Genomic DNA, 56,302 nt, shown 5'->3' on the forward strand with positions numbered 1-56,302 from the left:
TCGGCGTGGGCCTGGGCGGCAGCATCGAAAAACTGCACTGGTTGCCCGAAGCGCACACCGACTTTCTGCTGGCGGTGATCGGCGAAGAGTTCGGCCTGCTGGGCGTGCTCTGCGTGATTGGCGCCTTCATGTGGATGACGCGCCGCATCATGCACATCGGCCGCCAGTCGATTGCGCTGGACCGGGTGTTTGCGGGTCTGGTGGCCCAGGGCGTAGGCATCTGGATAGGGTTCCAGGCCTTCATCAACATGGGTGTGAACCTGGGCGCCTTGCCGACCAAGGGGCTGACACTTCCTTTAATGAGTTACGGCGGATCGGCAATTCTCATGAACCTGATTTCGCTGGCTGTTGTACTGCGCATTGACTATGAAAACAGGCTTTTGATGCGCGGAGGCCGCGCATGAAAAGCCTGTTTCACCAAAACCGGTTCAGCGCGAAGCGCTGCGGCGCGTCAGCGCCGTTGATGAGGGGGGGGCGAAGTTGAGCAAGTGCGCTCTCATCATGGCCGGTGGCACCGGCGGCCACATCTTTCCCGGTTTGGCCGTGGCCGAAGCTTTGCGCGAGCGCGGCTGGCGTGTGCACTGGCTGGGCGGCAAGGGCAGTGCTGAGCATCCAAGCATGGAAAGCCTGTTGGTCCCACCGCGCGGTTTTTCCTTCGAGAGCATTGATTTTTCGGGCGTGCGCGGCAAGGGGCCGGTCACCCTGGCTTTCCTGCCGCTTCGCCTGCTGAGGGCCTTCTGGCAAAGCATCGGCGTTGTACGTCGTGTCAAGCCGGATGTGGTGGTGGGCCTGGGTGGCTACATCGCGTTTCCGGCCGGCATGATGAGTGTGCTGCTGGGAAAACCGCTGGTGCTGCACGAGCAGAACTCGGTGGCCGGCATGGTCAACAAGGTGTTGGCAAGCGTGGCCGATCGTGTATTCACGGCTTTCCCGGGTGTGCTGAAAAATGCGGCGTGGATAGGCAACCCCTTGCGCCCGGCCTTTACACAGCAAGCCGATCCTGCCGTCCGGTTTGCCGGGCGCAGCGGTCCCTTGAGATTGCTTGTGGTGGGCGGAAGCCTGGGGGCTCAGGCCCTTAACCGTATCGTGCCGCAGGCGCTCGCCTTGATTCCCGAGGCGCAACGGCCCAGCGTGCTGCACCAGAGCGGCGCCCGGCAAATCGAGGAACTGCGCCAGAACTACCGCGCAGCGGGGGTCAAGGCCGAACTCACACCGTTCATCAATGACACGGCGGCTGCCTTTGCCGAAGCCGACCTGATCGTCTGTCGCGCTGGCGCCAGCACCGTGACCGAAATCGCGGCCGTCGGCGCCGCGGCGCTGTTTGTGCCGTTTCCTGCAGCGGTCGATGACCACCAGACCAGCAATGCTGCTTTTCTGGTGGACCAGGGGGGCGGCTGGCTGGTACGGCAGCAGGAATTGACACCCGTTTTTCTCGCTGACATGCTACAAAAAACAGAGCGGTCTGCGCTGATGCAACGGGCGCTACAGGCCAAAAATATGCAAAAAATCCATGCCACCGCCGACGTGGTGGCCGCCTGCGAGGAGCTGGCGTCATGAAACACGCGATCAAAAATATTCACTTCATCGGTCTGGGCGGCTCGGGCATGTCCGGCATTGCCGAGGTTCTGCACAACCTGGGTTATGTGATTTCCGGCTCCGATCTGTCCGACAGTGCCACCTTGCGCCGTCTGGCCGGGCTGGGCATCCGGACCTTTGTCGGCCATGCCGCGCAAAACCTGGCTAGCGTTGACGCCGTGGTCACCTCGACCGCCGTGCAGGCCGACAACCCCGAGGTACTGGCGGCGCGCGAGAAGCGCATTCCAGTGGTGCCGCGCGCGTTGATGCTGGCCGAACTGATGCGCCTGAAGCAGGGCATCGCAATTGCCGGTACTCACGGCAAGACCACCACGACCAGCCTGGTTGCCAGCGTGCTGGCCGAGGGCGGCCTGGACCCGACCTTTGTGATCGGCGGCCGCCTGAACAGCGCCGGTGCCAACGCCAAGCTGGGCTCGGGTGACTACATCGTGGTCGAGGCCGACGAGTCGGATGCATCCTTCCTCAACCTGTTGCCGGTCATGGCGGTGGTCACCAACATCGATGCCGACCACATGGAAACCTACGGGCACGATTTCGCCAGGCTCAAAAAAGCCTTTGTCGACTTCCTGCACCGCATGCCGTTTTACGGCACGGCGATCCTGTGCACGGATGATGCGGCGGTGCGCGAGATCGTGACGCAGGTGTCCTGTCCGATCACCAGCTATGGTTTTGGCGAAGAGGCCCAGGTGCGCGCCATCAACGTGAAGGCGATCGGCAGCCAGATGTCCTTCACCGTGCAGCGGCGCAACGGCGTGACGCTGCCTGACATGCCGGTGGTGCTCAACCTGCCCGGCGAACACAACGTGCTCAACGCCCTGTCCGCGATTGCGGTGGCGGTGGAACTCAATATCCCCGACGTGGCCGTGCAGAAGGCGTTGGCCGAGTTCAGGGGTGTGGGCCGGCGCTTCCAGCATTACGGTGACGTGCCGGCGCCTTCCGGCGGCAGCTTCACAGTGATTGACGACTACGGCCACCACCCGGTCGAGATGGCCGCCACCCTCGCGGCGGCGCGCGGTGCCTATCCGGGCCGGCGCCTGGTGCTGGCGTTTCAGCCGCACCGCTTCACACGCACACGAGACTGCTTCGAAGACTTCGTCAAGGTCATCGGCCAGGCCGACAGCGTGCTGCTGTCCGAGGTGTATGCCGCCGGTGAGGCGCCCATCGTCGCGGCCGACGGTCGCTCGCTGGCGCGCGCGCTGCGCGTGGCCGGCAAGGTGGAACCGGTGTTTGTCGATGACATCGAGGCCATGCCGCAGGCCATCGCCGACAACGCCTTGGACGGCGATGTGGTGATGTGCATGGGTGCCGGCACGATTGGCGGCGTGCCCGCGAAAGTGCTTGACTTGCTGCAAAAATCAGAGCGCACTGCGCAGGAAGGACGAGGGCTGTGAGCCTGAAAGACTCCAAATGGGGCAAGGTGGCCGTGTTGCTGGGTGGCCAGTCTGCGGAGCGCGAGGTCTCGCTGATGTCCGGCCGCGGGGTGCTGGAAGCGCTGCGTTCACGCGGCGTCGATGCCCATGCCTTCGACCCTGCGGAGCGGGAGCTGGGCGAACTCAAGCGCGAAAAGTTTGACCGTTGCTTCATTGCGCTGCATGGCCGCTTTGGCGAAGACGGCACGGTGCAGGGTGCGCTGGAGCTGATGGGCATTCCCTACACCGGCTCCGGCGTGATGGCCTCCAGCATAGCCATTGACAAGGTCATGACCAAACGCGTCTGGCTGGCCGAGGGCCTGTCAACGCCGAAATACACGCTGCTGCGCCGCGGCGCCTATGAGCGCCAGCGGGTGATTGCGGTCCCCGACGACCTCGGCTTGCCGCTGATCGTCAAGCCGGCGCGTGAGGGCTCGTCCATCGGTGTGGTCAAGGTGGCTGGCTACTCCGGCATGGTTGACGCGGTCAAACAGGCGGCGCAAATGGACGCCGATGTGCTGTGTGAGCAGTTCATCAGTGGCGATGAGGTGACTTGCCCGGTGCTGGGTACGGGCGACAGCGCACGGGCGCTACCGGTGATCCGCATCGTGGCACCTGAAGGCAACTACGACTACCAGAACAAATACTTCACCGACACCACGCAATACCTGGTGCCCTGCGGTCTGCCGGCCGGCGAAGAAGAAGCCATCCAGGCGCTGGTGCTCAAGGCCTACCGCGTGCTGGGTTGCCGCGGCTGGGGCCGCCTCGACGTGATGATTGACGGCAAGACCCGCCAGCCCTACCTGCTGGAGATCAACACCTCGCCCGGCATGACCGGCCATTCGCTGGTGCCGATGTCGGCGCGTGCCGCCGGCATCAGTTATGAAGACCTGTGCCTGGAAGTGCTTTGCACGGCCGGGCTGGACCACCACCCCGCACCGGGAGGCGCCGCGTGAACCAAGCCCTGCCTGTCCCGCTGGATGTCAAGCTCATGAACACCACCTCGCTGGTGCTGGTGCTGGCGTTTGCGGGCATGCTGGTGACGCTGGGGGTGTCGTGGCTGCTGCAGCAGAACCTGTTCCGGCTCTCGGCCATCCGGGTTGGTGGCGATCTGAGCCACAACAACGCCGTCACACTGCGCGCCAACGTCGTGCCCAAGCTGACGGGTAATTTTTTCACCACCGATTTGCCGCGGGCGCAGGCTGCCTTCGAAAGCGTGCCCTGGGTGCGCCGCGCGGTGGTGCAGCGCGAGTTCCCGAACCGGCTCCGGGTGCTGCTGCAGGAACACGAGGCCGTCGCTTTCTGGGGGCACGAAGGCGATGCCCGCCTCGTCAACAGCTACGGCGAGGTCTTCGAGGCCAACCAGGGCGACGTCGAGTCCGATGACCTGCCTCTGCTCAACGGCCCCTCGGGGCAGTCTGCTCCGGTGCTGCAGGCCTACCGCAGGTTGGCACCGGTGTTTGAAAAAATAGACATGCGGCTGACGCGGCTGGAGCTGACAACGCGCGGCAGCTGGCGAGCACGGCTCGATGGGGGGATCGTAGTCGAGCTGGGGCTGGGCTCGCAGGACGAGATATTCAGCCGCGCAGAGCGTTTTGCGGCCACGCTGACGCAGGTGTCCAGCAAGTTCGGCCGCAACCTCGAATCGGCGGACCTGCGTTACAGCAACGGTTATGCACTCAAGCTGCGGGGCGTCACCACCACGGTGTTGGGCGACAAAGAGGACAGGAAAGCAACAAGGTAAAGATATGGCCAAAGAATACAAAGATCTCGTGGTGGGGCTGGACATCGGGACCAGCAAGGTCATGGCGGTGGTGGCCGAGGTATTGCCCGGCGGCGAACTCAAGCTGGCCGGCCTGGGTATTGCCTACAGCAACGGGCTCAAGCGCGGTGTAGTCGTCAACATTGATGCAACCGTACAGAGCATCCAGCAGGCGCTGAAAGAGGCCGAGCTCATGGCCGACTGCAAGATCGCGCGGGTTTACACCGGCATCACCGGCAGCCACATCCGCGGTATCAACTCCAGCGGCATGGTTGCGGTCAAGGACAAGGAAGTCACGCAGGCCGATGTGGCGCGCGTGATCGAGACCGCCAAGGCCATCAACATTTCTACCGACCAGCGTCTGCTGTTGGTTGAGCCGCAGGAGTTTGTCATCGATGGGCAGGACGTGCGCGAGCCTATCGGCATGAGCGGTATTCGCTTGGAGGCCAAAGTGCATATCGTGACCGGTGCGCAAAGCGCGGCGGAAAACATCATCAAGTGCGTGCGCCGCTGCGGGCTGGAAGTGGACCAGCTCATGCTCAATCCGCTGGCCTCCAGCCTCTCGGTGCTCAGCCGCGACGAGCAGGAGCTCGGCGTGGCGCTGGTCGATATCGGGGCCGGCACCACCGATGTGGCGATTTTTACCGGCGGGGCCATCCGGCACACGGCTGTGATTCCGATTGCCGGCGACCTGATCACCAGCGACATCGCGATGGCACTGCGCACGCCGACCAAGGACGCAGAGGACATCAAGGTCGAAAGTGGTTTTGCCAAGCAACTGCTGGCCGATCCCGACACCCAGGTCGAAGTGCCAGGGTTGGGCGACCGCGGTCCGCGCATGTTGTCCAGGCAGGCACTGGCTGGTGTGATCGAGCCGCGCATCGAAGAAATTTTCTCACTGGTGCAGCAGGTCATCCGCGAGTCGGGGTATGAGGAAGTGCTGTCCTCCGGCATCGTGATCACCGGCGGCAGCGCTGTGATGCCAGGCATGGTCGAGCTCGGCGAAGACATCTTTCTCAAGCCGGTCCGGCGCGGCATCCCGCGCTACTCCAGTGCTTTGTCTGACATGGTTGCCCAGCCGCGTGCGGCCACCGTCATGGGGTTGCTCGAAGAGGCCCGGTTGGCACGCATGCGCGGCCACCGCGTCGCGCAAAAGGCAGGCAGCGTGCACAACGCTTTTGGCAAGGTCAAAGACTGGCTCGTGGGGAACTTCTAATGAAAATTTTTCCATCTTTTATTCGGCGGAATCAGCGGTGCAAACACTCGGGGGGCGCCGATCCCCCTGCGTGAGACTTTTTCTATCAACAAGAACTTAATAAAAATTTTTGGCAACTGCAACATATGGATAGGAGGCTCACATGAGCATCGAAATGATTGAAATCGAAGAGTTCAACCAGGGCACGCAGATCAAGGTGATTGGCGTGGGCGGCGGCGGCGGCAATGCGGTCGAACACATGATCGAACGCAATGTCCAGGGCGTCGAATTCATCTGTGCCAATACCGACGCGCAGGCGCTCGGTCGAGGCAGCGCGCACAAGCAGATCCAGTTGGGCGGGAGCGGCCTGGGCGCCGGCAGCAAACCCGAGAAAGGCCGGGAGGCCGCCGAGATGGCGGTGGACGACATCCGCGCGGCCATCGACGGCGCGCACATGCTGTTCATCACCGCCGGCATGGGCGGCGGCACCGGTACGGGCGCGGCGCCGGTGATTGCACGCATCGCCAAGGAAATGGGCATCCTCACCGTCGGTGTGGTGACCAAACCTTTCGAGTTCGAGGGCGGGCGCCGCATGACCAATGCCGACCTCGGCCTGGCCGAGCTGGAAGCCAACGTCGATTCGCTGATCGTGGTGCTCAACGAGAAGCTGCTTGAGGTGCTGGGCGACGACGTGACGCAGGATGAAGCCTTTGCCCATGCCAACGACGTGTTGAAAAACGCCGTAGGCGGCATCGCCGAGATCATCAACGTCCCCGGCCATGTGAACGTCGACTTCGAAGACGTACGCACCGTGATGGGCGAGCCCGGCAAGGCCATGATGGGCACGGCCCGCGCCAATGGCCCGGACCGCGCGCGCATTGCGGCCGAACAGGCCGTGGCCTGCCCGCTGCTCGAAGGTATTGACCTGTCGGGCGCCAAGGGCGTGCTGGTTCTGATCAGCGCCGCCAAGGGTTCGCTCAAGCTCAACGAGTCCAAGCTGGCGATGAACACCATTCGCGCCTACGCTTCGCCCGACGCGCATGTGATCTACGGCACAGCGTACGACGATGAGCTGGGCGAAGACATCCGCGTCACCGTGGTCGCCACCGGCCTGAGCCGCCAGGGCATGCGCCGCACAGCGCCGCCGCTGCAGGTGCTGCGCACGGGTACCGACAACATGCCGGTGCTCAACGTGGCTGTCGGCGCTGGCACGGTCAGCGGCACGCATCCTGGTGGCAGCAGCATGGGGTCGGCACAGCCGGACTACGGCAATATGGCCGTGCCCAGCGTCTGGCGTACCAACCGCACGCAGGCAGCGGCCAAGGTCGATGCGCTGGCATCGGGTGGCATGGACGACTTCGAGATTCCTGCTTTCCTGCGCAAGCAAGCCGACTGAGGCTTTGATGGAGTAAAAACTGGGTGGGCTGCACGGAAGCCCACCCTTTTTTATGCCTGACAGTACTCGTGCTTACCGGGAGATGTGATGAAAACGCCATTGATGTATGTGTTTCTGCTGGCGGTATTTGTCTCGGGGCATGCAGACGCCCAGACCGCGCGGCCGGAGCAGGCTGAAAAAGTGAGCTGGCCCAGCATGTTGTGTGCGGGTGGGGTATGCACGCGGCTGGCCGGCCAGGGCCTGTTGTTTGCACCACCGGGCGCAAAGAAGGTCGTTCTGATCTCACACGGCTCCCAGGGTGTTGACAGCCGGATGTTCGAGTATGTGGACAGCCTGCAGAAGGAAGGGTTTGCCGCGCTGGTGATCGACCACTGGAAGCCGCGCGGCATCGGCGTCACGCATGACGACTACCTGGCGGCCTCGCTCCGGGGCGGCAACGAGCTGAACATGGTGTCGGACAGTCTGACCGCCGCAGACTGGCTGCGCAGCAAAGGTTATGAAAAGGTGGGCAGTATCGGCGAGTCCCAGGGTTCATCGGCGGCGATTGTGCTGCAGCAAAAGTGGGCCCATGTGCTGATCGAGCGCAACATTCGGCGTCTGTACGGCAGCGACTTCCGGACCCGGCCGCTGGACGCGGTGGTGGGTTTGTACGGTTTCTGCGGCTTCCGCCATGCCACGCGCGATGCCTACTTCTCCACGCCTTTTCTTTTCATCACAGGTGAGGTGGATGACGAGACGCCGAGCAAGTATTGCGAGCGCTACGTCCCCTGGATGAACGAACGTGGCGGCAATGCAAAGATCATCGTGCTTCCGGGCGAGGGCCACAGTTTTGACGCGCCCTACAAACGCCAGCGCAATGTCTTCGGGCCTCACTACGCGAAGTGCGACATCCTGGTGGACGAAACCGGTGTCACCGAGCTGAACAGCGGAGAGAAAATGCCGGGCGCCACCAACATCAACCCGATGCTGGCGAAATGTGTGGGCAAGGTCTATCACTCGGGCTACTGGAAGGACCGCTTCATTGCGGTACCCCACTGGATAGGGTTTTTCAAGCAAAACCTGTAGCAGTTTGCCTATGAGGGCCATCCATCGATTCAACTGCGCCCGCCGGCCTTAACACTTAAAATCATCTGCATGCTTCAGCAACGAACCCTCAAGTCCCTGACCAAAGCCGTCGGTGTGGGCCTGCACAGCGGCCAGCGCGTGGAGCTAACCTTGCGGCCCGCGGCGCCGGACACGGGCATTGTGTTTCGCAGGGTGGATCTGCCGCAGCCGGTGGACATTCCCATTTCCGCGCAGGCAGTGACCGATACGCGCCTGGCCTCCACCATTTCCAGCGGCAGTGCCAAGGTGCACACGGTCGAACACCTGATGTCGGCCTGCGCCGGCCTGGGCATCGACAACCTGTTCGTGGACATCACGGCGGAAGAGGTGCCCATTCTTGACGGCTCGGCTTCCTCCTTTGTTTTTTTGCTGCAATCCGCAGGGATTGAACTGCAGTCGGCACCCAAACGTTTCATCCGTGTGCTTATGCCGGTCGAGGTGCGCGAAGGGCAGGGCGCCAGCGAGAAGTGGGCGCGCCTGATCCCCTACAACGGCTACAAGCTCGGTTTCGAGATTGACTTCGACCATCCGGCCGTGGACTCTACCGGCCAGCGTGTGGAGTTCGACATGGGCAGTGGCTCCTATAGCCGCGACATTGCGCGCGCACGCACCTTCGGCTTCACCAAGGACGTTGAGATGATGCGGGCCAATGGCCTGGCGATGGGCGGCGGGCTGGACAACGCCATCGTGATGGACGACTACAAGGTGCTCAATACCGATGGGCTGCGTTACAACGACGAGTTCGTCAAACACAAGATCCTTGATGCCATGGGCGATCTCCATCTGCTGGGCAAACCGCTGCTGGCTGCCTACAGCGCGTTCCGCTCCGGTCATGCACTGAACAATAAGCTGCTGCGTGAGTTGCTTTCCCGCCCGGACGCTTATGAGGTCGTCACTTTCGACGATGAAAAAAGCGCGCCCCGGGGTTTTGCGACCCTGGCGCGAGCCTGGTAGGCCGGCGCGCCGCAGGACCTGCATGGGCATGTTCCGTGTTGCCGTTTTCCTGCTGCTTTTCACATCGGCGGGGTTTTTTGCGGCCTACGCGCTTACTTCGCAGGACCGTTACAAACGGGTGGGGCTGAAACTCCTCATCTGGACGCTGGTGGCCGCTTTCGTATTCTTTGCAATATTGATACTCGATCGTATGTAGCCAGCGCCTTGGTGCCTCGGCAGAGCTAACGCCGCGTGGTGTATAACGAAGGTCCCTCTGCCTGAGTTCCAGCTGAGCGGCGCAGTCCGGGTGGGGCTGCGGTACGAGGGATCGCAGCGTCAATTCACCAGGGACCACGATGAAGAGCATTGCAGCTATCGTATTCATGTTTGCTGCAGGTCTTTCCCAGGCAGCCGACATCTGGCGCTGGGTGGACGAGCATGGCCGCACACACATGGCCGATTCTGTTCCCGAACGTTATAAGGCCGCCGCGACCAAAATCGAATCCCAGAAGTTTCAGTTGTCTGAAAGTGAGCGTGCGGCTGCGGCCGCACGCGCTGCCAAGGACCGCGAGCGGCTGGCCGCTATCGAAACCCAACGAAGCCGTGCGGAGGCCGCCCAGCTCCCCGCTTCCAGTCCAGTATCGGCTGCTTCGAGTCCGGGAGGGCAGTCTTCAACGGACAAGCCAGAAACGGAATGTGACGCACTATGGCGCACTTACCATGACAGCCAGCGGTGCTTTGCACCTCACCTGTTCCCGCGGGGGATAAAAGCAGAGGCTTTTCAACAATGCAAGATTGTTTTGAGTCCTTCCCAACGCTGTGGCCCGGCAAAAAATATCGGAGGTTAGCCTCGTTGCCACGGTCGCGGCGCTCCGCGCAGGGGAGGTACCATTTGTCGACCATTCGATCAGAATCACGGCATTGAATGCGTCGACAAACCTTTCGGAAGCTGAATGCCACTCTTGCTCTATCTCCTGTTGGTGCTGATCCTTCTGATCGCGGGAATACGTGCACTCATGGGCCGTGAGCTTGCGCTCACGCTTTTTCCGGAGCTTTCATGGTCGCCAGGCCCGACTGATCGGTGCGCTGTTTGTGACGGTTTCGCTGGCACTCGCCGCCTGGCTTGCAGCGGATCCGACCCTGGTAGGTCTCTTGTGGAACAAGGGTTAGGCAATGGGCTCTCTCTTTCCATTAGAGTCGCCGTGAATTTGAATGCTTGCTTGTCGCAAAGGCGAAAGGCCGGGCTAACTGACGCGATGTTGCGGGCCGGTTGGCAGCGGCTCAGCGAGCAGGCGGAAAGTTTATAGAGCCGAGTTTGCTCATATAGATCAGTCGTTTCACATGAATATCATTATCTCAGCCGCGACCAAGGAAGAGGTGCAAACGGGCTATGTCGGTCGCCAATTGCGCGAGTTCAACTATCGGCATGTAGGCGAGTACCCGGAAACGCAATACATTCGCCTTAATGCTCGGGACGGCGAAGGTAGTGTGGTTGGCGGAATCCGCGCATTGGTTTTCATGTACTGGCTGCGCGTCGAGGTTCTTTGGGTCCACGACCAGCTCCGCGGTACTGGCATCGGTTCGCGCTTACCGGCAGAAGCCGAGACAATTGCATTGGCCTTGGGCGCCAAGAACTCAGTGCTCGAAACATTCGAATGGCAGGCGCCCACTTTTTACGTGAAGCACGGCTACCGAGAAGTCTCGCGCATAGAGAACTATATAGGTCGGTTCCATCTTCTTCTAATGAAAAAGCGCTTGTGAGCGGTAACCGGTCGCTGCACACGGAGCGTAATTCCAGGCTGCCGCTTCGCCGCTGGGGCCACGGTCCGGTCTGGGCAGGTCAGGTCAGATTTCCACGTTAGGCTTCACGTACTCCCTCCAAGAAAGGCAAAGCAAAATGTCTGAAAGTCCATCGCTTGGCTCGGTGATTCTCTATGCGCGAGACATGGAAAAAACCGCTGCTTTCTACAGCAGGTATTTCGGCTTTGAAACTACCGGCGTAGTTGTCGAGGGCCTGATTGAACTGCAGTCTCCCGAGGGCGGCGCCGAAATTTTGATCCACCAGGCTGCCAAGGCCATCAAACTGGGCCAGGTCGGGGTCAAGCTTTCTTTCCATGTCAGCAATGTAGAAGTGTTCGTCTCCGACGCCCAAAAAAATGGACTTAGGTTTGGTCCGGTGCATGAGGCCAATGGCTACCAATTCGCCAACGCCAAAGACCCTGACAACAACCCGGTAAGTGTCTCAAGTCGGGCATTCCGCTGATAGAGCGCGAGTGAGGCCTGATCCATGCCACCGAGCGGACATTTCCTAGTGGTTTCACCATCCGGAGCCACAGCTATGGCAACCTTAACCCCTGGGAGACCAAGCGTGAGCTTCTTCATCAGCCTTCAAAAAGATTTCGGAGCGTTGACAGGTCTCGCGCGATTCCTCGCGTTGACAGGATTGCTTGCCGTCGCCTCTGCTCTCGCTCAGGGCGCCACGCAGCCCAGCTCGTTGCAGCAAGTTCCCGTCACTGTTGACGGCCAAAGTATTCGCCTTCAAATGCGCATCTACAAGCCTGCCGGTGATGGCAGGTTTCCCACGCTGGTCTTCCACCACGGCTCCATGGGCTACGGCACTGACTCCAGCCGGTTCAAACAAGCTGTGGATGCGCCTGCTGTCGCCGCCTTCTTCGTCCAACGCGGTTGAGCCGTGGTCATTCCTGCGCGTCGTGGCCGCGCCGGCTCCGAAGGTGAGTACGACGATGGCTTCTCCACAATCCGCGCTGGGTTATTCCTGCATTGCGTCGCTTTTGCTGACCGGTGCTGACCGCGCCTTGCATGATATCGAGGCAGCAATGACGGCCATACTAGGCATGCCGTTCGTTGACGCGGAGCGCGTCGTAGTCGGCGGTGTGTCACGTGGCGGCGCCCTTAGCGTTGCCTACGCTGGTACTCATCCAGCCCAAGTTCGCGGCGTCATCAACTTTGTTGGCGGCTGGCTGGGTAAGCCGTGCCCGACTATGGGTTCTGTGAACCGGACCTTGTTCAATCGCGGCGCGGGCTACCCGGGTGAGTCTCTGTGGCTCCACGCTGAAAACGACGCTTACTACTCGTTGTCGCACAGCCGCGAAAACTTTACTGCGTTCACTGCTGCGGGTGGAAAGGGTCTCTTCCATGAGTTTGTGCTTCCTGCCGAGAATGGCCACTGGCTTCCGGCGTTTCCTGCCGCCTGGTCCACAAGCCTTGAGGCGTATTTGAAGCGCATCGGGCTACCGGGCAGCCAGCAGGTGGCCAGCCCTTCCATCGGGCGGACGACCAACAAAGTGCTTCGCCCAGGGGGATAGTGCTTATGTCAAACCTTGAGTTTCAGCAAAGTGACTCTCGGCCACCTCCTTTTACTGGACAGAGGGTGGGCATCGCATTCCTGAGCAGCTTGGCGATGACCGACAGTTGTGGTGCTGCTTCGCAGGCTTTCCCGGCGTAAACCAGTGAACCTTTGGAACTCTTTCGCGGTGAGAGGCGGATCGACGTGGAGATCCTATCGAGCAGCTTCACCACGCTGCTGCATTCCGATCAGCTCCAACGTTTGAGGTGGTGCTCCACAAACCGCCGCTCAGTGATGCCGGCCATCCTTGACCGATGCGCTTGACTTGCGCCCCAGCGTGGCTGCACGCGCCAGGATGGCCGCAGAGCCGCCCACATGCGCATGGGTGATCGCCAGGGCCAGCGCATCGGCGGCGTCCTTGCCGGGCAGCGTGGGTAGCTTCAGCAAACGTTTGACCATCTCCTGCACTTCAGGTTTACCGGCCTTGCCGTAACCGGCGACGGCTTTTTTCATCTGCAGTGCCGTGTACTCGGCCACCTCGATGTTGCGACTCACCAAGGCCGTGACGCACGCGCCGCGCGCCTGGCCCAGCATCAGCGTGGCTTGGGGGTTGACGTTGACAAACACGATCTCGCAGACAGAACAGTCGGGGCTGTAGCGCGTGGTGATTTCGCAAATGCCGTCGAACAGGACCTTCAGCCGTTCGGGCAGCTTGCGGGTGGCCAGATGCGTGGTCTTGATGGTGCCGCTGGCCACATAGGTCAGCGCGTGGCCCTCCACATCGATCACACCGAACCCGGTGACCTGCAGACCCGGGTCGATGCCCAGAATCCTCATGGCCAGATTCCTTCATTTACTATACTTTTAATAGCAAATTTTGTATATTGCATAAGGGCTAGAGGCCAAAATACCAGCGAACGGAGTGGAAAAACACGGGTGCGGCAAAACACAGGGCATCGACGCGGTCCAGCAGGCCGCTGGCGCCGGTGACCGACTTGCCTTCGGTGCCCCAGTTGGTGATGCCGCGGTCGCGCTTGAGGGCTTTCATGACCAGGTGGCCGAGCGATCCGGCTACGCAGGCGATCAGCGCCATGGCCACAGCCTGGGCCGGCTTGAACGGTGTCAGGCCAGACATCAGCCCACCCACAAAGCCGCCGACCGCCAAGCCAATCAGCCAACTGCTCCAGTGAAAACTCTGGCTGACCTGGGGCGCCGTGGGCGGCTGCGGCCATTTGCGCGCGGCCAGGTGCTGCACCAGCATGCCGGTCTGCACCACAAACACCAGGAAAAACACCAGAAAAGCGCTTTTGCCCCCATAACCGGGAAAGTCCAGCAACAGCAGGGCCGGCACATGGCTGATGCCGTAGACGCAGACCATGATGCCCCACTGCAGCTTGGCGTTGCGCTCCAGAAAGCGCTGCGGGTCGTTAGCCAGTGCGCTGACCACCGGAATGGCGAGGAACACATACACCGGAATGAACACCGTCACCAAGTCGAAATGTTCGGTCATGACCAGCCAGAACTGCGCGGGCAGCACCACAAAAAACGCCAGCACCAGGCTGCGGTGGTCGCCGTGCCGCGTGGGCGAAAGCGTGATGAATTCACGCAGGGCGAAAAACGCCACGATCGCAAACAGCAGGGTGGCCACCGTTTCCCCCAGCGTCCAGCCGACCCAGAACACGCTGCACATGAGCCACGAGGTGTTGAGCAAGCTGCCCAGCTCCCGGATGTCCTGGGTGCGGACTTCGTTTTCGCCGTCGTCGCGCAGCGACATGACCACGGCCGCCACCGTGGCGGCGGTCAGCAGGCCAAAAACAATCACGAAGAGCAGGCCGACCTGGTGCGACGGGCTGAGGTTGCGCAAGAAGTTGCTCATCAGGAGTCCTTGAGCGCGATGACGGCCTGGCGCGCCCGAACCAGGAAGCCACTGCGGTCCTCGCCCGGCTCCAGCGCAAGGGGGGCCCCGAAGGTGACCGAGCACAGGATGGGCACGGGCACCACTTCGCCCTTGGGCATGACGCGCTGTACGTTGTTGATCCAGGCCGGCACCAGCACGACCTGGGGAAACTTCAGCGCCAGGTTGTAGAGCCCGGATTTGAAGGCTTGCGGCTCTTCCTGGTTGCCGCGAGTGCCTTCGGGAAACAGGATGATGGAGTCGCCGCTTTCCAGCGCGTCGATCAGTGGCTCCAGCGGGTCCTGGTCGCCGGTCTTGGCGCGGTCTACATAGATTGCGTTGAATACCGAGGTGGTGATCCACTGTTTGAAGGGCGTTTTGGTCCAGTAGTCTTTCGCGGCAATCGGGCGGGTGATGCTGCGCAGTTCCTGGGGCAGGGCGGCCCACATCAGCACCAGATCGGCATGGCTCTGGTGGTTTGCAAAATAGATGCGCTGCTCGGCTTTGGGCGGACAGCCTTGCCAGCGGGCTTGGGCGCCGGTCAGGGCGCGGATCAGGCCGAGTAAAAACAGGCTCATGGTTTTCGCGCGTATGTTCATGGCACCTCCACTCCACCCATGCGGGCCGCGATGGTGGATGCCCGCGACGCCAGGTAGCCCGAGCCGGGCCGTGTCTCGAAGTACCGGGGACGCGGCAGCATGACGGCCAGGCGCGCGGCTTCGTAGGCACTGAGTTTGGCTGCCGGCTTGCGGAAGTAGTGCTGGGCTGCGGCTTCGGCGCCGAACACGCCTTCGCCCCATTCGACGTTGTTGAGGTAAATCTCGAGAATGCGCTGCTTGCTCAGCAGGGCCTCGAGCAGCAGTGTCAGCACCAGCTCTTGGCCCTTGCGCATCAGGGTGCGCTCCCCCGAGAGAAACAGGTTCTTCGCGAGTTGCTGCGTGATGGTGGAGCCGCCTACAATTTTCGGCGGCCTGGCTGCAGGCCGGGTGCCCGCCGGGGCGGCGCGGCTGGACAGCTTGCCCGCCGCCTGCTCGGCCCGGGTGTTTTTCTCCCAGGCTTTTTCTAGCGCTTCCAGATCCACTCCCTCGTGTTCGACAAAGGTGGCGTCCTCAGACGCGATGACAGCGCGTTTGAGGTTGACGGACAGTTCGGCATATGGCACCCACTGCTGGCGCCATTTGAGTTCGCCCTTTTCGGTGGCCAGGCGCCAGGCTTCAGAGCGCTGGAAGGCCGTGGACTGAGGGTCGACCACCGCCATCAGCGCAATGCGGGTGACAAAATACAGTTGCACCGCCAGGCCCGCCAGCAGCACCAGCAGCACCCAGCGCAACACGGCTTTCATGCCGTGGCCTTCAGCTGCGCCTGCATTTCCTGCAGCACCTGCGCGGAAGGGGGGCGCACGCCGCGCCAGAACAGGAAAGACTCGGCCGCCTGCTCCACCAGCATGCCGAGGCCGTCGCGCGGGACGGCGCCATGGGCTCGTGCCCAGGCGGCGAAATCCTCTGCCGCTGCGCCGTACATCATGTCGTAAGCCAGCGCGCCGGGTTTGAGCAGGCGTGGTGCCAGCGCCAGCGCGGCGCCGCTCAGGCTGCTTGCCGTGGCATTGATGATCACATCAAAATCGGCCTCCAGCCCTTGCAGGTCGTGCGCAAGCAGCTCTGTTTTTTGTAGCAACTGTTGCAGCGAAGGATGGCTCGCATGGCGCGCCACCAGCTCGGCGGCGCGAGCCGGTGTGCGGTTGGCCACGACCAGCCGGCGCGGCCCGGCCGCCAGCAGCGGCCCCAGCACACCGGCTGCGGCGCCGCCAGCGCCCAGCAGCAGCAGGTCGCGCCCGGCCAGGCTGAGGCCTGCGTTGTTCTGGATGTCATTCACCAGTCCCAGGCCGTCGGTGTTGTCTGCCGCCACATGCCCGCCGTCGAACCTCAGGGTGTTGGCTGCCTGCGCCAGTTGCGCGCGTTCGGTGGCATTGGTGGCCAGCCGGAAAGCTTCGAATTTGAAGGGCACGGTCACGTTGCAGCCGCGCCCGCCGCCGTTTATCCACCGCTGCAGCGTGCCGGAAAAATCGTCCAGCGGCGCTAGCAGTTTGCTATAGGCCACGGCTTGCCCCGTCAGTTCGGCAAAACGCGCATGGATGGCAGGTGACTTGCTGTGTTCAACCGGATTGCCGAGGACGCAATAGTGATCCATAAATAGTGTGAACAGGACCTAGCGCTCGAGTTGTTTGGTTTCCAGCGTTTCATCGCGCGTGAACTTGAAGCGCGAGACCACCACGATCTGGTCGGCCTTGCGGCGCATGGCGTCGCTGAAGCGGTCAAACGGGCCGGTGCTGCGCGCAATGCTTTGCGCGCGCCGGTCCAGCGTCAGGTTGCCCGATGTCTCGGCCACTTCGGTGGCCAGGATGCGCCCGTCGAAGTTCACGGTGAGAATCATGGTGAGCTCGCCATACAGCTTCTTGCCGGCCATTTCCGGGAAGTTCACCGTGCCTTTCTCTTCAATTTTCCGGCGCAGTGTGTCGTAGTAGATCGCATACACCTCCTCGCGGGTGGCGGGGCTGATATAGCGCTTTTTGGGCCTGGCGTTTTCTTCGTTGATGCGGCGCTCGATCTCGGCCAGGATCTTGATCAGCTGCTTGCGCTTTTCCTCGCGATCGACATGGGCCGCGTCGGTGGACGGTACCTTGGGGTCGGGTGGTGGCATGGCAGCCAGCTGCTTCTTGAGCTGCGCCAGCAGCAGGGTTTGCTGCTCCTGCATGGCCTCGACCTTGCGCTGTGCGTCTTCGCTCGCATCACCCAGCTCGGTCAGCGCCGAGGGCGGCAGCGGGCTGGTGGCCCGGCCTTTTTCCGCCTCGCCGCCGCCGGCCAGCGAGGCCTGGGCAATGGCCTTGGCCTGGTCGGGCCGCTCATTGCTTTTGGCGTTGACGAGGATCACTTCCAGCGGGGTGTCCTGGAAAATGCGGTTGAAGCGTTCCGGATCGACAAAACGCACGGTCAGCAGGACCGCATGCACGGCGATGGAAACGCCCAGGGCGATTTGCAGGGTACTGGGTGACTTCACAGGACAGGATTATCGGGGCTAAGCCGCTGTCACGGGGGGCTGGTCGGCTGGTTCATTCAGATCGACGGCAATAGAGATCGGACCAGCGGCGATTTCCGATTCGTTGTCTTCTTCGTCCACCTGTTCGGCGGCAGCATCGTCCACCACCACGTCGAGGCGTTCGACCACGGTGCTGTTGATGTCAAGCGTGATTTCGTCGATTTCGCCAAGCCTGATGCGCACCTTGGCTCCACGCGGCAGGCCCTGGGCACCGGCGGCCGGCAGCACCAGCGGCAGGTCGTCGGCACGCACCAAGTTGTCCTTGAAGGCGGTCGCGGTCAGTTCGGTGACTTTGTTTTGCTGCAGGTACTTCAGGGTCCAGTAGCGCTCTATGCCGGCCTGAAAGCCGTTGTAGGCACTGTAGGCGCCGTCAAAGCCTGAAATGATAGAAAACAGTTCCGCATCCTTGGGCTTGAAGGGTGCCACCAGCGCAGCGGTGCGCCCATGTTTGACGCAGGTGATGATTTGCCACTGGTTGACCAGGTCGGTGTAGCGGCGCAGCGGCGAGGTGGCCCAGGCGTAACTTTTGACGCCAATGCCGGCGTGCGGCAGGGCCTTGGTGCCCATGCGTACCTTGACGCCCGGCAGTAGGCTGGCCTGGCTGCGGTAGATGCCGGGTACGCTGTGCGCGGCCAGCCACTCGCCCCAGGTGCTGTTGGCCAGGATCATGGCTTCAGCCACGATCAGGTCCAGCGGTGCACCGCGTTTGCGGATGCTGATGCTGACGGCTTCGTTGCCTTCGGGCTCCTTGCCCGAGAGGTTGTCCAGGCTGAAGTTGTAGTCGGGCCGGTTGAAGTTCTCCGGCTTGCCGCGCACCACTTCGCGCCCGGCCTTCAGGTGCAAGGCCAACCGGTGCAGGAAGGCGAGTTCCACGCCCCAGGCGATGCCGTCGGGGGGCGTGGTCTGCGCCGCTTCAAAAAAAGCCTCGGTGAACACGCTGTCCAGCTGGTCGTGGCGCAGGTTGGCTGCAATCGGCACCTGTTCCAGGCGCGTTGCCGTTTCGCGGATCTCCAGCGTGTTTTCATCGAGCGTGACATACAGGGAAAGCGCGGGGCAGTTGCGCCCCTCCTGCAGCGTGTAGCTTTGCACCACTTCGTCGGGCAGCATGGTCAGCTTGTAGCCCGGCATGTACACGGTGGACAGCCGCGCGCGCCCCACGGCGTCCACCGGGCTGCCCGGCAACACCGCGAGCCCCGGGGCGGCAATGTGGATGCCCAGCGTGACCGTGCCGCTGCCCAGCCCCTGCACCGACAGCGCGTCGTCGATCTCGGTAGTGCTGGAGTCGTCGATGGAAAACGCCCTGACGTCCGCAAGCGGCAGCTCGTCCGGAATCTTCGGCGCCTGCACGGACGGAAAACCGGTGCCTTTTGGAAAGTTCTCGAACAGAAAACGTTTCCAGTGGAACTGGTAGGGCGAGGCAATCGCGCCCGATTGCTGCAGCAGGTCCAGCGGCGCCTTGTGCGCGGAGCGCGAGGCCTCGACCACGGCCTTGTATTCGGGGCTGTTCTTGTCGGGCTTGAACAGGATTTTGTAGAGCTGCTCACGTACCGGTGCGGGGCACTGGCCCTGCACCAGTTCCTCGGCCCAGGCTGTGATCTGCGCGATCACCTGTTTCTTCTTCTCGATGGCGGCCAGCGCCTGCTGCAGGATCTCGGCCGGCGCTTTCCTGAAGCGGCCCTTGCCGGCGCGCCTGAAGTAATGCGGCGCCTCGAACAGGCGAAACAGCGCGGCGGCCTGTTGCTCGGTGGAAGCTGGTTTGGCTGGGTCGGCGCTGAAGTAGTCGCGCGCCAGATCGGCAAAACCAAAGTCTTCCTCACTTGCAAACTCCCACGCCAGGTCCAGCTCGATTTCCTGGCTCAGGGCCTGGGCGGCGCTTGTCAGCTGGGCGGGCGCGGGTTTCTCGAATTTCAGCAGTGCGTTGGCAGCCTTGACCTTGACCCGTTTTCCCGAGTCGAGCTCCACCTGCAGGGAGGTGTCGGCCTCGGACAAAATGCGGCCGGCCAAAAACTTGCCAGCCTCTTCAAACAATACAAACAAAACGGCATCCTTTAATTACTCCTGCTAGTGTAATCAGCCGGTCTCGGGCTGCCCTCAGACAGTCTCAGGAGAGTGCCAGGAAGTCCATCACTTCTGGCAGGTAGCGCTCGAAGTCGCTGATGGCGTGGTCGCCGCCTTCCAGCAACCTGATGTGGGCACCCGGGTAGCGACCGGTCATTTCGCACCAGTCCAGCACTTCGTCGCCTTTGGCGATGATGGCGAAGTAGTTTTCCGGTCGCGCGACAGGCCCGTGCGCCAGGGCCCGCAGTTCGTCCACAAAGCGCGGCTCGAAGAAAAAGTGTTCGCTGGGGTCATGCCAGGCGGTCTGCTCGCCGATGTAGCCGGCCAGGTCGCGTGCCGGGTTCACCGCCGGGTTAAGCAGCACGGCTTTGCAGGCGCAGGTTTCGGCAACATGCGTCGCGTAAAACCCGCCCAGCGACGAACCCATCACGGCCATCGTGGCGCGCGGCCATCCGGCCACGCCATTGGTCAACATTTGCATGGCCTCCTTGGGCGAAGGCGGCAGTTGCGGGCACCACCAGACCACCTCAGGATGGCGTTTTTGCATCCAGGCGGCGACCTGCCGGGCTTTGGCGGACTGGGGGGAGGAGCGGAAGCCGTGAAGGTAGAGAAGGTGGGTGGTGGGCATGGGGCGAATGGTAAATCTCTGGGAGCTGTGGAGATGATCGGGAAATTTATACAGTGAAAAACGGCATTTGCCCAATGGATTCGAGCGCAAGCAGCTATTAAATTAGTAGCATGTTGTGGGTCCGGCGCCTCTCAAAAAAACTCCGCCCGCTGCAAATTCAATACCGGCTCATACCAGGTCCATCAGACTTAAACCGGTATCGCCGTCGTCTCAAACACCTCCTTCAAACAGACAAAGGTCCGAATCTGCCTCACGCCGGGCAGGGCGATCAGTTGCGCCGCATGCAGTTCATTGAACGAGTCGATGCTCTGGATGCGCAGCTTGACGAAGTAGTCAAATTCGCCCGTCACCAGTTGCACTTCCAGGCAACCTGTCAGGCCGGCAACGGCTTTTTCAAAGGCGGCAAAGGAGTCGGTGGTCGAGCGGTCCAGCACCACGCCGATGATGACCAGCCCGTTGTAGCCCAGCGCACGCGGGTTCACCAGCGCCACGGTTTTCCGGATCAGCCCCACTTCCTTGAGCTTGGCGATGCGGCGCGAGCAGGCGGGCGGGCTGAGGTTGGTTTTTTCCGCCAGTTCGATGTTGGGCAGGGAGGCGTCCTGCTGCAGCAGCTTGAGCAGCTTGCGGTCTATCCGGTCGAGGGTGATTTCCATGGGTGCCTTGATTAAATATTTCACAAATATAAAAATTATCGAAATTAATTTCCAAAAATTCAAAAAAATGGATTTTTGAATGATATTTCATGAGGATTGTTTGCAATTAATTTCTGATGAGATTGGCTACGATTTGTTTACGACTGCACAAGACATTTCAGCCCACCATGCCCTCCTTTTTTGCGGCCATCACAGTCCACGCAATGGGGCTTACACCGGAACCACCCTCCATGCCACTCACGCTCAATCTCAAGAAGTTTCCCAGACACCCGCTGACCTTCGGCCCCTCGCCTATCCAGCCGCTCAAGCGCCTGAGCACCCACCTGGGCGGCAAGGTTGAGCTCTACGCCAAACGCGAGGACTGCAACAGCGGCCTGGCCTTCGGCGGCAACAAGACCCGCAAGCTCGAATACCTGATCCCCGAAGCCTTGGCGCAGGGTTGCGACACCCTGGTGTCCATAGGCGGCATCCAGTCCAACCAGACGCGCCAGGTCGCTGCCGTCGCGGCGCATCTGGGGATGAAGTGCGTTCTGGTGCAGGAAAACTGGGTGAACTATTCCGACGCGGTGTACGACCGCGTCGGCAACATCGAGATGTCACGCATCCTGGGCGCTGACGTGCGCCTGGATGCAGCCGGTTTTGATATCGGCATTCGCCCGAGCTGGGAGCAGGCCATGGACGACGTGCGCCAGGCCGGTGGCAAGCCCTTCCCCATTCCGGCCGGCTGCTCCGAACATCCTTATGGCGGCCTTGGCTTTGTCGGCTTTGCCGAGGAAGTGCGGGCACAGGAGGCCGAACTGGGCTTCAAGTTCGATTACATCGTTGTCTGCTCGGTCACCGGTAGCACGCAAGCCGGCATGGTGGTTGGTTTTGCCGCCGACGGCCGTGCCGACCGGGTGATCGGCATCGACGCTTCGGCCAAGCCTGTGCAAACGAAGGAGCAAATCCTGCGCATCGCAAAGAACACAGCCAGGCTGGTCGAGCTGGATCGCGACATCACCGCGAAAGACGTGGTGCTCGATACCCGCTACGGTGGGCCCGAATATGGCCTGCCGAGCGAAGGGACGCTGGAAGCCATTCGCCTGTGTGCCCGGCAGGAGGGCATGCTGACCGACCCGGTCTACGAGGGCAAATCCATGCACGGGATGATCGACATGGTGCGCCGCGGCGAGTTCGCCGAGGGGTCCCGGGTGCTGTATGCCCACCTGGGCGGCGTGCCTGCGCTCAATGCCTACAGCTTCCTGTTCCGCAACGGCTGACCTCTGCCTGTGCCGGGTTGCGTGGAAGTGATTCTGTGGGAAAACCACACCGATTCGATTGCCGGGAGAGCCGCGGGGAGCCTTGCGCCCGCACGGTCTCCGGGCAGCGGGTACTGAGTACGTCGCTGCCGACTAGTCGGTGAGGAGACATGCTCATTCTGGAGCGAGGGTCTGCTGGATACAGCGAGGCCTTCGCGCATGCCAACCGCGGCCCTCGGGCTGCCATTGAAACGGTGGACAACATGATGAAACTGAAACTCGCCAACCTTGCTGCAAACCTCGCTGTCTTCGCGGCAGTCCTGGCCGGGTTGGTGCCATGGAGTGGTGCGAGCGCACAAAGCTATCCGTCGAAGCCGATCCAGCTGGTCATTCCCTTTCCACCTGGCGGGGCGACCGACATTGTCGGCCGGCTTGTTGGCAGGAAGCTGGGCGAACACCTCGGCCAGCCTGTGGTGATTGAAAACAAGGCCGGCGCGGGCACCGTCGTCGGTGCCGCTTTTGTCGCCAAAGCACCGGCCGATGGCTACACGCTGCTGATCAGCTCGGGTTCCACCTTCACCGTGAACCCCGCGCTCAACCCCAAGCTGCCCTATGACCCGGTCAAGAGCTTCGAGCCGATCGGCCTTGCCGCGCGCGTCCCTCTTGTCCTGATTGCGAACCGCGAGGTGCCAGTCAACAACTTGACGCAGCTGGTCGCTGCCGTGCGCGGTGCGCCGGACAAGTACGTCTACGGTTCCTTTGGCAGCGGCACGACGGGCCACTTCGCGGGCGAGCTGATGTGGAGCGCCCTCGGTATCAAGCTGCTGCACATAGCCTACAAGGGCAGCGCGCCGGCCATGAGTGACCTGATCGGTGGCCAGATCCCTTTCACCATCGACACCGTGGCAGCGTCGTTGCCTCAGTTGAAGGCTGGCAAGATCAAGGCCATCGCCGTCGCGGGCCCTGCGCGTGCGACGCAGCTACCCGACGTGCCCACGGTGGCGGAAAGCGGCTTCCCGGGTTTTTCCGCCGACTCCTGGCTGGCGGTCGTCGCGCCGCGTGGTCTGCCAGCCGACGCGAAGACCAAGCTGCAAAAGGCACTGTCCAAAACCATGGCCGACCCCGAGATCCGCGACAAGCTCATCGCCAACGGGCTGCAACCCGCGTACGAGTCCGCTGCCGCGGTGACGGCGCGGATTGAAGACGAGTTGCCTCGCATGCGCGCCATGGCGCTGCGCGCGAACATCCGGGCGGAATGACCGTGGCAACTGATGGCAGCCTGGTCGCCCTGTCCGCCGTCGAACTCAGACGGCTGATCGGGGCCAAACAGCTCTCGCCAGTCGAGTTGCTCGAAGCCTGCATAGCTCGCATCGAGGCGGTGAACCCCTTCGTCAATGCCGTTACGGCCACCTGCTTCGAGCGCGCGCGCAGCGAAGCCCGGGCCGCCGAACGCGCCGTGCTGGAAGGCCGGCCGCTGGGCCTGCTGCACGGCCTGCCGATGGGCGTGAAAGACCTGGAGGCCACCGAGGGTCTGCTCACAACCCTGGGCTCGCCGCTGTATCGCGGCCATGTGCCCGCGGCCGACAATGTACTTGTGGCGCGGCTGCGCGCCGCCGGTGCGATTGTGGTCGGAAAGACCAACGTGCCCGAGCTCGGTGCCGGTGCGAACACCCGCAATGAGGTCTGGGGCGCAACCGGCAATCCCTTCGACCCGCGACTCAACGCGGGCGGTTCATCGGGAGGGTCGGCGGCGGCGCTGGCCTGCGACATGCTTCCGGTGTGCACGGGATCCGACACCGGTGGTTCGTTGCGCATTCCGGCGGCTTTGTGCGGTGTGGTGGGTTTCAGGCCTTCGCCGGGACTGGTACCGAGTTCGCGCAAGCTGCTGGGCTGGACGCCGATCTCGGTGGTGGGGCCGATGGGGCGTACCGTCGCAGACGCCTGTCTGCAACTGGCGGCTTCAGCCGGCGCCGCCGTGGATGACCCGCTCAGCTATCCGGTGGACCCGGCCGGTTTTCTGGATCCACCGGCTGTGGACCTCGGGGCCTTGCGTGTCGGCTGGACCGAGGACTTCGGCGCCTGCGACGTCGACGCGTCGATCCGCGGGACCTTTCGCCGGAAGATCGCTTCGATGAAGCATCTGTTCCGCAGTTGCGAAGAGGTGAGGTTCGAACTGGGCGATGTGCACCGCTGCTTTGACGTGCTGCGCGCCGAGGCTTTTGTTGCCGGCACACGCGATGCCTACGCGTGCGACCCCGCAAGTCTCGGCCCCAACACGCGGGCCAACTTCGAAATCGGTGCCGCGATGAGTTTGCTCGACTGCGCCTGGGCGCAGGCAGAACAAACACGCGTCCTCGCGCGGTTCAACGCCGCGATGGCCGACTACGACTTGATCCTCGCGCCGACCACGCCGGTATCGCCTTTCCCCTGGACGACGCTGTATGCCGACGCTGTAGACGGCAAGCCTCAAAGCAACTACTACCACTGGCTGGCTCTGACCTATGTGGTGACGCTGGCCACCTTGCCGGCGCTCAGCCTGCCTTGCGGACTCGACCACGCGGGCATGCCGTTCGGGCTGCAGCTGATCGGGCGCTTCCGCGCGGATCACCATGTGCTTGGCGCTGCGGCGGCCCTGGAGCAGGCCTTTGTCAGATCTGATGAGCTGCGGCGGCCACGTCCCGCACTCGACCGCCTGCGTTCCGTCGAGCCCGCTCTGACCTCGATCGTCACGGCGCCTCCCGTTCTTGGCGGTGGCGCTGGCGGTGCAACGGCCCCGACGTCGGCTGCCTGAACGGGGCACAAGGAATGGACCCGCCGGAGCTCTAGCCGCAGGGCAGGCTTTGCTGGAGGAACCCTGCAGCGAACCCGCCAGCACCCAGCTGGCAGATAATCCCATCTCATGTCTGCCGTTTTCGACAAACCTTCTCTTTTCCAGCGCGCTGCCCCGTTGTTCCGGGGCTTTGACGGCCCGTTGGCGTTTGCGGTTTTTCTGCTGGCCAGTGCGGGCCTGATGATCATGTATTCGTCAGGTTTCGACCATGGCACCCGCTTTGTCGACCATGGCCGCAACATGCTGATCGCCGGAGCCATCATGTTTGTGGTGGCGCAGATTCCGCCGCAGCGCCTGATGGCTTTTGCTGTGCCTTTGTATGTGGCCGGCGTGGCCTTGCTGGTGGCGGTGGCGATTTTCGGCGTTACCAAAAAGGGCGCCAAACGCTGGATCAACCTGGGCATCGTGATCCAGCCCAGCGAGATATTGAAAATTGCCATGCCGCTGATGCTGGCCTGGTGGTTCCAGAAGCGCGAGGGCCAGCTGCGGCCTTTCGATTTCCTGGTGGCCTGCCTGTTGCTGGTGGCGCCGGTGGGCCTGATCATGAAGCAGCCCGACCTGGGCACCTCGCTGCTGGTGCTGGCCGCGGGCCTGGCGGTGATTTTCTTCGCGGGACTGAGCTGGAAGCTGATTGCCCCGCCGGTATTGATCGGGCTGACCGGCATTTTCCTGGTGGTTTGGTTCGAGCCGCAGCTGTGTGCCGACGGCATGCGCTGGCCGGTGCTGCACGATTACCAGCAGCAGCGCATCTGCACGTTGCTCGATCCGACGCGCGACCCGCTGGGCAAGGGCTTTCACATTATTCAGGGCATGATCGCCATCGGCTCGGGAGGCGTGCTGGGCAAGGGTTTCATGCAGGGCACGCAAACCCATCTGGAATTCATTCCCGAGCGCACCACCGACTTCATTTTTGCCGCCTACTCCGAGGAGTTCGGGCTGCTGGGCAACCTGGCGCTGATCAGCGCCTTTGTTTTCCTGATTTTCCGCGGCCTGCTCATTGCGCTGGAAGCACCCACGCTGTTCGCACGGCTGCTGGCGGGCGCCATTACCATGATTTTTTTCACCTACGCCTTCGTCAACATGGGCATGGTCAGCGGCATTCTGCCGGTGGTGGGCGTGCCTCTGCCTTTCATCAGTTATGGCGGAACCGCCATGGTCACCCTCGGGCTGGCGGTCGGAATCCTGATGTCCATCTCCAAAGCCAAGCGGCTCGTGCAATCTTGACAGCAGAAAGCGTCGGAGGAGTCCAATTTCCCGCCGGGCCGCCCCCCTTGGGGGGCAGCGCATTACACGCAGTGAAAAGCGTGGGGGTCACAATCATCGGTGTCGGCAACATGGGCGGGGCCATGGCAGCGAACCTGCTGGCGCAGGGCTGGGCGGTACAGGTGTGCGACATGGACTCGGCCAAAGCTGCCGATTTGGAGAAAAAAGGGGCTTTGGCCCTTGCTGTACCAGCGCAGGCAGCTATAAATTCAGTAGCATTCATCGTTTGCGTGGTGGATACTGCACAGACTGACGAGGTGCTGTTTGGCGCGCAAGGCCTGGCCCGCATGCTGCAGTCGGGGCATACGGTGATGCTGTGCCCGACGATTTCTCCGCAGGATGTCGAATCTTTTGCGGCCCGGCTGGCTGCGCTGGGTGTCCACACCGTGGATGCGCCGATGTCGGGCGGGCCGGTGCGGGCGCGCGATGGCACGATGAGCCTGATGGTGGCTTGCGCCGCCGCGGTGTACGCGCAGCAGGCTGCCCTGCTGCAAGCCCTGTCCGACAAGCTGTTCCACATCAGCGAAACGCCCGGGGACGGCGCGCGCACCAAGCTGGTCAACAACCTGCTGGCCGGCATCAATCTCGTGGGTGCGGCCGAAGTGCTGGCAATGGCCGTGCGTCTGGGGCTGGACCCGGGGCGTACCCTGGACGTCATCGAGCAGTCCAGTGGCCAGAGCTGGATAGGGTCGGACCGCATGCACCGGGCCCTGGCAGGCGACTATGCGCCGCGCGCGCATGTGACTCTGCTCGAAAAAGACACTCGTTTGGCGGTTGAGGCGGCGCGCGCCGCCGGTTTTGAGGGCCCGCTGGGCGCGCGGGCCAGCCAGGTGTTTGCAGAGGCTCACAAGGCGGGGCTGGCTGGCCTGGATGACGCGGCGATTTTCAGGTATCTGGCCAGCCGATAAACCGGCACCACAGATGGCTGGCAAGGCGTGGCTGCCCCGCTTTTGGGTCAATCCGGTTCCGCTGTGCAGAAGCCTTCCTGCAAGGAGGTTGGGGGCAGACTGCCTACAATGAGCCCATGACCGTACTCAAATCCTCGTCTTCGTCTGCCCGCAAGCCAACACCCGCCTCCGCGTCTGCCAGTCGCCCCCATTCCGACGCGACATCGGAACGGCTAGCGATTGCGCAAAAGCTGCTGCTGGCTCCGTTCGGGTTGACCGAGGGGCATCTCAGCCGGGCTCTGGGTGAAATCACCTCTTATGGTGTCGATGACGCCGACCTCTATTTCCAATACACCCGCAGCGAAGGCTGGAGCCTGGAAGAAGGCATCGTCAAGACCGGGTCCTTCAGCATTGACCAAGGCGTGGGTGTGCGGGCGGTCAGCGGTGAAAAAACAGCGTTTGCCTATTCGGACGATATTTCGGAAGCTTCTTTGCTGGATGCTGCGCGCACTGTGCGCACCATTTCGGCAGTGACCCGCGTTGGCCGCGTCAAGGTGCCGGCGCGCAAGGTGGCGCCCAGCCGGTCGCTTTACCAGGACATGGACCCGATTTCCACGCTGGGCAGCACGGCCAAGGTCAAGCTGCTGGAACGCGTGGAAAAACTCGCCAAGGCCAGGGACCCACGTATCGTGCAGGTCATGGCCGGACTGGCCAGTGAATACGATGTGGTGATGGTCGCGCGCGCCGACGGCACGCTAGCTGCGGATGTACGGCCCCTGGTGCGCCTGTCGGTGACCGTGATTGCGGAGAAAAAAGTCGGCGGCGTGAGCCGGCGCGAGATGGGTTCGGGCGGCGGCGGCGGGCGTTTCGGCCTGGCCTATTTCGACGAGGCGCAGATCAACGAATACGTCAACGACGCGGTGAAGGCTGCCCTGTCCAACCTGGAAGCGCGCCCGGCACCGGCCGGCGAGATGACCGTGGTGCTTGGCCCCGGATGGCCCGGCATCCTGCTGCACGAGGCCATCGGCCACGGCCTGGAAGGTGACTTCAACCGCAAGGGGTCGAGCGCGTTCTCGGGCCGCATCGGCGAGCGCGTGGCCGCCAAGGGCGTCACCGTGCTCGACGATGGCACGATTGCCGACCGGCGCGGCTCCCTCAACGTCGATGACGAGGGCCATGCCAGCCAGCGCAATGTGCTAATCGAAGACGGCATTCTCAAAGGCTACATCCAGGACTCGCTCAACGCGCGCCTGTCCGGCGTCAAGCCCACCGGCAACGGCCGCCGCGAAAGTTATGCCCATGTGCCGATGCCGCGCATGACCAACACCTACATGCTGGGCGGTGACAAGGCGCCGGAGGAAATCGTCGCCAGCATCAAGAAAGGCCTATACGCCACCAACTTCGGCGGGGGGCAGGTAGACATCACTTCCGGCAAGTTTGTGTTCTCTGCGAGCGAGGCCTTCTGGGTGGAAAACGGCAAGATCCTGTATCCGGTCAAGGGCGCGACGATTGTCGGCAACGGCCCGGATGCGCTGACCCGCGTCACCATGATCGCCAATGACATGCAGCTCGACAGTGGCGTGGGCACCTGCGGCAAGGAAGGCCAGAGCGTGCCGGTGGGTGTCGGCCAGCCGACCTTGCGCATTGACGGGCTGACGGTGGGCGGCACGGCCTGACACCTTTGCGGAGCTGTCCATGAGTGACCCGCCCAACTCGGCATTGCCGATCAACCCCTCCACACAGCTTCCCAGCATCCAGAGTTTTGGCGAACTCAGCCATTTTCTGCGTTCGGCGATGGCCGACGAGGAGTCGCTGCAACTAGCCGACGGCATGGGCGGCCTGGCGGCAAGCATCGAAGCTGTGCTCTCCGGCCTCAGGCGCGCTGCCGACCCCGCGGCGCAGGCGCCCGCACTGATGGACCTGATGACCATCCTGCGTGAACATCGCGCGCTGGTGATTGCGCTGTCGCCCGCCTGGCGCGGCCTCTACGAATACGCCTCCTACCTGGCTGCATTGAACAACTTTCGGGTGCTGATTGGCGAGTGGCTGCTCGCGGCGACGCCGAAAGCTCCATCGAGCCAGATCAGGGCCATCAGTTTTGAAGACTTCGAACTGGTGGGCTGGCGCACGCTGGGTGAAGGCATGCTGCTGATCGACATGTACGAGCAGCTTGCCGGCAGGGAAGCGGGCGACTCCACCGCTGCGCCGTTCGACGAAGTGCGGGCGGCGCGGGCCAGAACCTGGTGGGAACGCTTGCGCGGCTGAGGACAGAGCCCCCACGGTCGCTCACTTCGAGCCTGCGGCGGCTCCCTGCCCCTTGCACTTGGAAAGGGGCCGCTGCGCCTGCGGACTGGCAAAGCCAGATCCGCGGCCCCTGCTTGTAAGGGGAAATTCCCCCGCTGCCGCTGGAAACCGTTCTTCCTGAGCCTGTCGAAGGATGCCCCGAGAGGGCGGCTCACTGCGAGGACGCGCCAGCCAAATAGGGCCGTGCGCCGGCTGTGCTACATTCCAGTCCATGTCAGCCGCGAAATTTTATTTTGCTTACTTTTGGTTCTCAAGCGCCTCCGGCGGTAGAGAGATCCTCGCGTAGGCTGACAGGTACGCAACAGATTCTTGAAAACCGCCGGGTCCCCGGCGGTTTTTTTTTGCCTCCTCCATTTGCCGAATCGATTCTTGAACGTTCTTAAAGGAAGCCAGCCATGAATGCCAAAGCCACCCCAGCCAGCGATGCCTGGTATGCGAGTCCTGTCGATAAAACCAGCCAGACAGACGACGAACGCATCAAGGACATCACTGTGTTACCCCCGCCCGAGCATTTGATTCGTTTCTTTCCGATCAGCGGCACCGCCGTGGAGTCGCTGATCACCCGGACGCGAGGCAACGTGCACCGCATCATGGCGGGCAAGGACGACCGCCTCCTCGTGGTGATCGGCCCGTGTTCCATCCATGACCCGGCTGCTGCGCTCGAATATGCGCGCCGCCTGGCCGTGCAGCGCGAAAAGTATGCGGGTACGCTGGAAATCGTGATGCGTGTTTACTTTGAAAAACCACGCACCACGGTGGGCTGGAAAGGCCTGATCAACGATCCTTACCTGGATGAAAGCTACCGCATCGACGAAGGCCTGCGCATCGCGCGGCAGCTCCTCATTGACATCAACCGCCTGGGCCTGCCAGCGGGCAGCGAGTTTCTTGACGTGATTTCGCCGCAGTACATCGGTGACCTGATTGCCTGGGGCGCCATTGGCGCGCGCACCACCGAGAGCCAGGTACACCGGGAACTGGCGTCCGGCCTGTCGGCACCCATTGGCTTCAAAAACGGGACCGACGGCAACATCCGCATCGCCACCGACGCGATCCAGGCCGCCGCGCGTGGTCATCACTTTTTGTCGGTGCACAAGAACGGCCAGGTGGCGATCGTGCAAACCAACGGCAACAAGGACTGCCATGTGATCCTGCGCGGCGGTAAGGCGCCCAACTACGATGCGGCCAGTGTCGGCGCAGCCTGCAAGGACCTGGAAGCGGCCAAACTGCCCGCCACACTGATGGTCGATTGCAGCCACGCTAACAGCTCCAAGCAGCATGAAAAGCAGTTGGACGTGGCACGCGACATCGCCGCCCAGGTTGGCGGCGGCTCGCAACAGGTATTCGGCCTGATGGTGGAAAGCCATCTGCAGCCGGGAGCCCAGAAATTCACGCCGGGCAAGGACGATGCAAAGAAACTGGAATATGGCAAAAGCATCACGGATGCCTGCCTGAGCTGGGATGATTCGCTGAAACTGCTGGATGTGTTGTCGGAGGCGGTGAAGCTGCGGCGCAACGCTTGATGCTTGCTCCCCCATTCAGGGGATGGTTTGCTAAGCAATTGGTGTTAAATTGTTAGCCTGCCGTTACATGTCGAACGGAGTCACTGCGCTTTCCGCTTCTGAAAACCAGAGCAGTCGATCAATGAAAACATCATGTCTTTTGAGCAACCTGTTCTCTGGTTAGGTCTGGCCGGGTTCACACCCGAGCAGCGCGATCAGCTCTCTTCACTGCTGACCCTGATGCCCAAGGGGGGGCCGTCCTGGCGCGTCGGTGCATTCGCTGAAGCCGACGGCTGGTTGGTCGCCGGCGAAAAGTGCCGGCTGGTTGGCGCTGACACCCTGAAAATCCTGGCCGGCTTGCCGACCGAACGGGCCGTGCAACTTGACCTGGACGAGGTAGACCGGCCGATTGCCTTTGCGCTGCCGCTGGCCTCCAGTGATTTCGATCCCAAGCACACCTTCGACCTGAACTCGGCGGCCAGCCTCCACAAGGCCCTGCAGCAATTTGAAAGCTGGCTGCGGCCCCTGCGTTCACAGTTTGTACTGGGGGGGCAACTGATCGCGCGTGAAAGCGAACTGCTGCCTGGCATTTACCACGTCAGCCAGAAAGGCACGCTGCTCGCGGTGATGGATTTTCGCGAATGGCGCATCGGGATTTCACGCCGTGCCGATCCCGTCGATTTTGAGCAGGCCCACTGGGACCGGCGCCCGCTGGAGGCGCATGATATTCCCTCGCATTTTTTGCGCAGCAGCCTGACGCAGCTGCGCTGGATTTATGCACAACGTACCGAGCGCGATGTGCTGCCCCCCCGGTATCGCAGCAGGCCGCTCTATTTTCGCCACGCGCCAGCTGTGCCCACGCGCTGGCTCAGAGACTCGCAGTTGCTGCTCCTGCGCGAGCTGTCGGTCGAAGGCGGGGATTTTGACGCCCTGCAGCGCCGCACCGGGCTGACCCCTGGCCAGTTGACACGGGACCTGGCCAGCCTGTATTTCGCCGGTTCAGTCACCACGACGCCGGACAAGGCCGGCACTTCCGCATTTTCTGTTGGCGAGGACAGCCTGCCCGGTAAAACGCATAACGGGCTGACCCTGGCTGCGGCTGTGGCGCAGCTCCCTGGTGCGGTACCAAGGCGGGATTTGACCGCACCGGCGCAGCTGGGCCGCAAATAGGCTGCGTGTTGTCCCGGGGGGTCCTGGGCGGGTGCGCGGGTTTTAGCGGATTGCCCCTTGGGGCTGCGGCGTTCATGCTGGAGCCTCCCGCTTTTCTTCGATACCGAGGCAGCCATGCGCAGCGAAGTCACCGTTACCTTCAAAAACAGCCCGCCCCTGCGGGTGGACCTCAATGAAGTGCAACCCATGCCGCACGATGCGGCCAGGGCTTGGCTCGATGAGCAGTTCACGCGGATGGACTGCGAGCCCCTGCGGCCTACCGGCAAGTTGCTGATGGCTGACAAGGTGCTGGTGGTAGCCCAAGCCGCAGGTCCCGCGCAGTTTGCCGACGCCGCCTGGGCCCAAGCCTTTGCGCGCGCCGCCAGCGCCTCGCTGGCCAAGCCGGTGATTCACATTGATGTGCAGGCCATGGCGATCAGTTACTAGTCTCTTTATTCCATTTCTAAATCATTCGTGAACGCGAAGGCGAAGCGACGACAGCACAGACGTACGGCTAGCGAAGCGACAAAGTGCACGGATGATTTGGGAATGGAATTAGAGCCATTTTGGCACTTGGCCCTTTAAGCACGGGCGAAACAAGCTATCAAAAGCGTAGCAAATTATCCCGCACGCAGCGCGTCCAGCAGCCGGGCGTGAATGCCGCCAAAGCCGCCGTTGCTCATGCACAGCAAATGGTCGCCGGGTCTGGCCGCCGCCTTGACCTGGGTTACCAACTGCTCGATGTTGTCCGCTACCTGCGCGCTCTCACCCATGGGCGCCAGCGCGGCACGGGCGTCCCAGCCGAGTCCGCCGGCGTGGCAGAACGCCAGGTCGGCCTGCTCCAGGCTCCATGGAAGCTGGGCCGTCATGGTTCCCAGCTTCATGGTATTGCTGCGCGGCTCGAAGATGGCCAGGATGCGCTGGTCGCCGCCCTGGCTGTCCAGCTGGCGCCGCAGGCCATCGATGGTGGTGTGGATGGCCGTCGGGTGGTGCGCAAAGTCGTCGTAGACAGTGATGTTGCCACCAGCGCGTGCCACCTTGCCGCGCACCTCCATGCGGCGCCTGACGTTCTCGAAGCTGCCCAAGGCGTCTGCGGCGGCTTGCGGCGCCACACCCACATGTTCGGCAGCGGCCATGGCGGCCAGCGCGTTGAGTTGGTTGTGCACGCCGCTGATGGCCCACTCGACACGGGCGACTTTCCGGCCGTCCTTGAACACGTCGAAAGCTGCCGGTTCGCCCTGGGCTGAAAATCCTTCAGCCAAAGGACCTCCGAAGAGTACACGCTCACTCCAGCAACCCTGGGCGAGCACACGGGCCAAGCTCTCTTCGCGGGCGTTGACCACCAGTCGGCCCGAGCCGGGCACCGTTCGCACCAAGTGATGAAACTGGCGCTCGATGGCGGTCAGATCGTCAAAAATATCGGCGTGGTCGAACTCAAGGTTGTTCAGGATGGCGGTGCGCGGCCGGTAGTGAACAAACTTGCTGCGCTTGTCAAAAAATGCGGTGTCGTACTCGTCGGCCTCGATCACAAAGGTGTTGCCGGTGCCCAGCCGGGCTGACACGCCGAAATTAAGCGGCACGCCGCCGACCAGAAAGCCCGGCTGCAGGCCGGAACATTCCAGAATCCAGGCCAGCATGGCCGTCGTGGTGGTTTTGCCGTGGGTGCCGGCCACGGCCAGCACATGGCGCGGGCCGGTGGAGTGGTGTGTCGGATGGTGCAGCACATGGCCCGACAGCCATTGGGGGCCGCTGGTGTAGGGCACGCCGGCATCAAGAATGGCTTCCATCAATGGGTACCGGGGTTTGCCGCTGGCGTCATGCGCGCGCGAGACCACATTGCCGACTACAAACACATCAGGCTGAAAAGCCAGTTGGTCGGCGCCATAACCTTCAATGAGTTCAATACCCAATGCACGCAACTGGTCGCTCATAGGCGGATACACGCCTGTGTCGCAACCGGTCACCTTGTGCCCGGCCTCGCGGGCCAGCGCAGCCAGGCCGCCCATGAAGGTGCCGCAAATCCCGAGGATGTGTATATGCATGCAGGGTATTTTAGGAGGCAAGACGGCGGCCCTGCCGCGGTCTGCCATTTTCGCGGAGGTTGACCAAAAGTATGGTAAAAAAGGCCTCCAGCCCTTATGAGACAAGCGCCGTCAGCTATTAATTCGATAGTAATCGGGCCGGGGCTGAAGCGGCCTGGCTACCGTTTGCAACTTTGGTGGCCGCGGCCGAGTCCATCCCTGCTGAGTCAACCCGTCACCTTCCCCGAGAAATACCATGAGCCCGCATACCCTGAAACTCGAAATCGCCGCTACCGCTGCTGCGCTTGTCGTCGAGGAAGGGTTGGAATACGGCCCCGCCAAGCGCCGCGCCGTCAAGCAAATGGATTTGCCTGGCCGCAGCGAGCTGCCCGGCAACGACGAGGTGGAAGATGCGGTGCGCGAATACATCGCCCTGTTTTGCGCCAATACGCAGCCAGCGGAACTGGCCGCGCTGCGCGAACTGGCCCTGACGTGGATGGAGCGCATGGTCGCCTTCCGCCCCTACCTCGGCGGCGCGGTCTGGCACGGTACGGCGACACGGCTCTCCGATATTTATATCCAGCTCTTTTGCGACGACCCCAAATCCGCAGAAATCGCGCTGATTGAGCACCGGGTCGATTACGAACCGCGTACGGTGACCGGGTTTACCGGCGACAGTGTGGAAGCCCTCAGTGTGCGCAGCCTGTGCAAGCCGCTGCAGGAAACCGTGGGCGTGCACCTGATGATTTACGACCACGACCACCTGCGCGGTGCCTTGCGCCCGGATGCCAAAGGGCGCAAGCCGCGCGGGGACTTGGCGGACGTGCAAAAATTGCTGATGACCGGCCCGGAGTCCTCCCCGTGAAACGCAGACCGCTGATGCTCGGCGGCGTGGCTGCCGCGGCCGGGCTGGCTGGCGTCGGGGTGGCTTGGTGGCAGGCTTCCTCGCACAACTACGCCGAGGGGCCGGAAGCCGTCCCCGGCGCCTTTCTGGCGCAAACCTTCGAGACGCCTGACGGCGCAAAACTGGCGCTGGCCAGTTTTTCCGGTAAACCCCTGTTGGTCAACTTCTGGGCCACTTGGTGTCCACCCTGTATCGAGGAACTGCCGCTACTTGATCGTTTTTATCAAGCAAATCAGTCTAAAAGCTGGCAAGTTTTGGGATTGGCTGTTGATCAAGCACCGGCGGTGCGCACCTGGCTGCAGCGCCAGCCTCTGAGTTTTCCGGTGGCCATGGCCGGCTTCGCGGGGACAGAACTCAGCAAATCCCTGGGCAATCTGTCGGGAGGGTTGCCGTTCACCGTCGTGTTTGGCGCGTCGGGGCAATTGCTGCACCGCAGGAGCGGCAAGGTTTCCACCGAAGACTTGGCCCAGTGGGCTCTGCTGGCCTGACTTGGGCCAGCTTCCTGAACTCTTGTAAGCGGCCGGAACTGGGGTAAAGTTCGCTCTTGCCCGGCGCTGGCCGGGAAGGAGGAGCGTGATGAGCATACTGGTAATCCATGGGCCTAATCTGAATTTGCTGGGTACAAGAGAGCCACAAATTTATGGATCGACAACTTTGGATCAAATTAATGAAGATTTGGTCAAGTTCGCCGCAGATCGAGGTGTTTTACTCCAAACTTTTCAGAGTAACCACGAGGGAGCGCTGGTGGACCGGATCCAGCAGGCGCGTGTGGACGGAACACAATTCATCATCATCAACCCGGCAGCCTTTACCCACACCAGTGTGGCGATTCGCGATGCGATCGCCGGTATCGCCCTGCCATTCATTGAGGTGCATTTGTCGAACGTTCACCGGCGTGAAGCTTTTCGCCACCACTCCTACTTCTCTGATCTGGCCGAAGCCGTGATGGCCGGCTTTGGTCCGGCCGGGTACCGCTATGCGGTAGACTTCGCCCTTTCCCGTCTGGCCAAAACAGCCTGAATTAATAAAACTACTGATTTTTAGACGCTGAAAGGTGTACAAAGCAGAGTTTAGGCGCAAATGAACGCCTGGCCCGCCTGTCATCCTGCCGGCAAGAATGAATGTCAGAGGTGTGCCGTTTGAGCAACCACCGTCGTTGGAGAAACCATGGATCTAAGAAAACTCAAGACACTGATTGACCTCGTTTCCGAGTCCAATGTGTCTGAACTGGAAATCACCGAGGCTGAAGGCAAGGTACGCATTGTCAAATCGGGCGGTACACCCATGGTGATGCAGGCGCCCATGGCGCCTGCGCCGGCGGCCGGTCCCGCCGCTGCACCGGCAGCACCAGTGGAAGCAGCACCTGCCGCACCCGCAGGCCATGCGGTCAAGTCTCCGATGGTGGGCACGTTCTATCGTTCCTCCAGCCCCGGCGCCAAAGCGTATGTGGAAGTGGGCAGCCAGGTCAAGGAAGGCGAAACCATCTGCATCATCGAGGCGATGAAAATCCTCAATGAAATCGAAGCCGACAAATCCGGCACCGTTACCCGCATCCTGTGCGAGAACGGCCAGGCGGTGGAATACGGACAACCACTCTTCATGATCGAGTGATCGCCGCATGTTCAAAAAGATACTGATCGCCAACCGCGGCGAAATCGCCCTGCGTATCCAGCGCGCCTGCCGGGAACTCGGCGTCAAGGCTGTGATGGTTTATTCGGAAGCCGACCGCGAGGCCAAGTACATCAAGCTGGCCGACGAGTCGGTCTGCATCGGCCCGGCGCCTTCGGCGCTGAGTTACCTCAACATGCCGGCCATTATTTCGGCAGCCGAGGTGACGGATGCCGAGGCGATCCACCCCGGTTACGGTTTCCTGAGCGAAAACGCCGACTTTGCCGAGCGCGTGGAGAAAAGCGGTTTCAAGTTCATCGGCCCGACGCCGGAATCGATCCGCATCATGGGCGACAAGGTCTCGGCCAAGCAGACCATGATCAAGGCCGGCGTGCCCTGCGTGCCCGGCTCGGAAGGCGCTTTGCCCGATGACGCGGCAGTGATCAAGCGCACCGCCAAGCAGGTGGGCTACCCGGTGATCATCAAGGCAGCCGGCGGCGGCGGGGGGCGCGGCATGCGGGTGGTGCACACCGAGGCGGCGCTGCTCCACGCGGTGCAGACCACCAAGGCCGAAGCGGGCGCTGCCTTTGGCAATCCCGAGGTCTACATGGAAAAATTCCTGCAGAACCCGCGCCATATTGAAATCCAGATCCTGGCCGACCAGCACAAAAATGCCGTCTGGCTCGGTGAGCGTGACTGCTCCATGCAGCGGCGTCACCAGAAAGTCATCGAAGAGGCGCCAGCCCCCGGCATTCCGCGCAAGCTGATCGAACGCATTGGCGAGCGCTGCGTGGCGGCCGTCAAGAAGATTGGTTACCGCGGCGCCGGCACCTTCGAGTTCCTGTATGAAAATGGCGAGTTCTACTTTATCGAAATGAACACGCGGGTCCAGGTCGAGCACCCCGTGACCGAGTGGGTCACTGGTGTAGACATCGTGAGAACGCAGATTGAGGTGGCGGCCGGTGAAAAACTGCCGTTCACCCAGCGCCAGATCGGAATCAAGGGGCACGCCATCGAGTGCCGCATCAACGCGGAAGACCCCTACAAGTTTGTTCCCTCTCCTGGCCGCATCACCACCTGGCACACGCCGGGCGGGCCGGGCGTGCGGGTGGATTCGCACATCTACGCCAACTACTTTGTGCCGCCCAACTACGACTCGATGATTGGCAAGATCATTGTTCATGGCGACACGCGTGAACAGGCGCTTGCCCGCATGCGCACGGCGCTGGCCGAAACCGTGGTCGAGGGCATCAATACCAACATTGCCTTGCATCGCGAGTTGATGGTGGATGCCAAGTTCATGGATGGCGGCACCAATATCCATTACCTTGAAGAGTGGCTTTCCCAGCGGGACCGTTGATGTGGCCCCCACGGTCGCGCACTGCGTGTCGCTCCCTGCCCCCCGAGGGGGCCGTTGCGCCTGCGGCCCGGCAAAGCCGGTTCCGCGGCCCCTGCTTGAACGGATCGCGGCGGACGTGCTGCATAAGTAATGTTTGAACTGATCCTTTTGGCCCCTGTTGCGCAGGTTGAAACCCTCAGCGATGCGCTGGATGCGCTCGACGCGCTCAGCGTGTCCGTCGAAGACGCAGATGCCCAGACGCCGGCCGAGCAGGCACTGTTCGGCGAGCCCGGCATGCCGCCGCCGAAAGCGGGTTGGGAGCGCTCTCGCGTGGTGTCGCTTTTTTCGGATGAGGCCGGTGCGCGTGACGCAGCCGCCGTGCTGGCCGCGCAGGACTTTTTTGCCGGCTGCCAGTTGGTGGCCATTCAGACGGTCCCCGAGCAGGATTGGGTGCGGCTTACACAGTCGCAGTTTGCGCCGGTGGAAATCACTCCCGAATTCTGGATCGTGCCGAGCTGGCACGAGCCGCCTGGGCAGGCGCAGCAGGTGATCCGTCTGGATCCGGGCCTGGCCTTCGGCACGGGCACACATCCCACCACACGCATGTGCTTGCGCTGGATCGCCTCGTCTTCTGCACCGCTGGGGCGCGTGCTTGACTACGGCTGTGGCTCCGGCATTCTTGCCATTGGGGCTGCCAAATTTGGCGCTGCAAGCATTGACGCGGTGGATATTGACGAAGCGGCCGTGCAGTCCACGCGGGCCAATGCCGAAGCCAACCATGTCACCTTGAATGCCGGCTTGCCCGACAAGGCCGAAGGCAGTTACCAGACCGTGCTGGCGAACATTCTGGCCACGCCGCTCAAGGTGCTGGCACCTTTGCTGTGCGCACACGTGGCTCCCGGCGGTGCGCTGGTGCTTGCCGGCATTCTGGAGCGACAGGCAGACGAGCTCAAGCTCGCGTATGCACCTTACTGCCAGCTACAGGTGGCTGACCAGGAAGAGGGCTGGATTCTGATGACGGCCAGGTTCTGACCGGGTCGTCGTGCCGCGCAGCCCCCGTACAATACGGCACTAAATGAGCCTGATTACGCGCTGTTCCACCTGCGGCACGATGTTCAAAGTCGTGGCTGATCAACTCAAGATTTCTCAGGGCTGGGTGCGTTGCGGGCATTGCGCCGAAGTTTTCGACGCCGCCGCCAATCTGCAGCCCTACGTGTCCCCGGCATCGGCTTCCAGTGCCGTTGCCGCCTCGCAGGCCGTTCAGGAGAAAACCGAAAGCGCTGCGTCCGTGGCTCCCATGCTGGTGGCGGCTTCCGCAGACCCTGAAACAGTCGAGCCAGTGGTCCTGCAGGAAGAAGAGCTTCCCGCTGCCACAGATGTTTCCCTGCCGGAGGTCCAGGTCTCTCCCTCGCCCGACCTTGCCGCTGATGTATTTGCATTTTCGGTGAGTCCGGAGCCGTCCGATTTTTCCGGGGATGTGCCTCCAACGGCGCGAACAATGCGCACGGAAAGCGCCTTTGGCGAGTCGGAAGCACCTGAACCCGACCGTACCCACGAAGTATCGTTTGTGCGCCAGGCCAGGCGCCATGCATTCTGGCGCCGGCCCGCACTGCGCTGGGCACTCGCTATGGCCGCATGTGTGCTGCTGGCCGCCTTGCTGCTGCAGGTCGCCCTGTTTCAAAGAAATGCGCTGGCCGTGTCGCAGCCGTGGCTCAGCCCGGGCCTGCATACGCTGTGTGCCTACCTGCGTTGCGAGATCAGGCCGCCGCAACAGATTGAGTCGGTGGTGATCGAGAGTTCTTCCTTCAACAAGCTGGCTGCAGATGCCTACCGGCTCAAGGTGGTGATCAGGAATGCGGGTGCCATGGCACTGGCCCTGCCTTCCCTGGAGCTGACCTTGACCGATACCCAGGACCAGGCGCAGCTGCGGCGTGTGCTGACCCCCGCGGAACTCGGTGCAACGAGCCCCACGCTGACAGCGGGCGCCGAATTTTCAGGGATGGTCGCTATCAGCGTTTCGAAACCTCCGCCCGAGGCCGGCACCTCCCCGGCCTCTGCAACACTCCCATCCGGTCCGCTGCGTATTGCCGGTTACCGCGTCCTTGCTTTTTATCCCTGACTGAACTGAGATACCCATGTCTGCTGTAATTTGTGGTTCCCTGGCCTTCGACACCATCATGACTTTCGAGGGGCGTTTTGCCGAGCAGATCCTGCCCGACCAACTGCACATCCTCAATGTGTCTTTCCTGGTGCCGGCCCTGCGCCGGGAGTTTGGTGGCTGCGCCGGCAATATTGCCTACAGCCTGCAGCAACTCGGTGGTACCCCTCTGCCCATGGCAACCGTCGGCAGCGATGGCGCCGAGTATGTGGCACGCCTGAACACGCTGGGCATCAGCACCGAATTTGTCCGCGAGGTTGGCGACACCTATACGGCCCAGGCCATGATCATGACGGACCGCGACAACAACCAGATCACCGCTTTCCACCCGGGTGCCATGGGGCAGGCGCACACGACGAAAATCGCGGCGCGGGCCGACATCGGCATCGGCATCATCTCTCCCGACGGACGTGACGCGATGCTGCAGCATGCTGAACAGTTCAAGGCGGCCGGCATTCCTTTTGTGTTTGATCCCGGTCAGGGTCTGCCAATGTTCGACGGCAAGGAATTGGCTCATTTTGTCGAGCTGGCGACCTGGGTGACGGTCAACGACTACGAGGCGAAGCTGCTTTGCGACCGGACCGGCCTGTCCTGTGCCGAGATTTCCCTGCAGGTGCAGGGCCTGGTGGTGACACTGGGTGCACATGGCTGCGAAGTCTGGATCGCCGGCGAGAAAACGCTGGTGCCGCCGGTGGCGGCCAAGGAAGTGGTGGACCCCACGGGATGCGGGGATGCTTTTCGGGGCGCCTTGTTGTTCGGTCTGGAGAAGGGCTGGCCCTTGGCGCGCTGCGCCGAGCTGGGCAACCGTGTTGGCGCCCACAAGATAGCCTACCGGGGTGGCCAGAACTATACGTTGGCTTCTGCTCAAACAGGCTTCTAGCCCATTTCTGACGGTGGTTGGATGCTATTCATTTGATAGCAATCTGATTATGGTGCTACCTCAAAACTCTTTCAGCCAAAGAAAAAGCCCGGCATCTTGCGATGTCGGGCTCCAAGCAAAAGTGCCTGACTGATTACGGCTTGCTGGCTGTTGGAAACGGCCAGGCAGCTTGCGGGTTCAGAGTAGTCTGAGCCGCAGGGGCAGCCGGTGCAGCAGGTGCTTTGGCAGCGGGTTTTTTCGCGGCTTTCTTCGCAGCGGGCTTTTTCGCTGCTTTCTTGGCTGCTGGCTTTTTGGCAGCGGCTTTCTTCGCAGCAGCTTTCTTCGCTGGCGCTTTTTTCGCTACTTTTTTCGCCGCAGGCTTTTTAGCTGCTGCTTTTTTCGCAGCTGGCTTTTTGGCCGCTACTTTTTTCGCCGGGGCTTTTTTCGCTGGCGCTTTTTTCGCAGGAGCTTTTTTAGCTGCTGCTTTTTTCGCTGGCGCTTTTTTGGCCGGGGCTTTCTTTGCTGCTACTTTTTTAGCAGGCGCTTTTTTCGCCGCTACTTTTTTAGCAGGGGCTTTCTTCGGAGCAGCTTTTTTAGCCGCAGATTTTTTCGCAGTTGCCATAGTTTTCTCCTTGATCACATTGCAAAGAGCACTTCACGTTTGGAGTACGCGAAGCGATTCACGGCGTTGGGCTGTCGGCGAACCGAGCCCAGCGCCGCGAACAGGGGAGCAAAGCCCAGCGCGCACTCTTCGGTGGCGTCGCTGGTCATTGCAAGTCTGGAAATCATTGTTGTGCCTGTTGTTGTCTCTTCAATCCCAGGACAGAGCACCACCGGACTGGTACTCGATCACACGGGTTTCGAAAAAGTTGCGTTCCTTTTTCAGGTCAATCATTTCACTCATCCATGGAAACGGGTTCTCCTCATTGGGGAACAGCGTTTCCAGGCCAATTTGCGTGGCCCGGCGGTTGGCAATGTAGCGCAGGTAACCTTTGAACATGGACGCATTGAGGCCGAGAACACCGCGCGGCATGGTGTCTTCCGCGTAACGGTATTCCAGCTCTACTGCCTTCATGAACAGGGCCTTGATCTCAGCCTTGAACTCGGCGGTCCACAGCAGTGGATTTTCCAGCTTGAGCTGGTTGATCAGGTCGATGCCGAAGTTGCAGTGCATGGACTCGTCGCGCAGGATGTACTGGTATTGCTCGGCCGCGCCGGTCATCTTGTTCTGCCGTCCCAGCGCCAGAATCTGCGTGAAGCCGACATAGAAGAACAGGCCCTCCATCAGGCAGGCAAACACGATCAGCGACTTGAGCAGGGTCTGGTCGGCCTCGGGCGTGCCGGTCTTGAAGCTGGGGTCGGAAATCGCTTCAATGAAGGGAATCAGGAACTGGTCCTTGTCCTTGATCGACTGCACTTCGTTGTAGGCGTTGAAGATTTCGCCTTCGTCCAGGCCCAGGGATTCGGTGATGTACTGGTAGGCGTGGGTGTGGATGGCTTCTTCGAAGGCCTGGCGCAACAGGAACTGGCGGCACTCGGGCGCCGTGATGTGGCGGTAGGTGCCCAGCACGATGTTGTTGGCGGCCAGCGAATCGGCGGTGACGAAGAAACCGAGGTTGCGCTTGACGATGCGGCGCTCGTCTTCGGTCAGGCCGTTCGGGTCTTTCCAGGTCGCGATGTCGCGCGACATGTTGATCTCCTGCGGCATCCAGTGGTTGGCGCAGGTGGCGAGGTACTTCTCCCACGCCCACTTGTACTTGAACGGGACCAGCTGGTTGACGTCGGTCTGGCCGTTGATGATGCGTTTGTCAGCGGCCTTGACGCGATGAGCTGTCGGGGCAACGACTGCTGGTGCTGCACGAGTGCCTGAGGAAGCCAGGGCGCTGTCGTCCAGCATGCGCGGTGCAGTGTGGGACTGCAAAGAAAGAGGCGGAAGTTCCATCGAGCGGCCTTCAGGAAGGCTGCTGGTCAAAGATTTTTGCAACGATGGTTTAGCTTCTTCGTCCCAAGTCAACATAGATGTTTCCAATAAGTTGGATTATGAAAGCAGCGATACAAAATGAAAAGTGTTCATTCACATCGCTATAAATTAGTGTTGCTCAATTACATCGAATCAGTTACCGAAAATTCCGGTGCGCTGCCCCGATTTTTATTGGCAGGCCTCACAACCAGGATCATCGATCGCGCAAAACTTGATGTCGGTCGCGGGCGATGCACTCATCTGCGCCTGCGCTGTGGCAGCAGCGGCATCAAGTGCATTCATGCTGCCGGTGTCACTGGTATTGCCGGAAGCAACGGCATTCATCTTGCCGGCTTTCACCGTGGATTTCTCGGCGTGCGTGGCGCTCATGGTGCGCAGGTAGTAGGTTGTTTTCAGGCCACGCAACCATGCCAGCTTGTAGGTGTCGTCAAGCTTCTTGCCGGACGCGCCCGCCATGTAGATGTTGAGCGACTGCGCCTGGTCAATCCATTTCTGACGGCGTGAGGCCGCCTCGACCAGCCAGGTGGCGTCCACTTCGAAAGCGGTGGCATACAGCGCTTTGACATCCTGTGGAACGCGGTCGATGGGGCGCAGTGATCCGTCAAAGTGTTTGAGGTCTACCACCATCACGTCGTCCCACAAGCCCAGGCGCTTGAGGTCGCGCACCAGGTAGTGGTTGATGACCGTGAACTCGCCGGACAGATTGGATTTGACCGAAAGATTGCCGAAGCAGGGTTCGATGCAGGCATCAACGCCGATGATGTTGGAGATGGTGGCGGTCGGTGCGATGGCCACGCAATTGGAATTGCGCATGCCATCTTTGGCGATTTTTTTGCGCAGGGCATCCCAGTCCAGCGTGGCCGAACGATCGACTTCCACATAACCGCCGCGCTCTTTCACCAGCATGTCCAAGGTGTCCAGCGGCAGGATGCCCTGGTCCCACAGCGAGCCCTTGTAGCTGGTGTATTTGCCGCGCTCTTTGGCCAGTTCCGTAGAGGCCCAGTACGCGTGGTAGCAGACGGCTTCCATGGATTTGTCGGCAAACTCGACGGCGGCGTCCGATGCATAGGGAATGCGCAACTCGTACAGGCAATCCTGAAAACCCATGATGCCCAAGCCGACCGGGCGATGCCGCATATTGGAGTCGCGAGCTTTTTTGACGGCGTAGTAGTTGATGTCAATCACGTTGTCCAGCATGCGCATGGCTGTGGTGATGGTCTTCTTGAGCTTCTCATGATCGACTGCACCGTCCTTCAGGTGCTGGACCAGGTTGACGGAGCCGAGGTTGCAGACTGCGGTTTCAGTGTCGCTGGTATTCAGGGTGATCTCGGTGCACAGGTTGGACGAGTGCACGACGCCGACGTGCTGCTGGGGCGAGCGCACATTGCAGGCGTCCTTGAAGGTGATCCAGGGATGGCCGGTCTCGAACAGCATCGAGAGCATCTTGCGCCACATGTCGATGGCCTGCAGTTTGCGGGCGGGTTTGATCTCGCCGCGTTCGGCCTTGGCTTCATAAGCCGTATAGGCTTTTTCGAACTCGACACCGAATTTATCGTGCAGATCGGGCGTGTCCGACGGCGAGAACAATGTCCAGCTGCCTTTTTCCATCACGCGGCGCATGAACAGGTCGGGAATCCAGTTGGCAGTGTTCATGTCGTGCGTGCGGCGGCGGTCGTCGCCGGTGTTCTTGCGCAGTTCCAGGAACTCCTCGATATCCAGGTGCCAGGTTTCCAGGTAGGCGCAAACCGCGCCTTTGCGTTTGCCGCCCTGGTTGACAGCTACGGCGGTGTCATTGACCACCTTGAGGAAAGGCACGACGCCTTGTGACTCGCCGTTGGTGCCTTTGATATGGGCGCCCAGCGCGCGCACCGGGGTCCAATCGTTGCCCAGGCCGCCGGCGAATTTGGACAGCAGCGCGTTTTCCTTGATGGCATCGTAAATGCCGCCCAGGTCGTCGGCCACGGTGGTCAGGTAGCAGGAGGACAGTTGTGAACGCAGGGTGCCGGCATTGAACAGTGTGGGTGTGCTCGACATGAAGTCGAACGAGGACATGATTTCGTAAAACTCGATGGCGCGGGCTTCACGGTCGATTTCGTCAAGCGCGAGACCCATGGCCACCCGCATGAAAAATGCCTGAGGCAGTTCGATGCGCTGCTTGCGCACGTGCAGAAAGTAACGATCGAACAGAGTCTGCAGGCCGAGGTAGTCAAACTTCAGGTCGCGTTCGGGCTTGATCGCGGCACCCAGGCGGACGAGATCAAACTGCTGCAGTTTTTCATCGAGCAGCTCGTTCGCCACGCCTTTGGCGATGAACTCCGGGAAGTACTCGGCATAACGCGTGGCCATGTCTTCCTGGGTGACTTCCTCGCCCAGCACCTCGCGGCGGATGGTATGCAGCAACAGGCGCGCAGTGGCGTAGGTGTAGTCCGGATCTTTTTCTATCAGGGTACGGGCCGCCAGGATGGATGCTTTATAGACCTCGTCGATGGGAACACCGTCGTACAGGTTGCGCATGGTCTCGGCAACGATGGGGTCCGGCTTGACATCGGCACCCAGGCCGGCGCAGGACGCTTCGATCAGGGCCTGCAGTTTTCCGATGTCCAGGGAAATTTTCTTGCCGCCGTCCAGCACATGCAGCTGCGGAGCCTGAGTCACCGGGGTCTGCGGCTGGCGGGCGCGCTCCTGTGTGCGTTTCTCGCGGTACAGCACATAGGCGCGGGCAATTTCATGATGGCCGCCGCGCATCAGGCCCAGCTCGACCTGGTCCTGCACGTCTTCTATATGGAAGGTGCCGCCACCTGGGCGGGAGCGCATTAGCGCGCGCATGACGGCCTGGGTCAGTCCGTCGACGGTTTCGCGCACACTGGCCGAAGCTGCACCCTGGGTGCCATGCACGGCCAGGAAGGCTTTCATCATCGCGACAGCGATCTTGTTCGGCTCAAACGGAACCACGGCGCCATTGCGGCGAATGATCTGGTAATGGGTCAGCGAACTGACGTGGGCGCTGCTGGCAGGAGACTGGGGTGCGGCGGGCATGCCGGCGGGAGCGGGTGCTGCATGTTGGGCTGTTTGCATGTTTTCCTCGTTGTGCTTTGTTGTTGGTAAGTTCGATGTGACTCAGGGAAGGGCGAAGGGCGGACTGTTGCCTGGGCTGGCTTGGTGGCGGGCTTTCCTTGGGCTGTGGGGCACCTGAATCCATCCATGGGGAATATGGGCTAAGACACTATACCTAGGGTCTGGAGTGATTTCAAGCACTACAGGTAGTGTATCGGCCCTTCATCGCCCCGTCACGCGCAGGTTACTTTTTGTGGCTTTTTTCTGAAGGTAAAAATGCACGCCTTTGGGAGCGTCATGCGCCGATCTGGCGCGACGGTGCATGCTGCCTGCCACATGCCGATCACGTGTTGGCGCGCCCTGCGGGGCGATCAGGCCGTCGATGGATGCATGCGGCCGAGGCTTGTGCCGAAGCTGTCCCTCTCAGCTGATCTCGGGAAAACACTTAGCCGGCAAACCCAGCGAAGCTTGCAGCCTGGTCCAGTCGAAGCCCGCGCCCGGATCCTGCTTGCGCCCGGGCGCGATGTGTTCGTGGCCCGCGAGATGGGCCACCGGATAGTGGCTCAGCAGCGCCGAACAAATGCTCGTCAGGGTTTCGTACTGCGCGGCTTCGAACAACCCGCCCTCCAGCCCTTCGAGTTCTATGCCGATCGAGTCGTCGTTGCAATTGCTCCTGCCGCGGTAGCTGGACCCGCCCGCGTGCCAGGCCCGCTCATCGCAACTGACAAACTGCCACAGTTCGCCGGAGCGGGTGATGAAGAAATGGGAGGACAACTGCAGTCCCCGCAGGCTTTCAAAATAGGGATGCGCATCCCAATCCAGCGTGTTGGTAAACAGGCGCTGCACCTGGCCGGTGCCAAACTCACCGGGCGGCAGGCTGATCGAGTGGACAACAATCAGGTCGATGACGCTCGCTGTGGGGCGGGGACCAAAGTTGGGGGAGCCCAGCGACCGGGCATAGCGGTACCAACCTTGCCGCCACAGCACCTGCGCCGCTTCATGCCTGCTCATCGGCCGCTTCATCGCCATTGGGCGTCACGATATTCAGGCGGGCGATGCGATAGCGGATCTGGCGCAGGCTGATACCGAGCTTGGCCGCAGCCGCCGTGCGGTTGAAACCGGTTTCCTGCAGGACCTTGGACAGGATGTTGCGCTCTTGCCCATCAAGGAAATCCTGCAGGTTTTCGGGCACGGCAACATATTCGGCCGGCGGGGATTCGAGGTGCAGGTCGCCGCTGTCACCGAGCGCGACAGCGCGGTGCAGGATGTTTTCGAGTTCCCTGACATTGCCGTTGAAGGGATGCCGCTGCAAGGTAGCCAGGATCTGGCCCGAAAGGTCAGGCATGTGAACGCCCGACTCCCTGCAGATTCTTCCGAGCAGCTCCTTGCACAGGGCTGGCAGGTCTTCGCGGCGTTCGCGCAGCGGCGGCACGCTGATCTCAATCACGTTTAGCCGGTAATACAAATCCTGGCGGAAGATACCGGCCGTCACCGCGGCACCCAGGTCCTTGTGGGTGGCGCTGACGATGCGCACATCGACCATGTCCTCCTGCGTGGACCCGAGCGGCCGGACGACTCGCTCCTGAATCGCGCGCAGCAGCTTGGACTGCATGGCGAGCGGCAGGTCGCCAATTTCGTCGAGAAAAAGGGTGCCGCCCTTGGCCGACTGGAAATAGCCAAGCCTGTCTTGCGCCGAGCCGGTATAAGCTCCTTTGCGTGCTCCGAAAAACTCTGCCTCCAGCAGATTTTCAGGGATCGCTCCGCAATTGACGGCGACAAACGGTCCCGCCGCGCGATGGCTGCAGTCGTGCACGGCACGCGCGACCAGTTCTTTACCGGTTCCTGACTCGCCCTGGATCAATACCGGCGCCATGCTGCTGGCAACCTTGACAATGCGGGCCTTGACTGCCTGCATCACGGCCGATTCGCCGACCAGGCGTTGCAGTGTAGGCGCTGCTTCTCCGGGCCGGACTGCTTTCGCCAGTGCCGGGCCAGTTGCTTCGCTGTCGGGCTTGCCGCGTTCCTGGACAGCTGCCGCCACCACGCTGCGGAACTGCTTGAGGTCCACCGGCTTGGTCAGGTAGTCAAAGGCGCCGGCCTTCAGCGCTTCCACTGCGTTTTCGGCGGACCCGTGTGCTGTGATGACCACGCAGCGCTCGGAGCGCTGCTGGGCCAGCATGTCACGCAGCAGCTCCAGTCCCAGCCCGTCCGGCAGGCGCATGTCGGTGATCACCGCGTCGAAGCGCTGTTGTTGCAGCTGGGTGCGGGCCTGGGCCAGATCTGCCGCCGCCTCAACGCGATAACCTTCGCGCAGCAGCGTGAGTTCATAAAGGGTACGCAGGTCGGGCTCATCGTCCACTACCAGTATGTGCGCCGGAGTCGGGAGGGTCATGGTGTGCTCATCAGTTCAAGCTGACATTGTGTCAAAACCTGTCCGGGGGAAAGCCTCTCCGGCCCGCGCGGAGCGGAAGAGGACAAAAAACTCGTTGCCTTCCAAGGTGTTGCGCATGACCCGCTGGTAGCCAATCTGGGCGCCATGGCGTTCGCAGAGTTCCCTGCAGATGTACAGGCCCAGGCCGCTGGATCGGCTTTCCGACGAGAAGAATGGCTCGAACAGATGCGACTGCACGGTTTTTTCGAGGGGCTGTCCATCGCTCCAGATGGACAGCCTGGCTTGTCCTGATGCCGTGACGTCTGTGGCAACCTGTATGGCGCCGCTCGTCGCGCTGGCATACCGCGCGGCATTGTCGAGCAGATTGACCATCAGGCGGCGCAGGTGTTCGGCTTCGAAGAGCACGGCAGTCCGTCCGGTGCCCGGGTGCACCTGCAGGCGATGACCCGATGCGGTTTGCTGTGTCCAGTCTGCGCAGATCTGCTGCACCATGCCATCGAGTGGCAGGCTGTCGGTCTGCGCCAAGGGCGCCTGCTCCTGGACGCGCGAGATATTGAGGATTTCCTCCACAATCCGGGCCAGCCGTTGCGCATTTTGCCGCACCATGCTCGTCAGTTGCCTGTGCCCTGCATCGGGCAGGTCTTCTTCCAGCAGGGCGTTGGCCTGTGTGATGGCGGCCAGCGGATTCCTGATTTCGTGGGCCACCGCGGCAGACATGCGCCCCATCGCCGCCATTTTTTCCGTACGTACTCGTGCCTCCATTTCCCGCAGGTCTTCCAGGAACATCACACACAGGCTTTCATGCGAGCCATCGCGTGAGGCCGCCAGTCGTGTACGCACCTGCAGGCGGCGGGCATGGCGTGAGGCGTGCTCCAGGCTCACATCGGCCTGTTGAGGGCTGTGTTTATCGAAGGTCATTTGCGCCAGTTTGGCCAGTGGTTGCCATGCCGCCTCGGCGGCCAGTACAAAAGGAGCCGACCGGGCGCTTCCCTCGGTGGCCAGCAAACGCCGCGAGGCAGGGTTGGCCGCACGGACGATGCCGTGTGTGTCGATCACCAGCACGCCATCGGCCAAGGTATCGATGACCAGCTCATTGACCTGGGTCTGCATGCGCGCGGCCGACTGGCTGCTCCGGGCGCGGTTTTCTTCCCGCGAAAGGCGCAGGGCCAGCTGGTTGGCCAGCAGGGCCACAATGAAAAAGCCGGACCCGCTGAGGCCTGCCTGGAGAAAGCGTGCCGTCGCATCGCCCGGCAGTTGCAGAGACGTCCACCAGGCATCGGCCAGCAACAACAGCGTCACGCTCGCGGCGGTACCGAGCGCCAGCAAAATGGGCCCCAGCACAGAGGCCAGCAATACCGGCAAGGCAAACAGCGCTGTGTAATTGATGGCGCCGGACTGCAGGAAATTGAGTGCCGAAAACGCCAGCACATCGACCCCGACTGTGGATACCCACTGTGCGTCGAAGTTGCTGCCCGGCGGTCGCGGATGGGCCCATACGCGCACGGCCAGTGCGGCCACAAAATAGACCATACACAGCGCGATCATGACCTGGCTGACCGGTTGGCCCAAGGCATAGATGAAAGCCTGCAGGGCGAGCAGCACAACGGCCAGCATAACGCGCGCCGCCATGAAAGCGCGCCACAGGCGGCCAAAAGATTCGCCAGGCTCCGACTCCCAGGCGCCCGCTTGCTTTTCTACCGGACCAAACCAGGAGCTGGGTGCTTCGGCGCGGTCTTTTCTCATCCGCCTTCAGCCTGCCGGCGATGGGCGTCGCTGCAGTAAAGCCCCTGACCGCCGGGCAGGGCATCAGCACGGGGCAGGTGCACCGCGCAGACCGCACAAGCCACCACCTCGGTGGCCGCCGGCTGGCCAGGACGAACGGCGGCTTGCCGCGGCGGCTTGCCTGGTTGTCCGGCTTGCCGGTTGCTTCGCCAGATCCAGACCACCACCAGTGCCAACACAATCACGATCAGGTATTTCATGCGCGCCTCAGGATAACTTCAAGGACAAAACGCGAGCCCACATAACCGAGCAGCAACAGGCCTGAACCCAGATAAAGCACCCGCACCGCCTGGCGCCCGCGCCAGCCCAGGCGCGCCCGACCGGCGAGCAGACCGGCGAAGGTGATCCAGGCCAGCACCGAAAAAATGGTTTTGTGGTTCCATTGCCCGGCCAGCCCGGGACCGTAGAGGGTTTCGGCAAACAGCCAGCCTACCAGCAGCGTCGCGGTCAGCAGCACAAAGCCGGCCTGCACAAAGCGAAAGGTCAGCCGCTCGAGCGTCAGCAGTGGCACGCCCGTATCGGGCTGCGCGGCCGAGCGGATGGAGCGTTCGGACCGGTTCATCAGCCAGCCATGCACCACGGCTGCGGCGAACAGACCGTAGGAGGCAATGCCCAGCGCCCAGTGCAGGGGCAGCCAGGGAGACGCGATTACATGGTAGGGGGTGCCAGGAAATACCAGCGCCAGAGCGACGGCCACGCTGCCCAGGCCGGCCAGCGCCCAGCGCGCCTTGAGTTGCGGAAACAGCCGGCTTTCCACGGCATAGACACTCAAGACCAGCCAGACGGTCATGGAGAGGGCGGGCGCGAAACCAAAACGCGGCGGCTCGCCGAGCAGCCCTTCTGCCAGGGTGAGAGCGTGCAGCAGCCAGGCCATGAACAGCACGCCCCGTGTGGCGCCATTGCTTAATCGCGGGGTAGCCAGTGCCAGAATGGCATAGGCCAGCGCAGCGCCTATGGCCGTGGCCAGCCCCCACCAGGCGCTCAAAGTTAAAATCATGGCTACAGTTTAGCTTCTGGGCCAGACGCCTGGTCCTTCTTTCACCTCCTTTTCGCTCCAGTTGTGGAGCTTATTCATGGCCTCTGCCCTTACCGACAAACTTTCCCGCCTCGTCCAGGAAATGCGAGGCCAGGCCCGCATCACCGAGTCCAATGTCCAGGACATGCTGCGCGAAGTGCGCATGGCGCTCCTGGAAGCCGACGTGGCTTTGCCGGTGGTGCGCGACTTCATTGCCCGCGTCAAGGAGAAGGCGCTCGGCCAGGAAGTCATGGCTTCGCTGTCGCCGGGGCAGGTGCTGGTCAGCATCGTTAACCGCGAGCTCGCCGCCACTATGGGCGAGGGTGTCAGCGACATCAATCTGGCGGCCCAGCCGCCGGCTGTGATCCTGATGGCCGGCCTGCAGGGCGCCGGTAAAACCACCACCACCGCCAAACTGGCCAAGCACCTGATCGAGAAGCGCAAAAAGAAAGTGCTGACGGTTTCCGGCGACGTTTACCGTCCGGCGGCCATCGAACAGCTCAAGACCGTGACAAAGCAGGCCGGTGCGGAGTGGTTTCCAAGCTCGGTTGACCAGAAACCGGTGGATATTGCGTTAGCCGCGCTGGACTATGCGCGCAAGCATTTCTTTGACGTGCTGCTGGTCGATACTGCGGGCCGGCTGGCCATCGACGAAGCACTGATGGCCGAAATAAAGGGCCTGCACGCCGCGCTGAACCCGGTTGAAACCCTGTTTGTCGTGGACGCCATGCAGGGCCAGGACGCGATCAACACGGCCAGGGCTTTCAAGGAAGCGCTGCCGCTGACCGGCATCATCCTGACCAAAACCGATGGCGATTCGCGCGGCGGCGCGGCGCTCAGCGTGCGCCAGATCACCGGCGCGCCGATCAAGTTCTCGGGCACCAGCGAAAAAATCGACGGCCTCGAGGTGTTCGATGCGCAGCGCCACGCCGGGCGCATCCTCGGCATGGGCGACATCGTCGCCCTGGTCGAGCAGGTCACGGCCGGTGTGGACATGGCGGCGGCGCAAAAACTCGCCGCCAAGATGAAGTCCGGCAGCGGCTTTGACCTCAACGATTTTTTAAGCCAGCTGCAGCAGATGAAAAGCATGGGCGGCCTGTCGAGTCTGCTGGAAAAGCTGCCGGCGCAGATGGCTGCCAAGGCTGGCCAGGTGGACATGGACAAGGCCGAAAAAGACATACGCCGCAAGGAAGGCATCATCCAGAGCATGACGCCGCTGGAGCGCCGCAAGCCCGAACTGATCAAGGCCACGCGCAAGCGCCGCATTGCCGCCGGCTCTGGCGTGCAGGTTCAGGACGTCAATCGCCTGCTCAACGAGTTCGAGCAGATGCAGGGGATGATGAAAAAGATGAAGGGCGGCGGCATGATGAAAATGATGAAGCGCATGGGCGGCATGAAAGGCATGCCGAAGTTCTGATTTCTCCATGTTTTCGAGAGAAAACAGCCTCCAGCCCTTATACTGCGGGCGCAAGCAGCTATCAAATAGATAGTGTCAACGTCCTCATGCGTTCAGATGGCCCTGACCCTGCGTCGCGGCTGCTGGCTGGCATGCAGCCAGGCACGGCGCAGAACCGCCGGAGATTTCGATTCCTCGGGAATCAGCAGATAGTTGTTGGTGCGCATGGCAACGCCCATGCCCACCTGGCTGGTCAGCACCGTCATCGGAATGGCGAGCAGCAGCGGCAAGCCCACAGGCAGCAGCCAGACCAGGGCGCGCGGATCAATCAGCGTGATGCCGGCCGCCAGCAGAATAATGACCATGCTCATGGGGGAGAGCTGTTGCAGCGCGATGCGCCATGGAACCGCTGTCGCTTCACGCGGAGGCGATTTCCATTCCAGCTTGAGCCCGGTCAGCGCGACCAGCACAAACATCGAATGCGCCAGCATGCGGATGGGTGCCTGCAGCAGGGCGATCAATGTTTCCAGCACTGCGCTGCGCAGCAGGCTGGCCGTGCCGCCGTAGGCTTGCTGCTGGCGGTTGATCAGCACTGCCGCAAGGCCCAGCACGCGCGGCAGAAACAGCATGCACAGGGTCCAGGCCCACAAGGTCAGCAGTTCGCCGGGCAGCAGCGCCCAGTTGCTGACCATGGGCGAGCCCGATAGCCAGAGCGCCGTTCCCATCGTGAGGAAACACAGCCACAAAGGCGCCGACAGGTAGGCCATGGCACCGGTACCGAACATGGAGCGGTGCACCGGGTGAATGCCGGGTTCGGCAATCAGGCGCGAATTCTGCAGGTTGCCCTGGCACCAGCGGCGGTCGCGCTGCAGTTCGGCCAGCAAATCGGGTGGCTGCTGCTCGTAGCTGCCCACCAGGTCGGCCACCAGCCAGACGTGGTAACCGGCGCGGCGCATCAGCGCGGCCTCGACAAAGTCATGCGACATGATGCTGCCCGACATGCCGCCTTTTCCCGAGATATGCGCCAACGCGCAATGCTGCATGAAGGGTTCGATGCGGATGATGGCGTTGTGGCCCCAGTAGTGCGACTCGCCCATTTGCCAGAACTGCATGCCCAGCGTGAACAGGCGGCCGGTCACGCGCGAGGCAAACTGCTGTGCGCGTGCATGCAGCGTCATGTGGCCAATGGCCTGGGTCGCGGTCTGGATGATGCCGGCCGTCGGATTGGCTTCCATGAGTTTGACCATGGACACCAGGCAGTCGCCGCTCATCACGCTGTCGGCATCGAGCACCACCATGTAGCGGTAGTCCTTGCCCCAGCGGCGGCAGAAATCTGCCACGTTGCCGGCCTTGCGGTCGGTGCGGCGTTTGCGCAGGCGGTAGTAAACCTCGATTTGCGGCTGGTCAGGGTGGGTGGCCAGCTGGGTCCGCAGGTCTTCCCAGGCGGCGCGTTCGGCTTTCTGTGTGGCTACGTCGCTGGTGTCGGACAGCACAAACACATCGAAGGCCTGGACGTGGTCGGTGGCTGCCACCGATTCACAGGTGGCGCGTAAGCCGGCAAACACGGTGCGCACGTCTTCATTGCAGATCGGCATGATGATCGCCGTGCGCGTGCCTGCGGCCAGCGTGTGGCGCTGCACTTTTTTGGCCGACAGGGCATGTTTGTCTCCGCGCACCGTCACGTAAAAACCCATCATGGCCGTCATGAAGCCGGTTACCACCCAGGCGGACAAAAGCGCAAACAGCGTGATCTGGCCGTATTGCAGCCCTGCGCTGTCATAGTCGGGCTGTATGCCGGCAAACAGGCGGGTCGCCATTGCCGTGCTGAGCACGGTCAGCAGGATAAACACTGCGCGTCGTCGCAGGGCCGCCTGCTGCCAGGGTTGGCGTTCTGCACTGGCTGGCGCGGGCGGCGCCGCGGCTTCGCCTTTTCCCAGCAGGGGAAGCAGCACGGCAGTGCCCAGGCTGTTCCAGAAACCGCGCCATGGCCGCGGCACCATGCTGCCGCGGTGTATGGGCGGTGCCGTCACGGAATTCGGATGGCGTTCTTCCCGCAGCGGGCTGCGCCGGCCGGGATTTGGGGCATTCAGGGTGTGATCAGGTTGGTCCATGTTTCTGTCAGTGTGTTGGTGTCGTGTTGGAGGAAGGCGCGCAGCTCAATCGGCTGGGCGGGCTGGTTGGGGGAGGCGTCCAGTCGCTGTACCCGCAGGCTCATGCGCCAGGTGCCGGTGGCTGGGTTGCGGTGGGTGATGCTTTCCAGCACGCGGGCGTTGCTGCTGGCCGTGGTAATGGCCTTGACCTGGGCGTCTGCGGGCAAGGCGTCCAGGGCGGGGCCGGCAAAGTCGATGACAAACTGGGTTTGCCGGCCCAACTCCTCGGCGCTGAGCTTGCTGAAACCGATGCCGCGGCGTGATTGGGTGACCCAGCCGTTGGGCGGCCGCTGCTGGCTTTTCCCCTGCCAGGCGATCTGGTAAGCGAGGTCTAGCGATTGGCCAGGCGCCGGCATGTTTTCCGGAACCCAGTAGGCAGCGACGTTGTCATGGGTTTCGTCGGGTATCCCAAATTGCAGCAGCTCGACGCGGCCTGCACCCCATTCGCCCAACGGGGTCACCCAGGCGCTGGGCCTGAGCTCATAACTGGCTTCGGTGTCCTCGTAACTGCTGAAGGCACGGTCGCGCTGCATCAGGCCAAAGCCCTTGAGGCTTTTCATGCCGAAAGACGTCACCAGCGGCGAGGCCGGATTTTGCAGTGGACGCCACAACCATTCGCCGTCACCGGTGGCGACCATCAGGCCGTCCGAATCGTGCACTTCAGGCCGGAAGTCGCCAGGGCGGGGCTGGTTTTCACCGAAATAAAACATGCTGGTCAGCGGCGCCACACCCAGGGTGGCGACCCGGGGGTCGGCACCCGCGCGCATGAAGATGCGGGCATGCACTTCGGTCACAGTCTGTTCGCCGGGACGGATGTCAAAGCGGTAGGCACCGGTCATGCGCGCCGAATCGAGCAAGGCGTAAACCGTGATCTGCTTGGCATCGGCGGTCGGCTTTTCCAGCCAGAAATCGGTAAAGCGTGGAAACTCTTCCTGTTTTGCGCCGGTCGTGTCGACGGCCAAGCCGCGAGCCGACAGGCCATAACGCTGGCCGGCGCCCAGGGCGCGAAAATAACTGGCACCCAGGAAGGTGATCAGTTCGTCCTTGTAGGCCGGTGAGTTCAGTGCCGTGTGGATGCGAAAACCGGCATAACCGATGTCGCCCCAGCGCGCCGGGTCGAGCTGGTTCTTGCCGTAGCTGAAGTTGTCGGTGCTATACGGCAGGGTCTTGTTGCCCAGGGCAGACAGCTCGTGGATGCGGACCGGTTCGGCCTGCCGGCCGACATGGAAAAACTTGGCTTCGTAGGGCAACTGGTCGGCCCGCCACAAAGCCTTGTCGTCCTTGAAGCGGATGTCGCGCAGGGCGTCGTATTCCATGCCGACCAGTTCTGCCGGCAATGCGGGGCGCTCCTGTTGGCGGGGTGTATTGGCCCGCTCGCGGGCTAGCTTGGCAACATCGTCCAATGACCAGGCGTGGGCGCTGGCCAGGCCTGCACACAGTCCAAG

General features: G+C 62.0%; 55 protein-coding genes (1 of these 55 cut by a window edge). 34 read left to right on the top strand and 21 right to left on the bottom strand.

The genetic code is table 11. The annotated features are described in order from the left end of the window. The 15 genes from ABI660_RS04650 to ABI660_RS04720 all read left to right on the top strand — a co-directional run. Window positions 1–404, top strand: a 404-nt coding sequence (locus ABI660_RS04650) for an FtsW/RodA/SpoVE family cell cycle protein (protein WP_348065437.1), incomplete at its 5' end; no start/stop codon positions are given. 76 nt (window positions 405–480) lie between these two features. Then, window positions 481–1,557 (top strand): undecaprenyldiphospho-muramoylpentapeptide beta-N-acetylglucosaminyltransferase, encoded by a 1,077-nt coding sequence (murG, locus tag ABI660_RS04655; RefSeq protein WP_348065439.1) that lies wholly within the window; start codon window positions 481–483, stop codon window positions 1,555–1,557. Further along, window positions 1,554–2,987, top strand: coding sequence for a UDP-N-acetylmuramate--L-alanine ligase (murC, locus tag ABI660_RS04660; RefSeq protein WP_348065441.1), 1,434 nt, complete (start codon window positions 1,554–1,556; stop codon window positions 2,985–2,987). Before murG ends, murC begins: the two co-directional genes overlap by 4 nt. Next, window positions 2,984–3,961 carry a D-alanine--D-alanine ligase gene (locus ABI660_RS04665; protein ID WP_348065443.1) on the top strand — a complete coding sequence of 326 codons (978 nt, stop codon included), beginning with the start codon at window positions 2,984–2,986 and terminating at the stop codon, window positions 3,959–3,961. Before murC ends, ABI660_RS04665 begins: the two co-directional genes overlap by 4 nt. Then, a complete protein-coding gene (locus ABI660_RS04670) occupies window positions 3,958–4,749 on the top strand; it encodes a cell division protein FtsQ/DivIB (protein ID WP_348065445.1) in 792 nt (263 codons plus the stop codon). The genes ABI660_RS04665 and ABI660_RS04670 overlap by 4 nt, the downstream gene beginning before the upstream one ends. A gap of 4 nt (window positions 4,750–4,753) precedes the next feature. Further along, complete coding sequence (ftsA, locus tag ABI660_RS04675) at window positions 4,754–5,983, top strand: cell division protein FtsA (RefSeq protein WP_077592817.1); 1,230 nt, start codon at window positions 4,754–4,756, stop codon at window positions 5,981–5,983. 142 nt (window positions 5,984–6,125) lie between these two features. Next, window positions 6,126–7,358 (top strand): cell division protein FtsZ, encoded by a 1,233-nt coding sequence (gene ftsZ / locus ABI660_RS04680; RefSeq protein ID WP_348065447.1) that lies wholly within the window; start codon window positions 6,126–6,128, stop codon window positions 7,356–7,358. An 87-nt stretch (window positions 7,359–7,445) separates the two neighbouring features. Further along, window positions 7,446–8,423 (top strand): hypothetical protein, encoded by a 978-nt coding sequence (locus ABI660_RS04685; RefSeq protein WP_348065449.1) that lies wholly within the window; start codon window positions 7,446–7,448, stop codon window positions 8,421–8,423. Between the two features lie 69 nt (window positions 8,424–8,492). Beyond that, a complete protein-coding gene (gene lpxC, locus ABI660_RS04690) occupies window positions 8,493–9,416 on the top strand; it encodes a UDP-3-O-acyl-N-acetylglucosamine deacetylase (protein WP_348065451.1) in 924 nt (307 codons plus the stop codon). A 22-nt stretch (window positions 9,417–9,438) separates the two neighbouring features. After that, window positions 9,439–9,612: a hypothetical protein gene (locus ABI660_RS04695; protein WP_348065453.1), complete on the top strand. Its 174-nt coding sequence runs from the start codon at window positions 9,439–9,441 to the stop codon at window positions 9,610–9,612. Window positions 9,613–9,751: 139 nt separating this feature from the next. Beyond that, complete coding sequence (locus tag ABI660_RS04700) at window positions 9,752–10,243, top strand: DUF4124 domain-containing protein (RefSeq protein WP_348065455.1); 492 nt, start codon at window positions 9,752–9,754, stop codon at window positions 10,241–10,243. Between the two features lie 493 nt (window positions 10,244–10,736). Continuing rightward, window positions 10,737–11,156 carry a GNAT family N-acetyltransferase gene (locus ABI660_RS04705; RefSeq protein ID WP_348065457.1) on the top strand — a complete coding sequence of 140 codons (420 nt, stop codon included), beginning with the start codon at window positions 10,737–10,739 and terminating at the stop codon, window positions 11,154–11,156. A 136-nt stretch (window positions 11,157–11,292) separates the two neighbouring features. Further along, window positions 11,293–11,658, top strand: a complete 366-nt coding sequence (locus ABI660_RS04710) for a VOC family protein (protein ID WP_348065459.1) — start codon at window positions 11,293–11,295, stop codon at window positions 11,656–11,658. Between the two features lie 105 nt (window positions 11,659–11,763). Continuing rightward, a complete protein-coding gene (locus ABI660_RS04715) occupies window positions 11,764–12,084 on the top strand; it encodes a hypothetical protein (RefSeq protein ID WP_348065461.1) in 321 nt (106 codons plus the stop codon). A 55-nt stretch (window positions 12,085–12,139) separates the two neighbouring features. After that, on the top strand, window positions 12,140–12,721 hold the full coding sequence (locus tag ABI660_RS04720; RefSeq protein ID WP_348065463.1) for an acetylxylan esterase: 582 nt from the start codon (window positions 12,140–12,142) through the stop codon (window positions 12,719–12,721). A 269-nt stretch (window positions 12,722–12,990) separates the two neighbouring features. Here ABI660_RS04720 and ruvC read toward each other — a convergent pair whose 3' ends face one another. The 9 genes from ruvC to ABI660_RS04765 all read right to left on the bottom strand — a co-directional run bounded on the left by ruvC (window position 12,991) and on the right by ABI660_RS04765 (window position 21,028). Next, window positions 12,991–13,539 (bottom strand): crossover junction endodeoxyribonuclease RuvC, encoded by a 549-nt coding sequence (ruvC, locus tag ABI660_RS04725; protein WP_348065465.1) that lies wholly within the window; start codon window positions 13,537–13,539, stop codon window positions 12,991–12,993. 58 nt (window positions 13,540–13,597) lie between these two features. Beyond that, on the bottom strand, window positions 13,598–14,578 hold the full coding sequence (locus ABI660_RS04730; protein WP_348065467.1) for a phosphatidate cytidylyltransferase: 981 nt from the start codon (window positions 14,576–14,578) through the stop codon (window positions 13,598–13,600). Beyond that, window positions 14,578–15,195, bottom strand: coding sequence for a lysophospholipid acyltransferase family protein (locus ABI660_RS04735; protein ID WP_348065469.1), 618 nt, complete (start codon window positions 15,193–15,195; stop codon window positions 14,578–14,580). Before ABI660_RS04735 ends, ABI660_RS04730 begins: the two co-directional genes overlap by 1 nt. After that, complete coding sequence (locus tag ABI660_RS04740; protein WP_348065471.1) at window positions 15,192–15,938, bottom strand: transglycosylase domain-containing protein; 747 nt, start codon at window positions 15,936–15,938, stop codon at window positions 15,192–15,194. Before ABI660_RS04740 ends, ABI660_RS04735 begins: the two co-directional genes overlap by 4 nt. After that, the gene (aroE, locus tag ABI660_RS04745; RefSeq protein ID WP_348065473.1) at window positions 15,935–16,783 is read right to left on the bottom strand and encodes a shikimate dehydrogenase; all 849 of its coding nucleotides are present in this window, start codon (window positions 16,781–16,783) and stop codon (window positions 15,935–15,937) included. The genes ABI660_RS04740 and aroE overlap by 4 nt, the downstream gene beginning before the upstream one ends. An 18-nt stretch (window positions 16,784–16,801) precedes the next feature. Then, on the bottom strand, window positions 16,802–17,650 hold the full coding sequence (locus ABI660_RS04750) for an energy transducer TonB (protein ID WP_348065475.1): 849 nt from the start codon (window positions 17,648–17,650) through the stop codon (window positions 16,802–16,804). A gap of 18 nt (window positions 17,651–17,668) precedes the next feature. Then, window positions 17,669–19,726, bottom strand: a complete 2,058-nt coding sequence (locus tag ABI660_RS04755) for an RNB domain-containing ribonuclease (protein WP_348065477.1) — start codon at window positions 19,724–19,726, stop codon at window positions 17,669–17,671. A 64-nt stretch (window positions 19,727–19,790) separates the two neighbouring features. Next, window positions 19,791–20,375, bottom strand: coding sequence for a YqiA/YcfP family alpha/beta fold hydrolase (locus ABI660_RS04760; RefSeq protein ID WP_348065478.1), 585 nt, complete (start codon window positions 20,373–20,375; stop codon window positions 19,791–19,793). Between the two features lie 188 nt (window positions 20,376–20,563). After that, window positions 20,564–21,028: an Lrp/AsnC family transcriptional regulator gene (locus ABI660_RS04765; protein ID WP_348065480.1), complete on the bottom strand. Its 465-nt coding sequence runs from the start codon at window positions 21,026–21,028 to the stop codon at window positions 20,564–20,566. A 230-nt stretch (window positions 21,029–21,258) separates the two neighbouring features. Here ABI660_RS04765 and ABI660_RS04770 point away from each other — a divergent pair, with 230 nt between their 5' ends. From ABI660_RS04770 to ABI660_RS04815, 10 genes are all read left to right on the top strand, one after another. Then, complete coding sequence (locus tag ABI660_RS04770) at window positions 21,259–22,287, top strand: 1-aminocyclopropane-1-carboxylate deaminase (RefSeq protein ID WP_348065482.1); 1,029 nt, start codon at window positions 21,259–21,261, stop codon at window positions 22,285–22,287. 245 nt (window positions 22,288–22,532) lie between these two features. Beyond that, the gene (locus ABI660_RS04775; RefSeq protein ID WP_348065624.1) at window positions 22,533–23,525 is read left to right on the top strand and encodes a tripartite tricarboxylate transporter substrate binding protein; all 993 of its coding nucleotides are present in this window, start codon (window positions 22,533–22,535) and stop codon (window positions 23,523–23,525) included. Continuing rightward, window positions 23,522–25,057: an amidase family protein gene (locus ABI660_RS04780; protein WP_348065484.1), complete on the top strand. Its 1,536-nt coding sequence runs from the start codon at window positions 23,522–23,524 to the stop codon at window positions 25,055–25,057. Before ABI660_RS04775 ends, ABI660_RS04780 begins: the two co-directional genes overlap by 4 nt. 108 nt (window positions 25,058–25,165) lie before the next feature. Continuing rightward, window positions 25,166–26,320 (top strand): rod shape-determining protein RodA, encoded by a 1,155-nt coding sequence (rodA, locus tag ABI660_RS04785; RefSeq protein ID WP_348065486.1) that lies wholly within the window; start codon window positions 25,166–25,168, stop codon window positions 26,318–26,320. 80 nt (window positions 26,321–26,400) lie between these two features. Next, entirely contained in the window at window positions 26,401–27,267 is an 867-nt protein-coding gene (locus ABI660_RS04790) for an NAD(P)-dependent oxidoreductase (protein ID WP_348065488.1), read from the top strand. 116 nt (window positions 27,268–27,383) lie between these two features. Continuing rightward, the gene (tldD, locus tag ABI660_RS04795) at window positions 27,384–28,922 is read left to right on the top strand and encodes a metalloprotease TldD (protein ID WP_348065490.1); all 1,539 of its coding nucleotides are present in this window, start codon (window positions 27,384–27,386) and stop codon (window positions 28,920–28,922) included. A gap of 19 nt (window positions 28,923–28,941) precedes the next feature. After that, window positions 28,942–29,511: a hypothetical protein gene (locus ABI660_RS04800; RefSeq protein WP_348065492.1), complete on the top strand. Its 570-nt coding sequence runs from the start codon at window positions 28,942–28,944 to the stop codon at window positions 29,509–29,511. A gap of 434 nt (window positions 29,512–29,945) precedes the next feature. Next, on the top strand, window positions 29,946–31,070 hold the full coding sequence (locus tag ABI660_RS04805; RefSeq protein ID WP_348065494.1) for a 3-deoxy-7-phosphoheptulonate synthase: 1,125 nt from the start codon (window positions 29,946–29,948) through the stop codon (window positions 31,068–31,070). Between the two features lie 132 nt (window positions 31,071–31,202). Then, on the top strand, window positions 31,203–32,219 hold the full coding sequence (locus ABI660_RS04810) for a hypothetical protein (RefSeq protein ID WP_348065496.1): 1,017 nt from the start codon (window positions 31,203–31,205) through the stop codon (window positions 32,217–32,219). Between the two features lie 114 nt (window positions 32,220–32,333). Beyond that, complete coding sequence (locus tag ABI660_RS04815) at window positions 32,334–32,645, top strand: hypothetical protein (protein WP_348065498.1); 312 nt, start codon at window positions 32,334–32,336, stop codon at window positions 32,643–32,645. A 173-nt stretch (window positions 32,646–32,818) separates the two neighbouring features. Here the strand turns inward: ABI660_RS04815 and mpl are convergent, their stop codons facing one another. Next, the gene (mpl, locus tag ABI660_RS04820; RefSeq protein ID WP_348065500.1) at window positions 32,819–34,240 is read right to left on the bottom strand and encodes a UDP-N-acetylmuramate:L-alanyl-gamma-D-glutamyl-meso-diaminopimelate ligase; all 1,422 of its coding nucleotides are present in this window, start codon (window positions 34,238–34,240) and stop codon (window positions 32,819–32,821) included. A 235-nt stretch (window positions 34,241–34,475) separates the two neighbouring features. Between mpl and ABI660_RS04825 the strand changes: the two genes are divergently transcribed. The 8 genes from ABI660_RS04825 to ABI660_RS04860 all read left to right on the top strand — a co-directional run bounded on the left by ABI660_RS04825 (window position 34,476) and on the right by ABI660_RS04860 (window position 41,108). Then, complete coding sequence (locus ABI660_RS04825) at window positions 34,476–35,084, top strand: hypothetical protein (protein WP_348065502.1); 609 nt, start codon at window positions 34,476–34,478, stop codon at window positions 35,082–35,084. Next, window positions 35,081–35,611 (top strand): TlpA disulfide reductase family protein, encoded by a 531-nt coding sequence (locus tag ABI660_RS04830; RefSeq protein ID WP_348065504.1) that lies wholly within the window; start codon window positions 35,081–35,083, stop codon window positions 35,609–35,611. Before ABI660_RS04825 ends, ABI660_RS04830 begins: the two co-directional genes overlap by 4 nt. Before the next feature lie 85 nt (window positions 35,612–35,696). Further along, complete coding sequence (gene aroQ, locus ABI660_RS04835; protein ID WP_348065506.1) at window positions 35,697–36,143, top strand: type II 3-dehydroquinate dehydratase; 447 nt, start codon at window positions 35,697–35,699, stop codon at window positions 36,141–36,143. A gap of 147 nt (window positions 36,144–36,290) precedes the next feature. After that, the gene (gene accB, locus ABI660_RS04840; protein WP_348065508.1) at window positions 36,291–36,734 is read left to right on the top strand and encodes an acetyl-CoA carboxylase biotin carboxyl carrier protein; all 444 of its coding nucleotides are present in this window, start codon (window positions 36,291–36,293) and stop codon (window positions 36,732–36,734) included. A gap of 7 nt (window positions 36,735–36,741) precedes the next feature. Beyond that, a complete protein-coding gene (gene accC, locus ABI660_RS04845; RefSeq protein ID WP_348065510.1) occupies window positions 36,742–38,091 on the top strand; it encodes an acetyl-CoA carboxylase biotin carboxylase subunit in 1,350 nt (449 codons plus the stop codon). A gap of 129 nt (window positions 38,092–38,220) precedes the next feature. Beyond that, window positions 38,221–39,102, top strand: coding sequence for a 50S ribosomal protein L11 methyltransferase (gene prmA / locus ABI660_RS04850; RefSeq protein ID WP_348065512.1), 882 nt, complete (start codon window positions 38,221–38,223; stop codon window positions 39,100–39,102). 43 nt (window positions 39,103–39,145) lie between these two features. After that, window positions 39,146–40,189: a DUF3426 domain-containing protein gene (locus ABI660_RS04855; RefSeq protein WP_348065514.1), complete on the top strand. Its 1,044-nt coding sequence runs from the start codon at window positions 39,146–39,148 to the stop codon at window positions 40,187–40,189. 16 nt (window positions 40,190–40,205) lie between these two features. Further along, a complete protein-coding gene (locus tag ABI660_RS04860) occupies window positions 40,206–41,108 on the top strand; it encodes a carbohydrate kinase family protein (protein WP_348065516.1) in 903 nt (300 codons plus the stop codon). Window positions 41,109–41,241: 133 nt separating this feature from the next. Here the strand turns inward: ABI660_RS04860 and ABI660_RS04865 are convergent, their stop codons facing one another. The 9 genes from ABI660_RS04865 to ccsA all read right to left on the bottom strand — a co-directional run bounded on the left by ABI660_RS04865 (window position 41,242) and on the right by ccsA (window position 51,293). Beyond that, complete coding sequence (locus ABI660_RS04865; RefSeq protein WP_348065518.1) at window positions 41,242–41,709, bottom strand: histone H1-like DNA-binding protein; 468 nt, start codon at window positions 41,707–41,709, stop codon at window positions 41,242–41,244. Between the two features lie 14 nt (window positions 41,710–41,723). After that, window positions 41,724–41,858: a hypothetical protein gene (locus ABI660_RS04870; RefSeq protein WP_348065520.1), complete on the bottom strand. Its 135-nt coding sequence runs from the start codon at window positions 41,856–41,858 to the stop codon at window positions 41,724–41,726. 40 nt (window positions 41,859–41,898) lie between these two features. After that, complete coding sequence (locus ABI660_RS04875; protein ID WP_348065522.1) at window positions 41,899–43,104, bottom strand: ribonucleotide-diphosphate reductase subunit beta; 1,206 nt, start codon at window positions 43,102–43,104, stop codon at window positions 41,899–41,901. A 132-nt stretch (window positions 43,105–43,236) separates the two neighbouring features. After that, on the bottom strand, window positions 43,237–46,143 hold the full coding sequence (locus tag ABI660_RS04880) for a ribonucleoside-diphosphate reductase subunit alpha (protein WP_348065524.1): 2,907 nt from the start codon (window positions 46,141–46,143) through the stop codon (window positions 43,237–43,239). Window positions 46,144–46,545: 402 nt separating this feature from the next. Continuing rightward, window positions 46,546–47,133, bottom strand: a complete 588-nt coding sequence (gene ampD / locus ABI660_RS04885) for a 1,6-anhydro-N-acetylmuramyl-L-alanine amidase AmpD (RefSeq protein ID WP_348065526.1) — start codon at window positions 47,131–47,133, stop codon at window positions 46,546–46,548. Continuing rightward, on the bottom strand, window positions 47,120–48,514 hold the full coding sequence (locus tag ABI660_RS04890; RefSeq protein WP_348065528.1) for a sigma-54 dependent transcriptional regulator: 1,395 nt from the start codon (window positions 48,512–48,514) through the stop codon (window positions 47,120–47,122). The genes ampD and ABI660_RS04890 overlap by 14 nt, the downstream gene beginning before the upstream one ends. Window positions 48,515–48,529: 15 nt before the next feature. Then, window positions 48,530–50,257 carry an ATP-binding protein gene (locus tag ABI660_RS04895; RefSeq protein WP_348065530.1) on the bottom strand — a complete coding sequence of 576 codons (1,728 nt, stop codon included), beginning with the start codon at window positions 50,255–50,257 and terminating at the stop codon, window positions 48,530–48,532. Continuing rightward, complete coding sequence (locus ABI660_RS04900) at window positions 50,254–50,496, bottom strand: PP0621 family protein (protein ID WP_348065532.1); 243 nt, start codon at window positions 50,494–50,496, stop codon at window positions 50,254–50,256. The genes ABI660_RS04895 and ABI660_RS04900 overlap by 4 nt, the downstream gene beginning before the upstream one ends. Continuing rightward, entirely contained in the window at window positions 50,493–51,293 is an 801-nt protein-coding gene (ccsA, locus tag ABI660_RS04905; RefSeq protein WP_348065534.1) for a cytochrome c biogenesis protein CcsA, read from the bottom strand. The genes ABI660_RS04900 and ccsA overlap by 4 nt, the downstream gene beginning before the upstream one ends. A gap of 76 nt (window positions 51,294–51,369) precedes the next feature. On the opposite strand from ccsA, the gene ffh reads away from it, so the two are divergent. Beyond that, entirely contained in the window at window positions 51,370–52,728 is a 1,359-nt protein-coding gene (ffh, locus tag ABI660_RS04910) for a signal recognition particle protein (RefSeq protein WP_348065536.1), read from the top strand. A 92-nt stretch (window positions 52,729–52,820) separates the two neighbouring features. Here the strand turns inward: ffh and mdoH are convergent, their stop codons facing one another. Continuing rightward, window positions 52,821–54,818 (bottom strand): glucans biosynthesis glucosyltransferase MdoH, encoded by a 1,998-nt coding sequence (gene mdoH / locus ABI660_RS04915; protein ID WP_348065538.1) that lies wholly within the window; start codon window positions 54,816–54,818, stop codon window positions 52,821–52,823. After that, on the bottom strand, window positions 54,794–56,302 hold the 3' portion of the coding sequence (locus tag ABI660_RS04920; RefSeq protein ID WP_348065540.1) for a glucan biosynthesis protein G. It continues 69 nt past the right edge of the window; 1,509 of the gene's 1,578 nt are visible here — the last part of the coding sequence; its start codon lies beyond the right edge, outside the window; the stop codon is at window positions 54,794–54,796. The genes mdoH and ABI660_RS04920 overlap by 25 nt, the downstream gene beginning before the upstream one ends.

The organism is Polaromonas sp. (assembly GCF_039930745.1).
Classification (GTDB): Bacteria; Pseudomonadota; Gammaproteobacteria; order Burkholderiales; family Burkholderiaceae_C; genus Polaromonas.

Bases quoted from the DNA above. Each gene is read 5' to 3' on its own strand.
- murC (WP_348065441.1), top strand. From the start codon at position 1,554: ATGAAACACGCGATCAAAAATATTCACTTCATCGGTCTGGGCGGCTCG.
- ftsA (WP_077592817.1), top strand. From the start codon at position 4,754: ATGGCCAAAGAATACAAAGATCTCGTGGTGGGGCTGGACATCGGGACC.
- ftsZ (WP_348065447.1), top strand. From the start codon at position 6,126: ATGAGCATCGAAATGATTGAAATCGAAGAGTTCAACCAGGGCACGCAG.
- ABI660_RS04685 (WP_348065449.1), top strand. From the start codon at position 7,446: ATGAAAACGCCATTGATGTATGTGTTTCTGCTGGCGGTATTTGTCTCG.
- lpxC (WP_348065451.1), top strand. From the start codon at position 8,493: ATGCTTCAGCAACGAACCCTCAAGTCCCTGACCAAAGCCGTCGGTGTG.
- ABI660_RS04695 (WP_348065453.1), top strand. From the start codon at position 9,439: ATGGGCATGTTCCGTGTTGCCGTTTTCCTGCTGCTTTTCACATCGGCG.
- ABI660_RS04700 (WP_348065455.1), top strand. From the start codon at position 9,752: ATGAAGAGCATTGCAGCTATCGTATTCATGTTTGCTGCAGGTCTTTCC.
- ABI660_RS04705 (WP_348065457.1), top strand. From the start codon at position 10,737: ATGAATATCATTATCTCAGCCGCGACCAAGGAAGAGGTGCAAACGGGC.
- ABI660_RS04710 (WP_348065459.1), top strand. From the start codon at position 11,293: ATGTCTGAAAGTCCATCGCTTGGCTCGGTGATTCTCTATGCGCGAGAC.
- ABI660_RS04720 (WP_348065463.1), top strand. From the start codon at position 12,140: ATGGCTTCTCCACAATCCGCGCTGGGTTATTCCTGCATTGCGTCGCTT.
- ruvC (WP_348065465.1), bottom strand. From the start codon at position 13,539: ATGAGGATTCTGGGCATCGACCCGGGTCTGCAGGTCACCGGGTTCGGT.
- ABI660_RS04730 (WP_348065467.1), bottom strand. From the start codon at position 14,578: ATGAGCAACTTCTTGCGCAACCTCAGCCCGTCGCACCAGGTCGGCCTG.
- ABI660_RS04735 (WP_348065469.1), bottom strand. From the start codon at position 15,195: ATGAACATACGCGCGAAAACCATGAGCCTGTTTTTACTCGGCCTGATC.
- ABI660_RS04740 (WP_348065471.1), bottom strand. From the start codon at position 15,938: ATGAAAGCCGTGTTGCGCTGGGTGCTGCTGGTGCTGCTGGCGGGCCTG.
- aroE (WP_348065473.1), bottom strand. From the start codon at position 16,783: ATGGATCACTATTGCGTCCTCGGCAATCCGGTTGAACACAGCAAGTCA.
- ABI660_RS04760 (WP_348065478.1), bottom strand. From the start codon at position 20,375: ATGCCCACCACCCACCTTCTCTACCTTCACGGCTTCCGCTCCTCCCCC.
- ABI660_RS04765 (WP_348065480.1), bottom strand. From the start codon at position 21,028: ATGGAAATCACCCTCGACCGGATAGACCGCAAGCTGCTCAAGCTGCTG.
- ABI660_RS04770 (WP_348065482.1), top strand. From the start codon at position 21,259: ATGCCACTCACGCTCAATCTCAAGAAGTTTCCCAGACACCCGCTGACC.
- ABI660_RS04775 (WP_348065624.1), top strand. From the start codon at position 22,533: ATGAAACTGAAACTCGCCAACCTTGCTGCAAACCTCGCTGTCTTCGCG.
- ABI660_RS04780 (WP_348065484.1), top strand. From the start codon at position 23,522: ATGACCGTGGCAACTGATGGCAGCCTGGTCGCCCTGTCCGCCGTCGAA.
- rodA (WP_348065486.1), top strand. From the start codon at position 25,166: ATGTCTGCCGTTTTCGACAAACCTTCTCTTTTCCAGCGCGCTGCCCCG.
- tldD (WP_348065490.1), top strand. From the start codon at position 27,384: ATGACCGTACTCAAATCCTCGTCTTCGTCTGCCCGCAAGCCAACACCC.
- ABI660_RS04800 (WP_348065492.1), top strand. From the start codon at position 28,942: ATGAGTGACCCGCCCAACTCGGCATTGCCGATCAACCCCTCCACACAG.
- ABI660_RS04805 (WP_348065494.1), top strand. From the start codon at position 29,946: ATGAATGCCAAAGCCACCCCAGCCAGCGATGCCTGGTATGCGAGTCCT.
- ABI660_RS04810 (WP_348065496.1), top strand. From the start codon at position 31,203: ATGTCTTTTGAGCAACCTGTTCTCTGGTTAGGTCTGGCCGGGTTCACA.
- ABI660_RS04815 (WP_348065498.1), top strand. From the start codon at position 32,334: ATGCGCAGCGAAGTCACCGTTACCTTCAAAAACAGCCCGCCCCTGCGG.
- mpl (WP_348065500.1), bottom strand. From the start codon at position 34,240: ATGCATATACACATCCTCGGGATTTGCGGCACCTTCATGGGCGGCCTG.
- ABI660_RS04825 (WP_348065502.1), top strand. From the start codon at position 34,476: ATGAGCCCGCATACCCTGAAACTCGAAATCGCCGCTACCGCTGCTGCG.
- accB (WP_348065508.1), top strand. From the start codon at position 36,291: ATGGATCTAAGAAAACTCAAGACACTGATTGACCTCGTTTCCGAGTCC.
- accC (WP_348065510.1), top strand. From the start codon at position 36,742: ATGTTCAAAAAGATACTGATCGCCAACCGCGGCGAAATCGCCCTGCGT.
- prmA (WP_348065512.1), top strand. From the start codon at position 38,221: ATGTTTGAACTGATCCTTTTGGCCCCTGTTGCGCAGGTTGAAACCCTC.
- ABI660_RS04855 (WP_348065514.1), top strand. From the start codon at position 39,146: ATGAGCCTGATTACGCGCTGTTCCACCTGCGGCACGATGTTCAAAGTC.
- ABI660_RS04860 (WP_348065516.1), top strand. From the start codon at position 40,206: ATGTCTGCTGTAATTTGTGGTTCCCTGGCCTTCGACACCATCATGACT.
- ABI660_RS04865 (WP_348065518.1), bottom strand. From the start codon at position 41,709: ATGGCAACTGCGAAAAAATCTGCGGCTAAAAAAGCTGCTCCGAAGAAA.
- ABI660_RS04870 (WP_348065520.1), bottom strand. From the start codon at position 41,858: ATGACCAGCGACGCCACCGAAGAGTGCGCGCTGGGCTTTGCTCCCCTG.
- ABI660_RS04875 (WP_348065522.1), bottom strand. From the start codon at position 43,104: ATGTTGACTTGGGACGAAGAAGCTAAACCATCGTTGCAAAAATCTTTG.
- ABI660_RS04880 (WP_348065524.1), bottom strand. From the start codon at position 46,143: ATGCAAACAGCCCAACATGCAGCACCCGCTCCCGCCGGCATGCCCGCC.
- ampD (WP_348065526.1), bottom strand. From the start codon at position 47,133: ATGAGCAGGCATGAAGCGGCGCAGGTGCTGTGGCGGCAAGGTTGGTAC.
- ABI660_RS04890 (WP_348065528.1), bottom strand. From the start codon at position 48,514: ATGACCCTCCCGACTCCGGCGCACATACTGGTAGTGGACGATGAGCCC.
- ABI660_RS04895 (WP_348065530.1), bottom strand. From the start codon at position 50,257: ATGAGAAAAGACCGCGCCGAAGCACCCAGCTCCTGGTTTGGTCCGGTA.
- ABI660_RS04900 (WP_348065532.1), bottom strand. From the start codon at position 50,496: ATGAAATACCTGATCGTGATTGTGTTGGCACTGGTGGTGGTCTGGATC.
- ccsA (WP_348065534.1), bottom strand. From the start codon at position 51,293: ATGATTTTAACTTTGAGCGCCTGGTGGGGGCTGGCCACGGCCATAGGC.
- ffh (WP_348065536.1), top strand. From the start codon at position 51,370: ATGGCCTCTGCCCTTACCGACAAACTTTCCCGCCTCGTCCAGGAAATG.
- mdoH (WP_348065538.1), bottom strand. From the start codon at position 54,818: ATGGACCAACCTGATCACACCCTGAATGCCCCAAATCCCGGCCGGCGC.